Origin of the sequence: Pseudomonas sp. PS02290 (assembly GCF_029960075.1) — a bacterium.
Taxonomy (GTDB): domain Bacteria; phylum Pseudomonadota; class Gammaproteobacteria; order Pseudomonadales; family Pseudomonadaceae; genus Aquipseudomonas.
This window is the reverse complement of the sequence record NZ_JASCOY010000042.1, coordinates 1-46966: the sequence shown is the minus strand read 5'-3', so window position 1 is coordinate 46966 and position 46966 is coordinate 1. Positions and strand designations below refer to the sequence as shown.

Sequence of the window (46966 nt, the reverse complement as noted above, 5' to 3'; positions counted from 1 at the left end):
GCCAGCATGCAGCGTAAAACGCTGGCCGCCGATACGTGCTGGATCAGCCGGCTGGCGCAGTCCCGGAGGGAGCATGGCGCACCTCCGACCTCAGGTCATAACGTTACGTTTGCAGGTGGAAACTTGAAGCATTTGACCCGGGAAGCCCTCGAGGCTGAAGTCATGCAGTTGCGGTCGGCGTTGAAGAAAAGTGAAGCCATGAGGCTGGACAGCCTGTGCACCGGCACACGACCGAACGATGTCGCCGAAGAGGTTGCCGAGCAAGCGATCGAAGACGCTCAGGTCCGCTACCGCCTCGCGGTCAAAGCCACCAACGATGCGATCTGGGACTGGGACCTCAAGGAAAACCATGTCCTGTGGAACGACGCCCTGGAACGGGTCTACGGACATCCGCTCGCCACGGTCGAAATGACCGGCGACTGGTGGATTGCGCAGATTCATCCCGATGACAGGCAGCGCATCGTCACCTCGATCCATGACGTGATCGACGGCAGACAGACCGGCTGGAGTGAGGAGTATCGGTTTCGCCGGGTGGACGACACCTACGCTCAGGTTCTCGACCGTGGGCACGTCATCCGCGACATTCAAGGCAACGTGGTGCGCATGATCGGCGCGATGCTCGACCTCACGCCGATTCGTGACACCGAGGCTGCACTGCGGCAGAGCGAGGAGCGTTTCAGGACGATTCTGGAAACGGTCGAAGCCGCCTTTGCCATCGTTCAGGTCAAGTTCGATGCCAATGACTACCCGATCGACTATTGCTTCCTCGAAGCCAACCCGGCCTTCGAACGTGAGGCCGGGGTCAACCTGCGCGGGAAATGGGTCCGGGAGTTTGCCCCGGACCTGGAACAATTCTGGTTCGATACCTACGGACGGGTTGCCAAAACCCGCGTGCCGGCCACCTTCGAAAGCTACGCCAAAGCCTTCCAGCGCTGGTTTGACGTGCGCGCCGTCCCCGTTGGCGATCCCGCCGAATGTCAGATTGCGATCATCTTCAACGACGTGACGGGGCGGCGTGATGCCGAGGAGCGTCTGCGCCAGAGCGAAGCCATCGCCCGCGCGAACGTCGAGCGGGTGCAGCTGGCCCTGGCCGCCGGGGCCATTTTCGGCACCTGGCACTGGGACTTGCCCAGCAACAGTTTCACCGTCGATGAAGCGTTCGCCCGGGCCTTCGGCCTCGACCCGATGCTGGGTTACGAAGGCCTCAGCCTTGAGCAAGTGGTGGCGACCGTGCATCCGGAAGACCGGGCGGGCCTGATGACGGCAATCGACGAGGCCATCCGTCGCGGCGGCGCCTACGCCCATCAATACCGGGTCCGTCGGGCGGACGGCAAATACTACTGGATCGAGGCAAACGGGCGCGTCAACTTCAGCGAGGACGGTGTTCCCCTCAGCTTTCCGGGCGTGCTGATCGACGTCGAGGAGCGGCGTTCGGTCGAAGCCCAGCGCGACCTGGCAACCGCGGCCCTGCGTACCCTCAATGAGACCCTGGAACAGCGCGTGGCGGAACGCACCGCCGCGTTGATGCAGACCGAGGAAAAGCTGCGCCAGTCACAGAAAATGGAAGCCGTGGGGCAACTCACGGGCGGGCTTGCCCATGACTTTAATAACTTGCTCGCGGGCATCTCGGGCTCGCTGGAGTTGTTGAGTGCGCGGTTTGCTCAAGGTCGTCTGACGGATGTCGACCGCTACCTGACGACGGCCCAGGGCGCGACCAAACGGGCGGCTGCCCTGACCCACCGATTACTGGCGTTCTCCCGCCAGCAAACCCTGGATCCCCGGCCCACCGAGATCAACAGCCTTGTCGAGGGCATGACCGAGCTGATCCAGCGCACCGTGGGCCCCAGCATCAGCGTGCAGACCGTTGGCTCGCCGGACAGCTGCGTGGCACTGGTCGATGCGAGCCAGCTGGAAAATGCGTTGCTGAATCTGTGCATCAACTCGCGGGACGCCATGCAGGACGGCGGCAGCATTACCATCGAAACCCGCTGTCAGTTCGTGGGAACAGCGGAAGCACCGCTGCTGGAGGTCCCCGAGGGCGAATACCTGACCCTCAGCGTGACCGACACCGGAACGGGCATGCCAGCCAACGTCGTGGCGAAGGCTTTCGACCCCTTCTTCACCACCAAACCCATCGGTCAGGGCACTGGCCTGGGCCTCTCGATGATTTATGGTTTCGCCAAGCAATCCGGGGGGCAGGTTCGTATCGCCTCGGTGGTCGGACAAGGGACCACGCTGTCCATCTACCTCCCCCGCTACCACGGAACGCCCAGCGTAAATGAGCTGTACGAACCAGATGCCGCGGCCTCGACAGCGGGCATCGGCGAAACGATTCTGGTCGTCGATGATGAACCCACGGTGCGCATGCTGGTAACCGAGGTGCTGGCTGAACTCGGCTACACCCTCATGGAAGCGACGGACAGCGCCAGTGGCCTGAATCTGCTTCGGTCGGATGTGCGGATCGACATGCTCGTCACCGATGTCGGTCTGCCCGGTGGCATGAACGGACGCCAGATGGCAGACGCTGCGCGCCTGGTGCGTCCGGGCCTGCGGACATTGTTCATCACCGGCTACGCGGAGGGGGCGGCGATCGGTGCCGGCCAGCTCGAGCCGGGCATGCATGTGCTCATCAAGCCTTTCGGCATCGAGACACTGGCCGCCCGCGTGCGTGAACTCATGAACACGCCGATCTGATAGACCGATCTGATAGTCAGCACGGCGGCATGGCCCGATCAGGCTGACGCGGACCTTTGGGCCACACCTCACGGTTTTTCCGAAAAGCCAGCGCCTCCCCCGGGTGACATCTGAAGCCTGATGAGCATGGGGCGGCGATGTTTCGCGTGCAAACATTGACAGCCTGCTGAAACGCTCGCTATACCTACAGCGTTGTACGACGACAGACGATCACAATCGATAACCCCAATAATAAAAAAGTGATGCCATGATCCCGAACGAGTCTACCCACCCCCAAAGCATTACCCAGGCGGCCACCCGGTCCGTCGGCAAATACCGCTGGACGATCTGCGCGCTGCTGTTTTTCGCCACCACAGTCAACTACCTGGACCGTCAGGTGCTCAGCCTGCTGGCACCGGAGCTGTCCACGACGTTTGGCTGGAGCAACACCGACTATGCCAACATCGCTTCGGTGTTTCAGTTCGTCTATGCGATCTCGATGATTTTCGCCGGGCGTCTGGTCGACAGGATAGGCACCAAAACCGCTTTCGTGGTGGCCATCAGTGTCTGGTCCACCGGCGCGGTCATGCACGCGTTTGCAGTGCCGCTGGGACAAGGCATTGGCGCGATCACCACCGCCCTGGGATTCGCCGCCATTCCGGTGTCCATTGCCGGTTTCATGCTGTCACGGGCCGTGCTGGCGGTTGGCGAGGCCGGTAACTTTCCGATTGCGATCAAGGCGGTCGCCGAATACTTCCCGAAAAAAGAGCGCTCGTTCGCCACCGGCATCTTCAACTCAGGCGCCAACGTTGGCGCGATCACGGCGCCCATTTGCGTGCCGCTGATCGCGGCATTCTGGGGCTGGGAATCCGCGTTCATCGTGGTCGGCCTGCTGGGTTTTGTCTGGCTGGGCGTGTGGATGGCGCTGTACGAAAAGCCGGATCAGCAAAAACGCCTGACGGCCGAAGAACTGGCCTATATCCGTAGTGACGAGGTCGAGCACGTCAAGGCGGCCCCGCTGCCGGGCGCGCCTGCGGTCAAGGTCTCCTGGTTCAAATTGCTCACCTATCGCCAGACGTGGGCGTTTGCCTTCGGCAAGTTCATGACCGACGGCGTGTGGTGGTTTTTCCTGTTCTGGCTGCCGACCTACCTGTCGGCGCAGTACGGGATGAAAGGCCAGGCCATCGTGCTTCCGCTGTTCGTGCTGTACAGCATGACCATGGTCGGCAGCATTGGCGGCGGCTGGTTCCCGAGCTACTTCATGGCCCGCGGTGACAAGCCTTATGACGGCCGGATGAAGGCCATGCTGGTGATCGCGCTGTTCCCGCTGGTGGTGCTGTTGGCGCAACCGTTCGGCTATATCAGCTTTTGGGTGCCCGTCCTGTTGATCGGCATCGGCGCGTCCGCCCACCAGGCGTGGTCCTGCAACATCTTCACCACCGTCTCCGACATGTTTCCGCAGAAAACCGTGGCGTCGGTGGTCGGCATCGGTGGCATGGCGGGCGGCCTGGGCGGCGTGGTCATGACCAAGATCGGCGGCTGGGTGTTCGACTACTACAAGTCGATCAACGACATTCACACCGGCTACATGATCATGTTCGCGATCTGCGCCCTCGCCTACCTGGTGGCGTGGAGTGTGATGAAGACGCTGGTACCGCGCCACAAGGAGATCACTGACCTTTAACCAGTCGGACGAAGCCAGGACCCCAATAAACCGGGGCTGAAGCAACAATGTGGGACCGGCTTCAGCCGGGAAGGCGTCAGACGTCACACCTCAACAGTGATGGCGCTTGCACTGGCCTCTTCCCGGCTGAAGCCGGTCCCACTAAAAACCGCGTGCGGTCAGTGAGATGCTGACGATCAGGCGCCTCTGTCACCTCGACTGGCCGCCAGCATTGAGCAAGTAAAACCAGAGTCTGCTAAGACGGGCCGCGGAGATCAATCTAACCAATCGGGGTTTCATTCACCTCGTCGTTAGCCTCAGGTTCCGGTAACGCTGTGAAGTCGACCAGGAGCGGCGCGGTGACGGCCTCATCGGCCCGTTCGGCAGCGCCGTCCCGTCGCGATTCAGCCAGCAGGTCGTTCAGCGCCACGTGCAGCTTCTGCAACGCCCCTTCTTTATCCACCCACCAGTCGGTGGACCACAGCCGCAGCAGGTTCCAGCCCAGGCCGGTGAGAATCGCCCCGCGCACTTTGTCCCGGTCCCGCGCCGTGGCAGCGCTGTGATACGTGGCGCCGTCGCACTCAACCCCCGCCAGGTAATCGCCCGGGCGGTCCGGGTGAACGATGCCCAGATCGATGCGGAAACGTGACACGCCGATCTGCGGAACGACCTGCCAGCCCAAACGCCTCAGCCCTTGCGCGACGGCTTCTTCGAACGGCGAGTCGTAACCGCCCACCGAGCCCTGAACCGCCTCGGCCAGCGCTTTCGGGCCGCGCTGGGCGAACTCGATGAAGTGCTTCAGATCGCGTACAGCGCGGGCATTGGTGCGGTTGAGGTCGATCATCGACGGATCGAACGAGGTGAACACCAGCATTTCCCGGCGGGACCGGGTGATGGCGACGTTGAGCCGGCGCCATCCGCCGTCCTTATTGAGGGGACCGAAGTTCATCGACATCACCGGCGCACCGGGTTCGGTGGGGCCATAACCAATGCCCAGCATAATCAGGTCACGCTCGTCGCCCTGGACGGTTTCCAGGTTCTTGACCACCACCGGCTCGGTCTGAGTATCCTGGAAGAACGGCTCGATTTGTGGGTATTGCTTGCGGGCCGCGTCCAGCAGGTCGTTGATCAGTTTCTGCTGGTCGGAGTTGAGGGTGATGATGCCGATGGAATACCCCGCTGCCACAAACGCAGGGTCGGTGAGGCGCTTGACGGTTTCATCGACGATGGCTTGGGCTTCGGCCTGGTTGTAACGCCCCTTGCCCTTGGCGTAAACGCCCTCGACCTTGCGCCACTCGACGGCACTGGCGCGGGTTTCCGCGGCCGGGAAAGTGATCAGATTGCTGTCGTAGTAACGGTGATTGGAGAAGGCAATCAGGCTTTCATGGCGACTGCGGTAGTGCCAGCTCAGACTGTGACTCGGCACCCCTGCCCCCAGGCATTCGTCGAGGATGCTTTCCATGTCTTCGGCGGTGTCGTCGTCGCCGGCATTCGGGCCACGGTTGAAGAAGTTGGTCGGCGGCATCTGCCGAGGGTCGCCGGCGATGATCACCTGCTTGCCCCGGGCAATCGAACCGATGGCGTCCCACGGCGCGATTTGCGACGCCTCGTCGAAGATCACCAGATCGAACGGCGGCTGGTCGGCGGGCAGGAACTGCGCGATCGACAAGGGGCTCATGAGCATGCAAGGGGCCAGACGATTCAGCGCATCGCCCATCTCGATCGCCAGCTGCCGAACCGGTTTGTGCCGGCGGGACTTCTGCAACTCATGCTTGAGAATGGCAAAGCCGCTGCTCTTGGGAATGTCATTCTTGGACGGAATCAGACCGCAGAGTTTGGCGCGGATATAGCGCACGGTCAGTTTCGCCAGCTCGTCGTCCAGACGCACGAAGGCGCCGATGTCGCTCATGTGCTCGGCCGCCACGAAATTGCGCAGCAAGGGTTCGCCGTCGATGCCCTGGGTCGCGAACCAGTGGGCATAAGCCGTGACGAAGGTGTCCTCTGCAGCGGACGGCAACAGGCTGCCGGTTTCCAGTGCCTGAGCCAGAGTGGCCAGGCCGGCCTCAGTTGCCTGTTGGCGCACCCGGCACCAGTCGCACCACGCCTTGAGCTGCTCTTCGTGCTGCTGGATGGCGAGTGACGTGGTCCGAAGAACGGCCACGCTCGGGTGAGTCTCGGTGGCCGTGCCGGCTAGGCCGGCGAACGACCGCGCCGCTTCCTCAAAGCGCGACAGCGCCTGCTGCAACGTCAAGCAGGCGGAAGCGATTTGGCCGCTCGGCGCCAACATGTCGTTCGCCTCGATCACCAGACGCGCCACGGCGCCGCGCAAGGCAACCAAGTGCTCGGGTGATTCCGCCAGCCCGATCAGCATGCCGCGCAGACGCTCGGCCAAGGTCACGGCCTGCAGCGTTCGCACCGGGTCGCTGGTCATGCCTTTCCAGCCGGGCATCGATTGCATGTCGCTGGCCAACCCGTCCAGCTCCAGTAGCTGAGCCTGCAGGCGTTCAAAAATGGCGAGGTCGCCCAAGGTGTCCGGCAGGCCCGCCGCGCCACCCAGAGAGGCCAGCTTCTTCGCCACCTTTTTCTTGGCAAACGTCGCCAGAAACCAGAACTTGCCCTCGGCTTCATGCCACTCGGTGCGCAGTTGCGTGACCGGCACACGACGGCACGCTTCATCGGCGTAATCCAGGGACAGGGTTTCTTCAAGCTCCCGATAACTCTCGATCAATTGGCAACTGCGCCGGGCCGCTTCGATGCGCGCGGCAGCATCGGGTGCAAAGGCAAATGACAGGTTCAGGCCGTGGGATTCAAGAATCAGGGCAGCCAGGTCATTCAACTGCTGGACCTGCGCCACTTCAGCAACCGGCAACGGCACGTGGGTCAGACCCAGGAGCCGCTCGCTGGCGGCGTTCAACTGATCAAGGGCTTGGGGAATCTCACGGGCAACGCTGGCGATCTGTGCCTGCCAGGCGTTCGACCATTGCGTCTGCGCCAGGGCGCCGAACTTGCCTGACAGGTCGCGGGCGGCGCTGCCGTTGAGTCCCAGGCGACGGGCGAGATCCAGCAACCCGGCGTACTCGGTTCCATCGTGTTGTGTGCCCGTTTCCCAGCCTAGCCTTGGCGTCTGAGGGCTGTGGTCGCGAACCACCCGACCGATGGACTGATGCAGGGTCAGGCCGTTATCCCAGCGTCGGTGCAGCACATCGACCAGTTGGTTGAGCCGTGAGCGCAGGGTCTGCAACCGCGCGGCTTCACGTTCCCATTCCTCGGCGCTCAGGGCCTCACTCACGTCCCAGGCGCGGTCCAGTTGCTTGAGCACTTCAACCTTGGACGCCTTGCTGGAATGCAGCTCCAGACAGAATTCGCCAAGGCCCTTTTCAGCCAAACGACGAAACACCACGTCAAGGGCCGCGCGTTTCTCGGCCACGAACAGCACACGCCGGCCGAGGGCCAAGTTGTGGGCGATCATGTTGGCGATGGTCTGGGACTTGCCGGTGCCGGGTGGCCCGTCCATGACGAAGCTGTGGGTGTTGGCCGACGCCACCACCGCGGCCACTTGCGACGAGTCGGCCGGCAAGGGGGCGAACAGCTGCGCCGGCGTGACGGTCGCATCCAGACGCTCGGGGCGGGGAAATTCGGCCGAACCGGAAAAGCCTTCACCCGCTGCGTCGGGGTCCAGCAGATGCTTGACCAGAGGGCTTTGCAGCAGCTGCGCCGCGTTGGCGTTCAGGTCTTTCCACATCAGGTATTTGGCAAACGAGAAGGTGCCCAGCACCAGCTCGGTGCTGACCTCGAAGCCGGGTACATCGCGCACCGCCCGGCGCACGCTGTTCCAGATGCCGGCCACATCAATGCCGCTGCCATCGCTGGGCAGCTCACCGTCCAGCCCGGGAATCACCAGCTCGAAATCGTGGCGCAGCAGCTCAAGCAAGGTCAGGTTGAAGCGCGGCTCCTCGTCGAGCAGGCTCAGGGTGACCCCGGACGAGGCGCTTTTGCGCTCGAGCTTCACCGGCAGCAAAATCAACGGCGCGGAATAGGTTTTCGGGTCGTCGACGCTTTTCTTCCACTTCAGGAAGCCGATGGCCAGGAACAGCGTGTTGGCACCGCCTTCCTCGATATCGCTGCGGGCCTTGCGGAACAGGTCGATCAGCGTGGCTTCCAGCTTGACCTTCTCCAGACTGGCCAGGACTTCGCCGCGCGCCAGCGCCTGACGGGCCACCTCGTCGACCAGGCTTTCATTGTTCTGCTGCTCATACAAGGCCTCATCGCGGCCGCTGCTTTTCAAATCGGGGACGGCCACCACGCGAATGCGCTGGCCGCTGGAGAGCAGGTCTTCCAGGGCCGCCGGATCGGGACATAGCAGGCGCACGCCTTTGGCGCTGTCCGGCAAATGCAGCAGACGATTCCGGGTGGTCAGATCGAGCAGTTTGCGTTGCCACAGGGTAAGTTTTCCGGCCGGCCCCGAGGCGTCTTCATTGATCTCGACATCGAACCCCGGCAGCGACGGCGCTTCTTCCAGCCCTTCCGCCACGGGCGGTGCTTCCTCGGCGCCATCGACTGGAACAACCGCTGACACCAGCGCCATCGGACGAATCTTCTGCATTCGTGCGCGGTGCACGTCGATGGCCATGATGAACTGCTCATCGTCGAGTTCCCGCTCGGCGGCGGCCACCGCCCGGGAAAAACTCGGCGCGGGTGCCTGGGTCGCGAGGGTCGTCTCGAAGACCAGCATTTCTTTCAGGTCGAGACGCTTGCGCACGGCCGATGCTTCATCGGTCAGCAACTGGGAAAATTCCTGAGGCTGCAACCAGACGCCGGCGAATGCGTGACCCTTGGTCATGACCAGCAACGCATTCAACCCGGCCTGCTCCAGCGCTGCCGCGAACAGCAACGCGGTGTCGAGGCAGGTCGCGACGCCGTTTTCCAGCACCACGCTCGGTGGCCTGATCTTCTGGCCCTGCTGCTCGAAACTGGCGGGTGGCAACGCATAGCTCAGTTGAAAGCTGCACACCCCCGACCAGATGGCGGAAGCCAGTTCCCAGGTGCGCGTGCGGGATTTGCTTTCGTAGCCGTCGATGCCGTCTTTCTTGCCGGCACGGCGCAGGACTTGCGAGGCGGCTTTAAGCACCCGGTCTACTGCGGGGTCATTGGGCATGCAGAACGCGGCGAGCAGTTCCGGCATCGCGCTCAACCCGCCCCATTCAGTGCGGGCCAGGAGTTCGGTGGGGAAGCGCTGCTCGACGAGCACCGCCTCGCCCCGGGACACGCGCAACACCACGTCGGCGTTCAGGCTTTCGGTCAGACCGGACAGGTAACCGGCGTTGAGCTTGATGTCGCGATCAGGGATGCTGAGGCGATCACCGGGATGGATGCGATCAATATTCCAGCTTCGGCTTTCAACGAACTCCGGGTCGGTGCTCAGGGTCAGCACCAGGTCTTCGAGGGTGGTTTCTTCCTGGTTCCAGAGGCTCAATTCACGCACGAGGGGAACAGCATTCTGGTGGGAGGCGAAGCCGATCTTGCGGGCGATCAGCGCGTCAATCTTGATGTTCATTCACAGGATCCTGAAGCTACGAGCGCTGGCCCCATGAGGGGCGCGCCAAATGGCGCCTATAGTCCATGAGTAATCGACGCTTGTGAATGTGTTTATCGGTCAATCAGCCCGCCGGGCATTTTGCAGGGACGCCGCCGCAGCGGTCCGCCACGCCCCGGCTTGCGGCTCGCGCGAGGGCTTCACTGCCTGCGCGAGCCCTTGCTGCCGGCCCGGGAGATGTCCCCCCAGCGGCGCACCAGGTAGTTGTGTTCATCCATGACCGCATTCCACACCGCGATGTGGCCCATGCGCTGCTCGTAGGAGCCGCCATCGCGCACTTCGCCGATGTCGATCAGCGGCAGGCCGTCGCTGCCCATGAGTTGTTCCCGGGCGGGCAGTCCGGCGTACCAGTAATCCCACTCGGCCGCGCTCAGGTGTTCGCGGCTGCGGGCCGGGTTGCCGATGTAATAACCCTGGCGGGCCATCACCGCCCCGGGCCAGCCGGACAGCCACCAGTTGAGGTAGGCGTAGGCCGCATCGAGTACCGGGCCCTTGGCATGGCGCGACAGGGACAACCCGCCGAACCAGCCGCGATAGCCCTCGCGCGGCACGGCGACGCGGTATTTCACGCCGGCCCGATGCAAGCGCACCAGGGTCGGCGACCATAAGCTCTGGATGTCGATTGTCGGATGCAACATCAGCTCCGCCGCTTCTTCATCGTCTGACCAGAACGCGCCGAACATGCCCTGCCCCTGCTTGCGCACGAGGATGTCGGCCAGCACGTCGATCTCTTCGATGCTCAGGTTGCCGATGTCGCGGAACTGCGCCAGCCCTGCGCCTTGCACGGCGAGCGCGGCGTCGAGTGCGCCGATGGCCGCGTCACTTTGCAGGGCCACCCGCCCGCACCAGGCCGGATCGACCAGCCAGCCCCAGCTCTCGTCCGCCGAGCTGAAGCCGGCGGGAAGGCGCTCGGGACGATAGGCGAAACTGTCGGCGTTGTGGGTCAGTGGCAACATGCTGATGCGCTCACTCACCGCGCTGCCGAGGCTGCCGTCGTGCTGCACAAAAAGGCGCTCGCTGGGCACGCTGCCGCTGCCGAGGCGGTCACTGGCCGACAGCCTGCCGCGTTTGGGCAGGTCGTTGATTTCGTGCCACAGGGCAACACGGCGGGTGTCGATGGGCTGAATGGCGCGGGCGGGCCAGACGAAATCCACGTTGTGGAACCACTGGTCATAGAGGTCGTAACTGTCGGGCTGCATGACCGCGATGCGCTGGGCGGTCTGCACGTCATGCACCTGATAAACCAGCTTGATACCGAGGTCTTCTTCGGCGCGAACCCGCAGGGATTCAAGCAGCGTCACCGAAGTGCCCAGTACCCTCAGCGTCACGGTCATGCCAGCGCTTCCCGGGGCGCCGGCGCCAGGCGTTCGCTGAACACCTCGAACGAGCGGCGCAGCAGCGCGGTGTCCAGCCCGCGCACGATGAATACCAGCCGCGAACGATGGTCGTCGCCCGGCCATGAAGGCAGGTGCACCGGCGCGTGCAGGCAATGCTGCACGCCATGAATGACGACGGGGGCGTGGCTGTTGTTCACGTTGAGCAGTCCTTTGACGCGCAGGATTCGTTCGCCGTGGCATCTTAGCAGCATGGACAGCCAGACCCCGAAGGCGACCCAGTCCAGCGGGCGTTCAAAGGTCAGGCAGCAGACCTGCGCCTCGCCGTGGCGGGCGGCTGTCGAGCGCACGCCCATTAATTGCCAGCGCGCGACCTCCTGGGCGGGATCACTGCTGTGCAGCCCGTCACCGAGCAGCAGTTGATCGCCGCTCTCAATGGCATCCGTGGTCAGCACCGGTGCGGGATTGATCGACTGCAAACGCCGCTGCAACGCTTTCAGCGCGTCTTCGTCGGCGACGTCGGTCTTGCTGATCAGCAGCCGGTCGGCGGCCGCGACTTGGGCCATCCATTCCGGGTGAAGGCGTTCCTGCAGCGCGGCATGGCTGGCGTCGACCACGGTCACCACAAGCCCGATACGCACACGGCCGCGCAGGTGCGGGTCATTGTTGATCGTCGCCAGAATGGGCGCAGGGTCGGCCAGGCCCGTGGTTTCCAGGAGGATGCGTCGAAACGCCGGCACTTCGCCCCGTGCGCGGCGCTGGAGCAAGTCGGTCAGCGCGTCGCGCAATTCGCCGCGAACGGAGCAACAGACGCAGCCGCTGGGCAGCAGGACGGTGTCCGGCGCCACCTCTTCCACCAGCAGGTGATCAATGCCGACGTCACCGAACTCATTGATCAGCAGCGCCGTGTCGCCGAGGGTTTCGCCCTGCAGCAGGCGCTTGAGCAAGGTGGTCTTGCCGCTGCCGAGAAAACCGGTGATGACGTTCAGCGCGATGCTCATGGGTGCTGCTCCAGGTGGTCCAGCAGTCGTTCATCCAGCGGATCCAGCGGGCGTCCGATCAACTGCTCGGCCCGTTGCCACAATTGATCGAGGCCGCTTGCCAGTTCCTGCTTGCCGGTGGCGCCGAGCAGGAGGTAGGAGACGCCCTGAAAGTCCTCGACCTTCAGGCGGAACGGCGCGACCACCTTGTTGATCGCGGCAATCCGGCGCAGGCGTTCGCGGCGACGGGGCAGTTCGTCGCCCAGCGGGTCGCTCCAGTGCACGTCTTCGCCCAGCAGGCCGCAGAGTCCACACATGATTATTCGCTCCTGTTTTATTCGCGGCTCTGTTCTTTGTACTTGGGCATCACGGCATCACATCACCGGAATTCGGCCCCAGGGTCTGGCCGACGAACAGATTGCCGCCGGGCTCGCTGGCGAGCAGCACCGCGACGGGCGCAACTTCTTCCGCCAGACCAAAGCGCCCCAAGGGCAGCTCGGCCGCCTTGGCGGTTTTCCAGGCGCTGCTGATGCCTGCCACCAGCGGTGTTTCAATTGGCCCGGGCGCAATGGCGTTGACCAGCACGTTGTCCTTGGCCACTTCCAGGGCAAGGGATTTGCTGAAGCCAATTACCCCGGCCTTGGCCGCGGCGTAGTGGGTCAGCTCGGCGCCACCCTTGATGCCCAACTGTGACGCGACGTTGATGATGCGTCCCCAGCGCTGCGCCAGCATGTGCGGCAAGGCGCGCTGACTGGCGATGAACACGCTGGTCAGGTCCACGCGCAGCATGTCGTTCCACATCTCCAGGGTCAGGTCGACACAGCGCGCCTGGGTCAGCATCCCGGCGTTGTTGACCAGAATATCGATGCCGCCAAAGTGCTCGACGCAGGTATCGACACCGGCCTGCGCGCCCTCGACGGTGCCGACATCGGCGACGCTTTCGACCACCTCGACGCCCAACTCGCGGCAGTGCCGGGCGGTGTTCGCCAGGGTGACGGCGTCGCGGTCGGCCAGGACCAGCCGCGCGCCCTGCTCGGCGAACGCGCGGGCGATGGCAGCACCGATCCCGCTGCCGGCGCCCGTGATCACAGCGCGCTTGTTTTTCAGTTGCATGGTGTTTCCTCTTTCAGTCCAGCGCCTGTAGCGCGATCAACAGCGGATCAGCGCTGCGCCCTACTCCGGCCACCGCACGGTCAGGCCGCCATCGATGACGATGCTTTGCCCGGTGAGATAACTGGACTCCTCGCTGCACAGGAATCGCACCAGCGAAGCGACTTCATCGGCCCGGCCGACACGGCCTAGCGGGATGGCACGGGCCGCTTTGGCAAGGCCCTCCGGCCCCAGTGAATTTTTGCTGTCCAGCGATTGCGGCGTTTCGATCAAACCCGGAATCACCGCGTTGCAGCGAATCCCCCGGGGCGCCAGTTCCACCGCCAGCGAACGGCACAGCCCCGGCACCCCGGCTTTGGCCGCAGCGTAGTGGGCGTGGTCCTGCCAGCCATAGACGCCCCCGGCAATCGACGAAATCGCCACCATCGAGCCGCCCTCGCCCATGTGCCGAGCCGCTGCGCGAAAGGTGCGCATCACGCCGGTGAGATCGACATCGAGCATCTCGTTCCAGCGCGCGTCGGTCATCTCCAGCAACGGCGCGCGGCGCAGCAGTCCGGCATTGGCGACGGCGTAATCGATGCGGCCGAAGCGGCTGATGGCCTGCTCGGCCAGCGCATCAACCGAGGCCGTTTGAGTGACGTCCAGCTCCGCCATCAGGCATTCGCCACCCGCTTCCGCGACCAGCCGCGCAGTAATCTCCGGGTCATGGGGGTCGGCCGGGTAATAGCCGCCCACCACCGCGACGCCCTTGTGCGCGAAAGCCACCGCCAGGGCTTGGCCGATCCCGCTGGCGGCCCCGGTAATCAACGCTACTCTGCGAATCATGTTCAGTTCCTTATTGGACGGTTTCTATCGGACGGTTGCTATCGGACGGCTGCTATTGGACGGTTTCTGGGCGCACGTGGCGGGCGGCGAACATCAACACGCCGGACAGAAAGCACGGCACGGCACCGAAATACAGCGCCGAGGTCTGCCAGTCGCCGCCGGCACTCAGGACCGAGGTCGCGCCAAAACCGGCGACCACGGCGCCAATCGGGCCCATGGCGTGGATGATCGCGCCGCCGGTGGCGCGGATGCTGGTCGGGAAGCTTTCGCTGATGAAAAACAGGGCGGCGGAATACGGACCGATCAGGAAGAACAGCCCGAGGCTGTACAGACCGACCACCGTGGGCATGTTGCTGGGGCCGAAGAGCATGCCGGTGAACGACAGACCGCCGAGCATCCAGCCCAGGCCGATGACGTTGCGCCGGCCGATCTTGTCGCCCATCCAGCCGTGGCTGAGGTAGCCGCAGTAGCCCACCAGGTTCGACAGCACCAGGATGATCAGCGAGTTCTCGAAGGAGATGTGGTGAACGCTGACGATGACCGAGGTGCCCAGCACGCTGAACACCTGAATCGCCGCCCAGTTGAGCAGGATCGCCGCGCCGATCACCAGGGTCGCCCGGCGCGAGGTGCCACGGAACGCTGCGCCGATGCCGGCGGTGCGATGCTCTTCGTAATCCACGCCGTAGGTCATTGCCACTTGTTTGGCCTGCTCGGCGTCGCCGGCCTTGCGCAGCTGGGTGATGCGCTGGTGAATCTGGAACTGCGGGCTTTCCTTGAGCTTGCGCGCCATGAACGCAATTACCAGCGCAGGGATGGCGGCGAAGACGAAGCAGCCCTGCCAGCCGATGATCGGCAGCAGCACAGCGGTCAAACCGGCGGCGATCAGCGCACCGACCGGCCAGCCGCCTTGCACCAGGCTGTAAATGAAGCCACGCCGCTTGGCCAGACGCGGGTCCTCGGAGGCCGCATAAATTTCGCTGAGGTATGTGGCGTTAACGGTTTCTTCGGCATAGCCCAGCCCGCTCAAAGAACGGATCAGGATCAACGGCGATTTGCCCCATGACCCGCCCAGCGCCGTCAGCGCCGAGCAGATCGCGGAACCGGTGACCGTGAAAATGATCCCCATGCGTCGGCCGAGGCGATCCACCAACGGACCGATGGCCAGCGCGATGACCGCCGTGCCGACCGCGGCCCAGGTGGCGATTTCCGCCTGCTCCGCTTCGCCCCACTGAAAGTGCCGGCCGATTTCCGGCAGCAAGGTGCCGAACAGGATGAAGTCGTACACCGCAAAGACCCAGGCGAAGAAGGCGATCCAAGTGGCGTAGCGGACTTCTTCGGAAGTCAGTTGCCGGGGTTTCCAGCCGGTCAGATCAAGCTTGTTGTAAATGGACATGGGTCACGCCTCGGAATGAAGGGGCTATCAGCTGTGGCGCGGGTTACGACGGACGAAGTCGTCGGCGATTTCGTCGAAGGTGACGAACTTGACGCCGGCGTGGCTCTGGATGTGCTCGATCAGACGCTCCAGCATCAGCAGCACTTGCGGGCGCCCGGAGACGTCCGGGTGGATGGTCATGGTGAAGACGGCGTGTTCGTGCTCGCGGTAGACCCAGTCGAACTGATCGCGCCACATCTCTTCCAGATGGCGCGGGTTGACGAAACCGTGGCTGTTGGGCGCCTTTTTGATGAACATCATCGGCGGCAGGTCGTCGAGGTACCAGTTCGCCGGAATCTCCACCAGGTCGGTTTCCTCACCGCGCACCAGCGGTTTCATCCAGGTGTCGGGGTGCTGGGTGTAATCGATCTTGGTCCAGCTGTCGCCCACGCGCACGTAGTACGGATGGAAGTCGTTGTGCATCAGGCTGTGGTCGTACTTGATGCCTTTCTTGAGCAGCAACTCGTTGGTCACCTTGCTGAACTCCCACCACGGCGCGACGTAGCCGGTCGGGCGTTTGCCGGTCATCTGGGTGATCAGCTCGATGGATTTGTCGAGGACGATTTCTTCCTGCTCGGGCGTCATGGCGATCGGGTTTTCGTGGCTGTAGCCGTGGACCCCGATTTCGTGACCGGCGTCGAACACGGCCTTCATCTGCTCGGGAAAGGTCTCCATCGAGTGACCGGGCACGAACCAGGTGGTGCGCAGGCCGTAGCGCTCGAACAGCTTGAGCAGGCGCGGCGCACCAACCTCCCCCGCGAACAGGCCACGGGAAATGTCATCCGGCGAATCCTCGCCACCGTACGAACCCAACCAGCCTGCCACGGCGTCTACGTCGACACCGAAGGCGCACAGAATTTCTTTAGCCATCATCGTTCTCCAGCGGAGTTATCGGATCCTTGGTTTCGGGACGTGCGCAACGCGGCTTCAACGGCCAACGCTGCGCGCAATAAACGTGAGTCTTCACCACTGGGCGCGCTGATCAACAGGCCGGTGGGCAGGCCAAGGGCGTCGCAGCCACTGGGCAGCGACACGCCCGGCATGTCCAGCAGACTGCCCGGCATGGTCAGGCGCAACGTGCCCAGGTTGGTGCGGGTAAACAGGTCGTCGTCGCTCAGCAACGGCGCAAGCGGCGGCGCCACATGGGCCACGCTCGGGGTGATCAGAAAGGCGCCATCGAGTTCGTCGCTCATCTGTTGTTGCAGCCGCTCGCGAGCGCTGTAGAGGTTGATCAAGTGGCTGGCCGGAAATGCCCGCGCCGCTTCAAGCCGGCGTCGTACGCGAGGGTCGAGTTGCGCGGCCGCCTCGCTGTCGAGCAAGGGCTGATGCAGGGCGAAAGCTTCTGCCGCGCCGAGCCAGCCTTGCTGCTGAATGAGATCAAGGGCGGCTTGAAACGCCGGCGAAGGACGCACCTCGATCAGCGCGCCCTGGGCCTGCATCGCGCTCACACAGCGCAGCAGGTTGTCCCGCACCGATGGCTCGACGCGGTCGTCCTCAAGAACAGCCTGATCGACCCGGAACCGCTGACCGGCCAACGGGCGCGGCAGCAAAGAGGTCGGTTTTGTGCGACCCCGCAGGATGTCGTCAATGGCGACCGCATCGCGCACGCTGCGGGTCAGCGGGCCGAGGCTGTCGAGGGTGTGCGCGAGGGGGAAGACCCCGTCGCGGCTGTAGCGGCGGCAACTGCTGCGAAAGCCCACCAGGCCGTTGAAGGCGGCCGGAATGCGGATCGAGCCGGCCGTGTCGGTGCCCATGGCGACAGGGACGATCCCTGCTGCTACCGCCACCGCCGAGCCGGACGAAGAGCCACCCGGAATGCGCGGCTGGTCATGCCCGAGGGGATTATGCGGCGTGCCGAAATGGGGATTCAGGCCCAGACCCGAGTAAGCGAATTCACTGAGGTTGGTTTTGCCGACACTGACCATCCCGGCCCGTGACAGCAGGCCGACGCTCTGCGCATCCAGCAGCGCCGGCGCGTATTCACGGCGCAGCGCGGCGCCGGCGGTGGTCGGGCTGCCAGCGAGGTCAAACAAGTCTTTCCAGGCGATGGGCACGCCGTCCAGCGCGCTCGCCGGTTGCCCGGCCTTCCAGCGAGCCGCCGAGGCTTCTGCTTCGCGGCGTGCCCGGGGAGTGGAGAAAGAGATGAACACGTCATCGACGGCGGCAGCCTTCGCCAGCGCTGCGTCCAGGGCCTGCACCGGGTCGTTCGTCCCGTTGGCGAACGCTTCGGCCATTGCCAGCGCATCGGCGAGTGTCGGATCCGGGAAGCGAGCGTCGGACATTTCATCTACCCTTTAATGTACATATTCGGAGAATGTACATTTCTTAAAGGCAGAAAGCGTGCCAGAGTCTGAGTACCTTGATTCGCGGAGCGATGATTGCGTGGGCATGCGGGCCAAGAGCCCCGGGCTAGATACCTCGTCCAATTTTAAAGCACGAGGTGGTGCGCAGGACTGTAAGCGTCATCACAGGTATGCCATCAAGGATGGATAGTTATGCAAAGGTACGTTTTAGTGCAGAAAAGTAACAACAGCTCCAATACCGTGCGTTCTGCCGTGGCCCGCAGTGACGCGCTGTCTTGTGCGAGAATCGCCGCCCGCCTTCCGAGAAGTGTATGAAATCGATGTCCGCCGAGGATTCCCGCACTGCGTCCCGCTACGCCACGATCCGACAGGTCCTGCGCGATGCCATCGTCAACGGTGACGTGGTTGAAGGATTGGTGCTGCTCGAAGCGCCGCTGGCAGAGCTGTTCGGCACCAGCCGGGTGCCGGTGCGTCGGGCGCTGGATATGCTCCATGGAGAAGGCCTGATCAGTCGGTTTGATGGGCGCGGTTATCTGGTCAATCCAAACGGCGTCGATGTGCAGCCGGTGCGCCTGGCCCTGACCCACCATCAATTGGGCCTCGATAGCAGTGAAGAGCTGGTGGACACGCGTCCCCTCGGCGAACGGATTTTCGAGGAAATCGGTGCGGCGTTATCGACCTGTATTGCGTTCGGTCATTATCGGCTCGATGAGCAAATTGCCGCCGAGCACTATGGCGTTAGCCGGGCCGTGGTGCGCGAAGCGCTGATGCGTTTGCGTGACCGGGGGCTGGTGGAGAAGGAGCCTTACTCCCAGTGGCTGGCCGGGCCGCTTACCGCTCGGGAAGTGACCGAGGATTACGAGCTGCGGGCGTGCCTGGAGCCCGAGGCGCTGCGTCAGACCGCGCCAAGCTTGAGCCGCGACGACCTGGCCGCCATGCTCGCGCGCGTTGAAGCCGCGCAGAACAATCCGCAGTGCAGCCTGGCAGACATCGAGCGACTGGAAGAAGACCTGCATCACCACTGCCTGGCGGGCATCAGCAACCGCAAGATTGCGACGCTGATCCGCCAGGGCCAGAGCCCGATGATCATCAGCCGGATTTTCTACAGTCAGTTGGGCATCGGCCCCGACGAAGCGATGCTCGCCGAGCATCGGTTGATCCTCGAATTACTGCTGCACGGCGCGTTTGATGCGGCCGCGCTGAACCTCAAGGAACACCTCAACCGTGCCCGTCAGCGGATGCTGCAGCGGCTGAAAGTCCTGTCGGTACTGCCTGAACAACCCGTCCCGGCGTATCTGACCCGACTCAGCTGAAGAAGCGGGAATGTGCAGAGTAGGACCGGCTTCAGCCGGGAAGGCGCCAGCGGCAACACCGCAGAATTGATGGCGCACACACCGGCCTCTTCCCGGCTGAAGCCGGTCCTACCAATCAAAAGCAGCCGACACCGAATCAGCAGCACCCGCCTGAAAATCACTCTGTCACCCACGAGCCACCCAGCGCTGCCTGCAGCTGAACACTGGTGATCAACTGCGTGGCCACCAGATTGAGCAGGGTCTGGCGTTCGTTCAGGCTGGTGGCCTGGGTGGTGGCGACGTCGAGGTAGTCGATGACGCCGGCTTCGTACTGGTCGCGACTCACCGCTGCGGAATCTTCCGCCGACTGCGCGGAATTGCGTCGGGCTTCCAGCTCCGGCTCCAGGGTGCGCAGTTCGACCAGGTAATCCTCGACTTCGCCCAGACCGGTCAACACGGTCTGGCGATAGGTCGCGACTGTGGCGTCGTAGGCATGACGGGCCTGTTCAACGCTGGCACGGGTGGCGCCAAAATCGAGAATCGTGCCGGTCAGGCTCGGGCCGATCGACCAGAAGCGGTTGGGCAGCGAGAACAGGTTGCTCAGGGTGGAACTCTGGTAGCCGCCACTGGCGCTCAGCGTCAGGTCCGGGTAATACGCCGCCGTTGCCACCCCGACCGCGGCATTGGCAGCGGCCATTTGCCGTTCGGCGGCGGCGATGTCCGGGCGACGTTCCAGCAAGCGACTGGGCACACCCAACGGCACGCCGGGCACGTGGTACTGCCAGGCCGGGTCTGCGGCGAGGGAGAAGTCCGCCGGCGGTTTGCCCATCAGCAACGCGATGGCGTGCTCGTACTGTGCGCGTTGCCACTGCAAGTCGAGCATCGAGGCCTGGGCGCTCTGCAATTGGGTTTTGCCCGTCGCCAGATCGGCCCGCGACGAGATCTGCTCGTCGTACTTGTTCTGGATGATTTGCAGGTAACGCTCGTAACCGGCAATGGTCTCGCGGTACAGCGCGATACGCCGGTCCAGCAGGCGCAGCTGGAAGTAATCCTGCGCCAGGGACGATTGCGCGCTGAGAGTGGCGTTGGCCAGATCGGCCGCGCTGGCCTGTGCACTGGCGCGGTCCTGTTCGTTGGTGCGGCGCAGTCTGCCCCAGATGTCAGCCTCCCAACTCAGGTCCAGGGTGGCCGAATGCACCTTGCTCACACCCCCTGCCCCGCTGGACGACGAGCCGCTGGCGGACTCGCTGCGGCTGCTCGCCCCGGTGCCGGTCAACGTCGGAAATTCTTCGGCGCGGGACTGACGCACCAGCGCCAGGGCCTGTTGGTATTGCGCGGCGTAGACCGCGACGTTCTGGTTATTGAGCTGCACCTGGGACACCAGCGCATCCAGTTGCGGGTCCTGATAAAGCGCCCACCACGGCCCCTTGGGCAACTCGTCCTGGGGGCTCGCGGCCTTCCAGCCCTGGGCTTCCTTGAAGGTGGCGGAGATCGGCGCACTGGGTTTCTGGTAGTCAGGGCCAACCATGCAGCCCGTCAACAGGGTGCCGGTCAGCAGCAGAGCGATGGACAGACGGGAAGGCAGCAAAGCGTTCATTCATTCAACCTTGTCAGTCAGCCGGGCACGTGAGTGCGGCGGATACGCGTGTGCCAGAAACGCCGCGAAGAACGGCTCAGGCGATCGAGATAGAGGTACACCACCGGGGTGGTAAACAGGGTCAGCAACTGGCTCAGCACCAGGCCGCCGGCAATCGCCACGCCCAGCGGCTTGCGCAGGTCGGCATCGCCGCCGCTGCCGAGGGCCAGTGGCAAGGCGCCGAAAAAGGCGGCCAGCGTGGTCATCATGATGGGCCGGAAGCGCATGCGACAGGCTTCAATGATGGCTTGCTCAGGCGACATCTTGCGGTCGCGCTCGGCCATCAGGGCGAAGTCGATCATCATGATGGCGTTCTTTTTGACGATGCCGATCAGCAACAGAATGCCGATCAGGGCGATGACCGTCAGTTGCATGTTCACCGCCTTGAGCAGCAGCAAGGCGCCGACCCCCGCCGACGGCAAGGTAGACAGAATCGTCAGCGGGTGGATGTAACTTTCGTACAACACGCCCAGCACGATGTACACCGCGAGCAAGGCCGCCCCGATCAACCACGGCATGCTGGCGGCGAGCGCGGCGTAAGCCTGAGCTGTTCCGGCAAAACCGTACTGGATGTCCCGGGGCAAGCCGACCTTGTCGACGGCCGCATTAATGGCCGCCGTGGCCTGTTCCAGAGGGACGCCGTCCTGCAGGTTGAAGGCGATGGTGCTGGTCGCCGATTGACCCTGATGCGCCACGGCCAGCGGCGCATTGTCCGGACTGAACGTAGCAAACGCGGTCAGCGGCACTTGCTGGTTATCGGCGTTGATCACGTACATGCGGTCGAGCATCGTCGCGTCCTGGGTGTACACCGGGTCCAGGCCCATGATGACGTGGTACTGGTTCAACGTTTTGTACAAGGTCGCCACCTGCCGCTGGCTGTAGGCGTTGTTCAGCAGGTTGTCGATGTCGCTGACGCTCACTCCCAGCCGGCTCGCGGCGGCACGGTCGATGTGCAGTTTCATCTCCTGGCCGCCGGTCTGGGAGTCCGAGTCGATACCGGTCAGTTGCGGCAATGCCCGCAGCGCCGCCTCGACCTTCGGTTCCCACACCCGCAGCAGGTCCAGATCATCGGCCTGCAGGCTGAACTGGTAGGTGGCGTTGGCGCTGCGCCCGCCCACACGAATGTCCTCGGCGGGCATCAGAAACACCTGAATCCCCGCCACCTTGTTGTTCGCCCGCGTCAGCCGGTTTGCCACCGCTGCGGCGCTGCTGGTGCGCTGCTTGTAGTCCTTGAGCCGAATGAAGAAGTCGCCGGTGTTGCGCGACCCGGCCCGCCCGCTGCCGGTCGACGACATCACCGCCTCGACGTCGGGATCGGCCGCCAGGTCATGGGCGATCTGCAGCAAATGCGGCTTGAGGGCCTGAAAGGAAATGTTCTGGTCGGCCCGCACGGCGCCCATCAGCACACCCGTGTCCTGGGCCGGGAAAAACCCTTTTGGCACCGTGGCGTAAAGGTAAACGTTGAGCCCCACGGTCAGCAGCAGGCTGAACATGGTCAACAGCCGATGACGCATGACCCAGGCCAAGGCCGTGAGATAGGCGCCCTGCATCCGCGCAATGCCGGCTTCAATCCAGCGATAAAGCCGCGGCTCGCGGGCGTCGTGGGCGGGCTGGCGCAGCAGCAGGACACACAGCACCGGCGTCAGGCTCAGGGACACCAGCATCGACAAGCCCAGCGCAATGCTCAAGGTCACCGCGAACTCCCGGAACAGCCGCCCGACAATGCTGCCCATCAGCAGGATCGGAATGAACACCGCGATCAGCGACAGGGTCATGGACAGCACCGTGAAGCCGACTTCGCGGGTGCCCATCAGCGCCGCACGCAGCGGACGCATGCCTTGCTCCTGATAGCGGGCGATGTTTTCCAGCACCACGATCGCGTCGTCCACCACAAAACCGGTGCAAATGATCAGCGCCATCAGCGACAGGTTGTCGAGGCTATAACCCAGCAGGTACATGATCGAGCAGGTGCCAATCAGCGACACCGGCAGCACCACCGCAGGAATCAGCGTCGCGCGCAGGTTACGCAAAAACACGAAGACCACGGCAATCACCAGCAAGGTGGCGATCAGCAGGGTTTCTTCGGTGTCATGCAGGGACGAACGCACGGTCGGGCCACGGTCGATGACGCTGATCAGCTGCACGTCACCGGGAATTTCCCGCTGCAATTCGGGCATCAGCGCCTTGATGCTGTCGATGGTCTTGAGCATGTTGGCGCCGGCCTGGCGGGTCACGCCCAGGGTCACCGAGGGCTGGCCGTTGTAATAGCCGCCGACGAAGGTGTCTTCCACCGAATCGTAGACGTTGGCGACATCGCGCAACCGCACCGCAGCGCCATTCTGATAGGTGGTGACCAGGTCCTGGTAATCGGCGGCCTTGTCGATCTGGTCATTGCCGTCGATGACCCAGCTCTGCCCCTCGCCCTGGAGAATACCCTTGGGCTTGGCCTTGGTGGCGTCGTTGATGGTCTGCCGCACGGCCTCCAGGGAAATGCCGGCGTGGTTGAGCAGGTTGGGCTGAACGTCGATGCGCACGGCCGGCAAGGCGCCGCCCCGCACCGACACCTCGCCCACGCCGTTCACCTGGGCGATCTTCTGCTGCAACTTGCTGTAGGCCAGGTCGTAGAGCTCGCCGGGGCTGCGTGTCGATGAGGTCAGCGCCAGCATCAATACCGGCGCCTCGGACGGATTGGCTTTGCGGTACGTGGGCAGCGACGGCATCGAACTGGGCAGCAAGCTGCGCGCGGCGTTGATGCCGGCCTGCACATCCCGGGCGGCGCCATTGATGTCGCGATCCAGTTCGAACTGCAGAATCAACGTGGTCGATCCCTGGCTGCTGGTGGACGTCATCTCGGTGATGCCGGCGATCTGCCCGAGACTGCGCTCCAGCGGCGTGGCCACCGTGGCGGCCATGGTTTCCGGGCTGGCACCGGGCAGCGAGGCGCTGACCATGATCGTCGGGAAATCCACCTGGGGCAGCGGCGCCACCGGCAACAGCGTGTAACCGAGAATGCCGGCCAGGGTGATGCTCAGGCTCAGCAACAGCGTCGCCACCGGACGGCGGATAAACAGCCGAGACAGATTCATGGCCGCGTACTGCTCTGATCGCCATTCCGGGTGCTGCCCCGATTGCTGCCCCGCGTGAAGCGTGCCCTGGCCCGCTCGGACAGGCGATCAAACATCAGGTAGATCACCGGTGTGGTGAACAGCGTCAGCACTTGGCTGAGCAACAGCCCGCCGACGATCACCAGCCCCAGCGGCCGACGCAGTTCCGCCCCGGCCCCCGTGGCGAGCATCAGCGGCAACGCGCCGAACAGCGCCGCCAGCGTGGTCATTAGAATCGGCCGCAAGCGCAGCAGCGCGGCCCGGTGAATGGCGTCCCGGGCGTTGAGGCGCTGGTGCTGGCGACCCTCCAGGGCGAAGTCGATCATCATGATGGCGTTCTTCTTCACGATCCCGATCAACAGCACCACGCCGATCAGCGCGATCAGGCTGAATTCGGTGCCGGTCAGCAGCAGCGCCAGCAAGGCGCCGATCGCCGCCGAAGGCAGCGTCGAGAGAATCGTCACCGGATGGATGAAGCTCTCGTACAGCATGCCCAGCACGATGTACATGGTGACCAGCGCCGCCAGGATCAGCCACAGCGTGTTGCCCGTGGCGGTCTGAAACGCTTCGGCCGCGCCCTGGTAACGCAGGGTAATGCTGGTCGGCGCATTCAGCTCGGTCATCACCTCGCTGATGGCCTCCTGCGCCTGCTCCAGGGAATAGCCGTCTGCCAGGTTGAACGACACCGTCACGGCCGGGAACTGATCCAGGCGGCTGAGGGACAGCGAACCGGTGCGTTGGCCGACCTTGGCGATGTCCGTCAGGCGCACCATTTGCGCCGCAGTGCCGGTGGTGCTGGTCGAACTGGATGACGTGCTCTGAGTGAAGGTGCTCGAAGACGTGCCCGATGTCGTGCTGGCCGTCGTCGTGGCAGAACCGGTCGCCGCCGCCAGATAGATGTTGTCGAACGCCGCCAGGGATTGCTGGAACTGCCCCGGCACCTGCAGCACCACGCGGTACTGGTTGGACTGGGTGAAAATGGTCGAAATAAGCCGCTGGCCGAAAGCGTTGTACAGCGCGGTATCGACGTCGGAGGCGCTGATGCCGTAGCGCATGGCGGCCGCCCGGTTCAGCTCGACGTACGCCACCAGGCCCTGGTCTTGCAGGTTGTCGACGACGTCGCGCATTTCCGGACGGTGCTGCAATTTCTCGATCAGCCGGGGCGTCAGCGTCGACAGATTCGCGCTCTCCGAGTCGTCGAGGGTGAACTGGTACTGGCTCGGGGTCAGTTGGTCATCGACGGTCAGGTCCTGGGACGACACCAGATGCAGCTGAATGCCGGACACGGCGCTGGCGGATTTCTCAAGCCGGGTGATGACTTGGGTCGCGGTGTCGTCGCGGTCGTCGAAGGGCTTGAGGCCGATCTGCAGGCGGCCGTTGTTCAGCGAATCATTACTGCCGTCGACGCCGATGGTGGACGACACCGACTCCACGGCCGGGTCCTGACGCACCACTTCCACCAACGCCTGCTGACGACGGGCCATCTCGCTGAACGAAACGTCCTGGGAGGCACGGGTGAAGCCCTGAATCAGGCCGGTGTCCTGGGTCGGGAAGAAGCCTTTCGGCACTATCAGGTAGAGAAAGCCGGTGAGCGCCACGGTGCCGACAGCCACCAGCAGCGTGAGACGTTGGTGATCGAGCACCCACACCAGACCCCGGTCATAGCCGTTCAGCACCTTTTGATACTGGCGATCGCCCCAGGCGGCGAAGCGGCCCTTTTCGCCTTCGGGCACATGCCGCAACAGGTGCGCGCAGAGCATCGGCGTCAGGGTCAGTGACACGACCATCGACACCAGAATCGCCACCGCCAGGGTGATGGCGAACTCGCGGAACAGCCGACCCACCACGTCGCCCATGAACAGCAGCGGGATCAGTACGGCAATCAGCGAGAAGGTCAGGGAAATGATGGTGAAGCCGATTTCCTGGGAGCCTTTCAGCGCCGCCGCCATGGGCTCTTCGCCCTCCTCCAGGTGCCGGGAAATGTTCTCCACCACCACAATCGCGTCGTCGATGACGAAACCGGTGGCGATGGTCAGCGCCATCAGCGTCAGGTTGTTCACGCTGAAGCCGGCCAGGTACATGATGCCGAAGGTGCCGATCAGCGACAGCGGCACCGCGAGGCTCGGGATCAGCGTGGCGGTGAAGTTGCCGAGGAACGCAAAGGTCACCAGCACCACCAGCCCGATGGACAGCAACAGCTCGATCTGCACGTCCTTGATCGAGGCGCGGATGGTCTGGGTGCGGTCGCTGATGACTGTCAGCTTGACCGAGTCGGGCAAGGCCGTTTGCAGGGTCGCCAGCTTCTGCTTGATGCTGTCGACCACGTCGATGACGTTGGCGCCCGGCTGGCGCTGGACCGCGATGACAATCGCCGGTTGCCCGTTCGCCGTGGCCCCCAGGTACTGATCCTGCGGCGCCTCGGACGTGGTCGCGACATCCTTCAGACGCAGCGCCGCCCCGTTCTCGTAGGCCAGCACCAGCTCGCCGTACTCAACCGCATCGCGCAACTGGTCGTTGGCGTCGATGGTGATGGAGTGGGACGGGCCATCGAAGCCGCCCTTGGAGCCGTTGACGTTGGCGGCATTGACCTTGTCGTAGACGTCTTCCAGGGTCAGGCCGTGGGCCGCCAGGCTGGTGGGGTTCACTTCGATCTTCACGGCGGGCTGCTGACCGCCGGCCAGGCTGACCATGCCGACACCGGAAATCTGCGAGAGCTTGAGCGCCACACGGGTGTTGACCAGATCCTGCACACGGGTCAGCGGCAGGCTGTCCGATGTCGCCGCGAGGGTCAGCACGGCGGTGTCGGCCGGGTTGACCTTCTTATAGGTCGGCGGGTTTGGCAGGTCGGTGGGCAACAGGCTGTCGGCGGCATTGATCGCCGCCTGCACTTCCTGTTCGGCGACATCCAGCGATAAATCCAGGGAGAACTTCAGGGTAATCACCGACGCCCCGGCCGAACTGGTCGAGTACATTTGCGCCAGCCCCGACATTTGCCCCAACTGGCGCTCCAGCGGCGCAGTCACCGCCGAGGCCAGCACGCTGGAGCTGGCGCCGGGGTACAGCGTGGTGACCTGGATAGTCGGGTAGTCCACTTCCGGCAGCGCTGAGGTCGACAGCAGGCGATACGCGAAAATACCGGCCAGCATCACCGCGAGCATCAGCAGCACCGTTGCCACCGGGCGCTGGATAAACAGTCTTGAGGGATTCATGGGGCAGCGTTGCCGGCAGCCGGCTGCGTGGCGCTGGCAGGGGTTCTGGATGCGGCGAGATCCGCGCCGGCCGGTTTGTCCGCCTCAATGGTCACCGTGCTGCCGTCACGCAAATGATCGATACCTCGGGTGACGACCTGATCGCCCTTGTCCACGCCTTGGCTGATCACCGTTTGCTCGCCGAAGACCGGGCCGACCTTGACGCTGCGGCGGGCGACCTTGCCGTCTTTCACCACATACAGAAACTCGCCGTCGCTGCTCAATTGCACGGCGGCCGACGGCACCACCACGGCGTTGTGCAGGGTGTCGGTGGTCAGCTTCACGTTGACGAACTGGTTGGGGTAGAGCTTCTCGGCGGGGTTATCGAACAGCGCCTTCAGTTTGATGCTGCCGGTGGTGGTGTCGATTTCGTTGCTGATGAATTTCAGCGCGCCGTTGGCCAGCGGCGTGTTGCCCAACTGATCGAGGGCCTGCACGCTCAACGGCTCGCCCTTGCGGACCTTGGGCAGCAGGGTCGCCAATTGCGCCTGGGGCAGGCTGAAGGTCACGGCGATCGGGTTGGTCTGGGTCACGGTGACGATGCCGGTGGTGCTGCTGGACGACACGATGTTGCCCGGATCCACCAGCCGCAGGCCGACGTAGCCATCAATCGGCGAGACGATTTTCGCGTACAGCAGATTGAGTTTCGCCGCGTCGATCTGCCCCTGATCCGCCTTCACCGCGCCGGCGTACTGGCCGACGGTGGCGATCTGCGTGTCCAGGTCCTGCTTGGCGAGGGAGTCCTTGGCGAACAGCCGCTTATAGCGTTCGGCGGTCAGTTGCGCGCTTTTCAGCAGCGCCTGATTCTGGGCCATGTCGCCCAGGTATTGGTCCAGGGTGGCCTGGTAGGCACGGGGGTCGATCTGCGCCAGCAACTGGCCCTTCTTGACGTACTGGCCCTCGGTGAAATACACGGCCATCAGCTCACCGTCGACCCGACTGGTCACGGTGACCGAGTAGTTGGGGACGACCGTGCCAAGCGCCTGCTGAATCACTGGAACATCCGCCGTACCGGCCGTGCCCACTGCGACGCTGACCGCTGCGTTGGGGTCCGGCATGCCCGGCCCACCGTGGCGACCACCGGGTCCGGCGGAAACAGTCGCGCCAGCATCGGTCGACGGCGTCGGGTTGGAGGTGTGCCGGTAGTAGACATAAACAGCCCCAACGGCTACGGCTATGAGGAGCGCAAGGACAAGGCGCTTTCGTGAGCGGGCTGCCGAATTCTGGGTCATGGTTTACTTCTTTGTGGCCAAGGGACAAAAGTGAAGCCGTCAGCCAGCGCGTTGCCGGGCGGATCGGTACGGCGTGCAAAACGGTGCGCCAGGCAACGTCGATGCGCGCGGCGCGCTGCAGTCGTGCAGCAGGCGCCGCCTGGCCGGCAGGCTGACGTTCGGATTGAGGTGTTTCGAATTGTTGCGACATTTAGCCCTGCGTGATCGGCAGGAACAAGCGACGAGCCCGACCTTTGCAGAGAATTTACATTCGGCGGATGCATCGGACGGGCTTCGCGAGGCCCGCCGCGCTCACTTCGCCAGCATGACCCGATTGCGTCCCTCCTGCTTGCCCTCGTACAAGCGCTGATCCGCCCGGTTCAGCGCATCCCGGAACGTCTCCCCATCATTCAGGATGGCCACCGCAAGGGTCGCCGTAAGGTTCAGGCTCTGCCTGATCTCCCCGCCCTGTTCGCGAATGTGCGTGAGTATCCGCTCGGCGATCAGCCGGGCGTCCTCGAAGCGGGTGTTGGGCATCAACACCAGAAACTCTTCGCCGCCCCAGCGCGCGGCGATGTCCGTGGTGCGTACACACTGGGCGATGACAGCGGCCACCTGCTGCAGCACCACATCGCCCATGTCATGACCGTGCTTGTCGTTGATCTGTTTGAAGTGATCAATGTCGATCAGCACCAGCGCCGTGGGGATCTCCCGCCGCCCCCCGCCTAGCTGACGCAGACGCTGCAGCACCCGCCGCCGGGTATAGAGATTGGTCAGGCTGTCGCGGTGGGCGGAGTGATAAAGGTTCATGTGCATCGACAGGTTGAAGCGCACCGACAACGCCGTGGCGTGCAGCAACAACGCCGTTGCGGTCAATGCGTTGGCTGCGCCAAACAGGTCCTGAACGTTTTCGCTGATGCTGAAGACCGGCACTTTGTTGCGCAGCAGGTACCCGCCCACGGTGACGATGAGCACGGCGGCGCTGAGGCAGCCTCTGCGCACCGGCGAGGAATGAAAGCCGAAGGCAATGATCGGCACAATGCAGAACACGTAGAGGTGGAAGTTGCTGTCCCAGCCGAGCACCCAGGTGGCGATGGCGGCGTGGGCGATGATTTCGATACAGATGAGCATGCCGGCGCAGCGATACAGCCGGCGTTTGATTGCCAGCAGACAGGCGATGTAAGCCGCGACGCTCGCCGCGTTGGTGACCCACATCACGGGCAGGTCCACGATCAGGAACAAACCCAGCAACAGCACGTGAATCGCGAACGCGATTTGCACGATCGGGATGATGTGTTTCCAGTATTCAACGGTGGCTTCCCGAGTGACCTGAGTGCGGTCATCGGCGGTGAGGGTATTCATCAGGCTGTCTCGGGAAAGATTATTACGGTGGTATAGAAGGTAGCCAAGGACAGCGTCCGGGGTGACGCCATATCGCGACTGGGAATAACACTGATTCCAATTTAATCTGCTTGCAGACCTTTGAATTTTCGGCAATTTTGATGCTTAGGCATTTTGCCAGCATTTTATTTTCCGCCTGCATAAAACTAATCAAAAAGTGCGGAGGTCATTGAATTACGCGCAACACGTCTTGCGCTCTGCCAATGACCAAAGGAACTGCCACTATGATTCGCGATGACCGAGTTACACCTGCCGCCTACGACGATCCTGTCTACCGGGGGACTGCTGTTGCCCCCTTGCTCAAACGAATTTCCTGGGGCGCCATTCTGGCCGGTGTGGTACTCGCGCTGGTGGTCTCGCTGATGCTCAGCCTGCTGGGCACCGCCATCGGCAGCGCCAGCATCGATCCGCTGCAAGAAGCCGATCCGCTGGCAGGCATGGGCAAAGGCACCGGCATCTGGCTGGGTGTGAGTATGGTCATTTCCCTGTTCGTCGGGGGCTGGGCCGCCGGCCGGTTGGCCCATCGCGAAGGCGCCTTCCACGGCATTCTGGTCTGGGCCAGCGTTTCGCTGATCAGCGTTTACCTGGTGTCCAGCGCCGTGACCGGCGTCGTGCGTGGCGGTTTGAATCTGGCGGGCAGCGGCCTGTCGGCAGTGGGCAGCGGCATTGCGCAAGTGGCCCCGGCCGTTGGCGGCAAGATCCAGGAGCAGCTGCGCGCCCAAGGCATCGACTTCAATCTGGACGATATCCAGGGCGAAATCGAACAAGCCATGCGCCAGACCGGCAAGCCTGAGCTGGACCCGAACAAGGTCAAGCAGGACGTCGCCACCACCCAGGAAGACGCGAAAAACACCGCACAACGCAGCGCCGAAGCCCCACAACAGGCCGACGAGCAACTGAGCGGCCTGCTCGACCGTCTGAAAGCCAAGGGCGACCAGGCGTGGGACGCTGCTGACCGTCAGGCCTTCGTCAACCTGATCAAGGCCCGTGGCAACAAGACCGACGCCGAAGCCAACCAGATCGTCGATCAGGCCCAGGCCAGCTACCGCCAGGCGTACGCCAAGTACCAGGAGCTGAAAGCCCAGGCAGAGCAGAAAGCCCGTGAAGCGGCTGACGTTGCGGCGAAAAACATTTCCCGCGCCGCCTGGATCCTGCTGATCACCCTGGTGGTTTCTGCCCTCGTGGCAGCCGGTGCCGGTGCAATGGGTCGTCGTACCCAACCGGCTGCGAAGATCGTCGGCGCTGTCTAAGCGTCAGGTTCAAGCCCGCAAATGAAATGGCCCGATCGCAAGATCGGGCCATCTTTGTTTGCGCTGAGGGCGGGTCTACTAACCGCACCGTACGTCTGAAAACGCCGGTTCACGCCTGAGCCAGAATGCACCCCAGCAACCCCGGAAAGCGAATATCCAGCTCCTCGGTGCGCAGCGAATTCATGTGCGTGGTGCCGATGTTGCGCGTGTGCACCAGGCCTGCGTCGCGCAGTACGCGGAAGTGGTGAGACATGCTGGACTTGGGCCGTCCGCCGTCGAGCTCGCCGCAGGTCGCCTCCGCCACCGTGGAAAGACAGCGAACGATTTCGAGGCGTACGGGGTCACTTAATGCGTAAAGCAAACGCTCAAGTGTGAGTTCGGTCGGTAACGGATGTTTGAAGGCGCGCATGCCGCGCATCATAGCGAGGGGTTTCATTCTTCGCCATATTTCGAATACTATCGAACAAGCGAATTCAATCATCAGGAGTATTTCATGTCTGCATTGTTCGAACCCTTCACGCTGAAGGACGTGACCCTGCGTAACCGCATTGCCATCCCTCCAATGTGCCAGTACACGGCAGACGACGGCGTCATCAACGAGTGGCACCACGTTCACCTCGCGAGCATGGCCCGCGGCGGTGCGGGCCTGGTGGTCGTCGAAGCCACTGCCGTCTCCCCTGAAGGCCGCATTACTCCGGGTTGCGCCGGCATCTGGAGCGACGAGCACGCCAAGGCGTTCATTCCTGCGGTGCAAGCGATCAAGGCAGCCGGCTCGGTCCCGGGCATCCAGATCGCCCACGCCGGTCGCAAGGCCAGCGCCAACCGTCCATGGGAAGGTGACGACCACATGGCCGCCGATGATGCCCGTGGCTGGCAGACCATCGCACCCTCGGCCATCGCCTTCGGCGCCAACCTGCCGAAAGTCCCCCAGGAAATGACCCTGGACGACATCGCCCGGGTCAAGCAGGACTTCGTCGACGCTGCACGCCGTGCCCGTGAAGTCGGCTTTGAGTGGATCGAGCTGCACTTCGCCCACGGTTACCTGGGCCAGAGCTTCTTCTCCGAACACTCCAACCAGCGCACCGATGCCTACGGTGGCAGCTTCGACAACCGCAGCCGCTTCCTGCTGGAAACCCTGGCCGCCGTGCGTGAAGTCTGGCCGGAAAACCTGCCCCTGACCGCGCGCTTCGGTGTGATCGAGTACGACGGCCGTGACGAGCAGACCCTCAGCGAATCCATCGAACTGGCGCGCCGCTTCAAGGCCGGCGGTCTTGATCTGCTCAGCGTCAGCGTCGGTTTCACCATCCCGGAAACCAACATCCCGTGGGGCCCGGCCTTCATGGGCCCGATCGCCGAACGCGTACGCCGTGAAGCCGATATCCCGGTGACCTCGGCGTGGGGTTTTGGCGATCCGAAACTGGCTCAGGCCGCCGTGCAGAACGGTCAGCTGGACTTGGTGTCGATCGGCCGGGCGCACCTGGCGGATCCGCATTGGGCTTATTTCGCCGCCAAAGAACTGGGCGTCGACAAAGCCTCGTGGACCCTGCCTGCGCCCTACGCGCACTGGCTGGAACGCTATCGTTAAGCGTCCCGCGTAAAAAAATGCCGCCCTTGAGGCGGCATTTTTATTTGTCGACGGCACTGGTTACTATCCGCTGCCGGCCGCCTGTGGGTGCGCCCTGCCCGATTTGAATTTCCTTCAAGGACCTGCCGATGATCAGAGAGTTGAAAACCTTCGTCTGCGTCGCGCGTCGAGGCACCTTTGCGGCGGCCGGGCGCGAGGTCGGGCTGACCCAGTCGGCGGTGAGCGCGCAGATCAAGAACCTCGAAGACGCTCTGGGCGTCACCCTCTTTGATCGCACCGGCCGCGCCGCCACCCTCAACGCCGCCGGACAACGCGCCGTGGCACTGGCCGAAGAAATGCTGCAGCTGTTCGGGCGCATGGGCAGCCCCGACAGCGCCAATGACTTTCGCGGCGCGCTGCGCATCGGCGCCATCAGCACGGCGCAGACCGGCATCCTGCCGCAAGCCTTGGTGGCGCTGCGCAGCAAGGCGCCGTTCATCGAGGCCAGTCTGGTGCCTGGGGTTTCATTGAACCTGCTCAGTCAGGTGGACGCCGGCGAGCTCGATCTGGCGATCATGATCAAACCGCCGTTCGCCCTGCCCAAAGAGCTGCACGCCGAGGTCCTCGCCAGAGAACCCTTCGTGCTGATCACACCATCCGGCATGCAGGGCGACGACCCTCGGCAGATCCTCTGCGACCACCCTTTCATTCGCTACGATCAGCGCTCGTTCGGCGGCCGCCGGGTCACGCAGTTCCTGCGCGAGCGCAAACTTGAGGTGCGGCAAACCCTGGAGCTCGATGAGCTGGACGCCATCGTCAAGATGGTCCGCGCCGGGTTGGGCGTGGCGCTGGTGCCCATGGCCGGGTTGTGGCTGGAGCATGCGGAGGACGTGCGGATCATCGACCTCGGTGAGCTGACCTTCTTCCGCGAGATCGTGCTGGTGAGCAAATACCTGCAGCGGCACACACCGCTGCTGGAATTGTTCAGAAGCTGCGTTGTGGACGCGCTCCCCCGCGCAGACTGACGCCATTGCCCGTCGTGCAAGTGCGCCTCGGCGGTCACACCTTGAATTTTCCGACCAGCGTCTGCAAGTGCACGCCCAACCGGGCGAGTTCAACACTGAACGCTGCGGTTTGTTCGCTGGCGGCCGATGTCTGCTCGGAGACTTCGCGAACGCTGATCACGCTGCGGTTTATCTCTTCCGCGACGGCGCTTTGCTCTTCAGCGGCAGCGGCAATCTGGTGGTTCATCGACTCGATGGACAGCACCGAGCGGGTGATGCCGCCCAGGGACACCCCGGCGCGCCGGCTCAGTTCGACACTGCTGTCAGTCAGCACGCGGCTGTTTTCAAGGCTCCCCGCCACCTGCTGCGTGCCGCTCTGCAGACCGGTGATCAGTTGCTCGATTTCTTCAGTGGAAGACTGGGTACGCTGGGCCAGGCTGCGCACCTCGTCAGCGACCACCGCAAAGCCCCTTCCCGCCTCGCCCGCCCGCGCAGCCTCGATGGCGGCGTTCAGCGCCAGCAAGTTGGTCTGCTGAGCGACCGACTTGATGACATCGAGGACGCTGCCAATTTTGCCGCTTTCGGTTTTCAGGTCCGCCATGGCCACCGTCGAGTGGCCGACTTCGGCAGCCAGGCGCTCAATTTGATTGATGGCCTGACGCACCACCTCGTCACCGTCGCGGGCCTCGCGGGTGGCGGTGGCCGCGGCCTCGGAAGCGCTTTCCGCGTTGCGTGCAACTTCCTGCACTGTGGCCGCCATCTCGTTCATGGCCGTCGCCACCTGATCGGTCTCGATCTTCTGGCTATTGACGCCCGCACTGGTTTGCTCGGTGATCGCTGACAATTCCTCGGCGGCACTGGCGATCTGCGTCACGCCATTGCGCAGGCCGGCAATCAGTTCGCGCAGGTTGACCGTCATCCGCGCCATGCTGCGTTGCAACATGCCCAGTTCGTCTTTGCGCGACACCACACGGGCATTTGTCAGGTCACCACCGGCCACCTGCTCGGCAGTGCGAAGCGCGTCCATCAAGGGCAGGACAATCAAGCGAGTGATCAGCCAGGCCGCAAGAATGCCGAGGATCAATGCGCCCAGTGTCGCGCCGCCCAACACGTTACGGGCGGCGTCCACATCTTCGCTGCGCAATACGGCCTGATTTTTTGCCAGTGCGTTACTGGCGGCAAACAGGCTGGCAATGTCTTCGTTCAACCCCAACTGAGCGTTGGCGGCTCCCGCTTGAGCCTCGCTGAACTGGCTGACCGTCAGCAAATAAGCGTCGAGGGCCGAGCCGAGGTGTTGCACGGCATCGTTTTGTGCCGCCGGCAGCGCCTGGCCAAGGACAGTGGTGTAGGCGCGAGCGTCACTGATGGCTTTTTTGGCCGGTGCTTCAAGCTCGGGTTTGAGACTGTAGGTGTAGCCGCGCAATTGGAAGCGCGCCTGCTCGACCAAGGCCTGCGCCTTCACCACCGCAGCGGTCTGCGCAGCGTCGCCGTTCGCGGAAATTGCGGCCTCAATCTTCTGCAATTGCTCCACCGCGGCGTCCGCATTGCTGCCGAAAATCCCACGAGAGGCCTCGCGATTCTGCACAGATTGAACGTAGTCGCTGAAGTGCGCGCGGTAGCGCTTGACCGCCTCCGTCGCCGACTGAATATGCGGGATATTCAACGCCGAATCGAAATTGGCGCGGCAGTACGCCAGGTGACTGTCGAGGTTGTCCAGCGCCTTGACCACCACAGCGGCGTGATCTACATCGTAATTGAGCGTGTAGGACAAGCGCGCGATGCGCATGTCACGCGTCAGGTCATTGAGCTTTGAGATGTCGAGAATCCGGTCTCCCCTTTCACTCAGTCCGCCGATCCCGGACCACCCTGCCAACGCTATCAGTAGGGTCAACACCAGCACTGCGCCAAAGCCCAGAGACAGCTTGGATCTGACGCTGATGTTTTCCAGCATCCTGTTCATCGCAGTGAGCATAAGTTTTCCAGTCCGATCCGATCATTAAGAGATGCTGAATCGGTTTATCGGCCGCTGGACAGGTAAGTTGAAGTGGCTGCAGTGCGGCTGAAACGAAAACGGGCGCCTTTGACAAGCACCCGAGGGGCACGCCCGGATTATTTGGCGAACAACTGACTCATGTCCTTGAACGCCTTGAATTCCAGCGCGTTGCCGCACGGATCGAACAGGAACATGGTGGCCTGCTCGCCCACCTGGCCCTGGAAGCGGATGTAGGGTTCGATCACAAACTTAGTTTCCCGGGCGCGCAGACGCTCCGCCAGCGCCTCCCATTCTTCCCAGTGCAAGATGATGCCGAAGTGCGGGACCGGTACGTCGTGGCCATCCACCGCGTTGGAATGCACGGATTCCTGGGAAGTGGTCTTCGGGTGCTCATGGATGACCAGTTGATGACCGTAAAAATCGAAATCGACCCATTGCTCGCTGGAGCGGCCTTCGGAAAGACCAAATACGTCGCCGTAGAAGTGGCGCGCGGCGGCGAGATCGTAAACGGGAATGGCGAGATGGAAGGGCGAGAGGCTCATGGGCGATCCTTGGAGCGGGAATGACAGAGCGGATTGTTGACCCTAATCGCACGCCGTAAAAGCGAATTATCCTTCTGCCGAGCCTCAACAATTTTGATCAATCGGGCGCTTGATACCGCTTGAATCATTCCAAAAACGAAGTTTTGGGAAATTTCATACAGGGCCAATGGAACTTTCGTAGTGGCGTTCTGCCCTACATCCGTTCGGGTGATTACTCTCCCCGGTTTTATTGACCTTTCTGGCTATCTCCACCATGAAAAAGCTACTGCTCGCTGCCCTTTGCCTGTCTTCTTTCGCCATGACCGCCAACGCCACGCAGATCTCCGGTGCATTGGGTGCCACCAGCCAAGGTGGCGTCACCGGCCGCGTTGCCCTGGGTTTCGACTGGGACAAGTCCTGGCTGGAAAGCTCCACCGGCAAGCTGACCGGCTATTGGGACCTGGGCTACACCTACTGGGAAGCAGGCAAACAGGCAGGCGCTCGCCACTCGGCGTCCTTTGCCCCAGTGTTCGTTTATGAGTTCGGCAGCGGTCCGGTGAAGCCCTATATCGAAGCCGGTGTGGGCGTTTCGTTGTTTACCGGTTCATCTGCGGGTGACCAGAAGTTCGGTTCCGCTTTCAACTTCGAAGACCGTCTCGGTGCCGGCCTGAAATTCGGCGACACCCAGCGCGTCGGCCTGCGCGTTACCCACTATTCAAACGCAGGAATCAAGGAGCCTAACGACGGGATCGAATCCTATGCGCTGGTCTACAGTCATGCGCTCTAAGGGATGAGGACTTAGCTGCGAGCTCGAGGCTTCAAGCTTCAAGCGCTGTACTTCGTGCTTGGGCCGCATAAGTCGAATGCCAGAGGGCTGCTTTTTGCAGCCCTTTTTTTTGGCGTCTGCCCTGCTCCACTTCCTCACGTCCTCGCCCTCCGCCCTCCTCGCTTAGCACGGTTACATGACTTGCGGGCCGTACACCCAGGACCGATTGTCAGATTCCAGTCAAATAGAGGCCTGTTTTGCGCAGCAAGCCATTCATCTATCCCGCTGGCCGCCGATAGCCCGACTGACACACTGCAATCCTTTCCCTGCAATCGCTTGAAGGCCCTCAAGGCATGACCAAATCCCTGAAATTCAGCCATAAAATCCTGCTGGCGGCGTCGCTGGTGGTGATCGCCGCGTTTACCTTATTCACCCTCTACAACGATTATCTGCAACGCAACGCCATCCGGGATCAGTTAAGGGAAAGTCTGAACCAGATGGGCGAAAGTACGGCCGGCAATATCCAGAACTGGATGTCGGGACGCATCCTGCTGGTGGAAAACGTCGCCGAGGGCGCCGCCGTGTCGTCGCCCGAGGTGTTCAACCGGCTGCTCGGTCAGCCGACGCTGATCTCGACGTTCATGAGCATCTACCTGGGCAGAGCCGATGGTTCATTCGTGACGCAACCGCCTGATGACATGCCCGGCGATTACGACCCGCGCACCCGCCCGTGGTACACCGATGCACTTAAGGCCGGCAAGACCACCTTGACCGAGCCCTATCTGGACGCCGTGACCAAAGGCCTGATCGTGACCATCGCCACGCCGGTGAAAGGCCCTTCCGGCGTCGCCGGCGTTGCGGGCGGCGACCTGAGTCTGGAAGTGCTGGTGAAGATGATCAGCGCGCTGCGCCTGCAGAACGACGGCCATGCCTTTCTGGTCGACGCCAACGGCCGCATTCTCGTGCATCCGGACACCTCGCTGGTGATGAAAACCCTGGCCGAGGTCTACCCGAACGCTACGCCGCGCCTGTCCGAAGACGTCAGCGAAAGCGAGCACGCCGGCAAGACCGAAGTCGTCACCTTTGCTCACGTTGACGGTCTGCCGTCGGTCAACTGGTACGTCGGCATCGCGGTGGACAAGGCCCAGGCCTACGCCGCACTGGGCGATTTCCGTAACTCGGCGATCGTCGCCACGATCATCGCGGTGGTGCTGATCATTGCGCTGCTGGGCGTGTTGCTCAGCGTGCTGATGCGTCCGCTGAACACCATGGGCCGCGCCATGCACGACATCGCGGCAGGCGAAGGCGATCTCACCAAGCGCCTGGAGATCCTCAGCCAGGACGAATTCGGCTACCTGGGCAACGGCTTCAACCTGTTCGTGGAGCGGATCCATGACTCCATGCGCGAAGTGGCCTCCTCCACCGTGCAGCTCAACGAAGTCGCGCTGCGCGTGGTCAGCGCGTCGAACTCCTCGATGCTGAACTCCGATCAGCAGGCCAACCGCACCAGCAGTGTGGCGGCAGCCATCAACGAGCTGGGCGCTGCGGCGCAGGAGATCGCACAGAACGCCGCCATGGCGTCCGGGCATTCCAGCGATGCGCGCAATATGGCGTCCAGTGGTCAGGCCGTGGTCGGTCAGAACATTCAGGCGATGAACCGTTTGTCGACGCGCATCAGCGGCGCCAGCGAGCAGATCGAGCAGCTGAACACCAAGACCGCCAACATCGGGCAGATTCTGGAAGTCATCACCGGGATCTCCCAGCAGACCAATCTGCTGGCCCTCAACGCTGCCATCGAAGCAGCACGCGCCGGGGAAGCCGGGCGCGGGTTTGCCGTGGTCGCTGACGAGGTCCGCAGCCTGGCCCATCGCACCCAGGAGTCGGCCAGTCAGGTGCAGAAAATGATCGAGGAGCTGCAGCACGGCGCCCGTGAAGCGGTGGCGATCATGAATGACAGCCAGCGCGAGAGCCATGAAAGCGTCAGCATCGCCAATCAGGCCGGCACCAGCCTGGAAAGCGTGACCGTGCGTATTGGCGAGATCGACGCGATGAACCAGTCGGTCGCCACCGCCACCGAGGAGCAGACTTCGGTGGTCGAGGCGATCAACGTCGACATCACCGAGATCAACACACTGAACCAGGAAGGCGTGGAAAACCTGCAGGCCACGTTGCGCGCCTGTTCCGACCTGGAACGTCAGTCGGTGCGTTTGACGCAGCTGGTGGGCAGTTTCCGGATCTGAGGCAAGACGGAGCGCTGTTCATCGCAAACCTGACGCTTGATCGGTCAGTCCTTGCGAAAACGGCGCTCCGACGAAATGATGGCACTAAGACATCACCGATGATGTCATAGTCCGGTAACCCATCTCTTTGGTGCAACATGCTTTCCTTTGTCCTCGATCGACCTGGCCCCCATGACGCGCAACTTCTCGCCGAGGTCGATCGCACCATCGCATCGCGTTTTCGCAGCCTGCGTTTCAGCACTGAGCTGGAACAGCGCTACGAGGCCGAAACGCTTGAGCAACGCCGCCAGTTTCTGTCCGCCGTGGGCATCGGCGGCATCCTCATCTACAACCTGTTCATGGTCAGCGACTGGCTCAGCCTGAACGACATGTTTACCTACGTGGCGCTGGGCCGTGTCTGCCTGATGACGCCGATCTTTATGATTCTGCTGATCATCGCGCGGCGCGCCAGCACCCGACGCATTGTGGAAGCGACGGCAGCCATCGGCACCGTGACGTGTTCGGTGATGCCGCTGATAGCGATGATCTACAGCGAAAGTCCGTTCCGCTTGCACTATCAGCTGGGGATGCTGCTGATCATGGTGTATTGCACGGTGATCCAGCAGGTGCCGGTGCGCTGCGCGGCGGTGGCCATGGCCTGCATGCTGGTCATTCAGCTGGTGACCACTTACCTCGCTGAGTTCGCCGACTTTCAGATCTGGCAAGCCAATGCGCTGTTGTTCTTCTCCACCGCGGCGTTGCTGATGATGGCGTCGTGGTTTCTGGAACACGGAAGCCGCCTGAGTTATCTGTTTGCGTTGCGCGGGCAGTTGCTGCGAGCGCAACTGGTGGAACTGGCGCGCATCGATTCGCTGACGCAATTGTTCAACCGGCGTTTTCAGGGCGAGGTGCTGGCCTCCCTGTGGAGCCGCGCAACGCAGACCCCCACGAACGTCGCGGTCATCCTGCTGGACATCGATCACTTCAAATCCTACAACGACAACTACGGGCATCTGCAGGGCGACACCTGCCTGCGGTTGCTGAGTGGCGTGATCCAGCGCACGGCGCAGAAAGCCGACGCCCTGACCTTTCGCTTCGGCGGCGAGGAAATCATGGTGCTGATGACCCACGCCCACCCGGCCCAGGCCAGGGCCCTGGCAGAAAACCTGCGCGCGGCGGTCGCCGCGCTGAACGTGCCTCACCCGGTGCTGGGCGACGGCGCCAGGGTCACCATCAGCCTGGGCGTCGCCATCGCCAGCGCACCTCAGACCAGCGCCGAAGCGCTCATCGCCATGGCCGACAAGGCCCTCTATGCCGCCAAGGGCGAAGGCCGCGACTGCCTGCGCTGCGCCCCCGCTGAAGTGGCCTAGTAGGCCCGCTAACCCATAATAGGACTCGGCTAACGCGAACTTTGCGGGACCGGCTTTAGCCGGGAAGGCGTCAGCATTCACACCGCAGAATCGAGGGTGCCCACACGGGCCTCTTCCCGGCTGAAGCTGGTCCTGCCAAGCGATCTTCATCGCTCGCAGACTCCTCATCTCTCCAAAAGTGCCAGAAAAGCATATCCCTTCAAACGTCAATTACGTGACACCAACAACCACCGAAATGTGCCGATCGTCACAAAACGACGGTTTTCCGACATACGGCGACAACTTTTCCGTTCAGGTGGGTCATACCTGCTGCAGTGCCGATTGGAAATTGGCACGCAGCGTGACCTCAGCCTGTGACCGGAGATAAGTACATGATTTTTAACGTCCAAAATTTTGGCGCCAAGGGAGATGGCGTCTCTGACGACACCGCGGCCATCCAACAAGCGATTGATGCAGCTGCGGCGGCGGGTGGAGGACAAGTCTATGTACCCCCCGGGACCTACATCGTGTCAGGCGGCGAGGAACCATCCGACGGCTGCCTCATGCTCAAGAGCAACGTCTACATGTACGGCGACGGCATGGGCGTCTCCAACATCAAGGTCGCGGACGGTTCGGACACGAAAATCACCGGCGTCATCCGCTCCGCCTACGGCGAAGAGACCCACGACTTCGGGCTGAGCAACCTGACCATCGACGGCAACCGGGACAACACCACCGGCAAGATCGATGGGTGGTTCAACGGCTACATCCCGGGCAAGGAAGGTTACGACTCCAACGTCACCCTCGATGGCGTGGAAATCAAGGACTGCTCCGGTTACGGCTTTGACCCCCACGAACAGACCGTGAACATGGTCATCAAGAACAGCGTGTCCCACGGCAACGGCCTGGACGGCTTTGTCGCTGACTTCCTCAGCGACAGCACCTTCGAAAACAACATCGCCTACGACAACGATCGCCACGGTTTCAACGTGGTCACCAGCAGCCACGATTTCACCCTCAGCAACAACGTCGCCTACGGCAACGGCGGTGGCGGCATCGTCGTGCAGCGCGGCAGCGAGAACATCCCTTCGCCGAACAACATCACCATCACCGGCGGTGAGGTCTATGGCAACGGCGCCGAAGGCGTGCTGATCAAGCTGTCCAGCGAGGTCACCATGACCGGCGTCGACATCCACGACAACGCCAGCGCCGGCGTTCGCATCTACGGCAGCAACAACGTCGACGTCATCAACAACACCCTGAGCAACAACTCACTGGGCGGCGGCGTACCGGAAATCATCATTCAGTCCTACGACGACACCAAGGGCGTTTCCGGCAAGTATTACAACGGCAGTGACAACACCGTTCAGGGCAACACCATCAACGGCAGCGCCCTGTCGACCTATGGCGTGGCCGAGCGCAACGAAGACGGCACCGACCGCAACGCCATCATCGGCAACACCATCACCCATACCACCAAGGGCGACACCCTGGTGTATGGCGATGGCAGCTACGTCAGCGCGACCGTGCCAGTGGTGGCGGTTCAGGGCACCGACGGCAACGACACCCTGCTGGGCAGCGACGCCAACGAGATTTTCTACGCCGGCGCGGGCAATGACACCGTCAACGGCGGTGGCGGCAGCGACATCCTCATCGGCGGCGCCGGGGTCGACAAGCTCACCGGCGGCGCGGGCGCGGACATCTTCCGCTTCACCAGCGAGTCCGACAGCTACCGCACCGCGACCACCAGCTTCGACGACACCATCACCGACTTCGACCCGACCCAGGACAAGATCGACCTCGCCGGCCTGGGCTTCACCGGGCTGGGCAACGGCCGTGGCGGCACCCTGCAGATCAGCTACAGCGCCAGCAACGACCGCACTTACATCAAGGATTACGATGCCGACACCAACGGCAATCGCTTCGAGCTGATCCTCGCCGGGAATCTGGTCAGCGCACTGACCGCCGACAACTTCATCTTCAACCGCACCCTCACCGGCACCACCGGCAACGACTCGCTGCAGGGCACTGACGGGGCAGACACCTTGCTGGGTCTGGCCGGCAACGACAGCCTGGCGGGCGGCGCCGGTGACGATCGTCTCGACGGCGGTGCCGGGCAGGACACCCTGAGTGGCGGCGCTGGCGCTGACACCTTCGTGTTCTCCAGCCGAACCGACAGCTACCGCAACTACAACGCCGGCGGCGCGAATCTCGGCGACGTGATCACCGATTTCGACGTCACCGCCGACAAGATCGACCTCTCCAAGCTGGGCTTCACGGGCCTGGCCGACGGCATGAACAACACCGTGTACGCGGTGCTCAACGACGCCGGCGACAAGACTTACATCAAGTCGCTGACCGCCGATGCCGAAGGCAACCGCTTCGAAGTCGCGCTCGTGGGCAACTACCTCGACAAACTGACCAGCGCCAACTTCGTCTTCGCCACCGCCCCGACGGTGAATCAGGCGCCCGTCGTCGCCAACCCGCTGCTGGACCAGAACGCCACCGAAAACACGCCGTTCAGCTACGTCGTGCCCGGCACCAGCTTTACCGATCCGGACAACGACACCCTCAGCTACAGCGCGACCCTGGCCGACGGCACCGCCCTGCCGACCTGGCTGATTTTCGATGCCGCGACCCGCACCTTTAGTGGCACACCGGGCAACACGGCGTCGGGCACCTACGCGATCAAAATCACCGCGAGCGACGCCAGCAACGCCACCGTCAGCGACAGCTTCACCCTCGCCGTGCAGGACGTGCCAGTGACGCCGGGCGTGATCAACGGCACGCCGGGCAACGACACGCTGACCGGCACCACCGGCAACGACCAGATCTTCGGCGGGGCGGGCAATGACACCCTGAACGGCGGCGACGGCAACGACGTCCTCATCGGTGGCGCCGGTGCCGACAAACTCACCGGCGGTGCGGGGGCGGACGTGTTCCGCTTCACCTCCACCCAGGACAGCTACCGTACGGCGACCACCAGCGCCAGTGACCAGATCCTTGATTTCGATGTCACCGCCGACAAAATCGACGTCTCGGGCCTGGGCTACGGCGGCCTGGGCAACGGCCTCAACGGCACGCTGCAGGTGACCTACAACGCCAGCACCAACCGCACCTACGTCAAGGACAACGTCGCGGACGCCAACGGCAACCGTTTCGAACTGTCCCTGGCGGGTAATCTGGCCGGCAGCCTCAACGCCAGCCACTTCGTCTTCGCCAGCCAGAATGCGCCCGTCAACGTGGCGCCGGTGGTGGTGATTCCGCTGCTGGACCAGAACGCGACGGAAAACTCGCCGTTCACCTACGCGGTCACCAGCAACAGCTTCTCCGACGCCAACAACGACGCGCTGACCTACACCGCGACCCTGGCCGATGGCAGTGCTCTGCCCGACTGGCTCAGCTTTGACAGCACCCGCCTGACCTTCAGCGGCACGCCGACCAGCACCGCCTCCGGCAACTACACGCTGCTGATCAAGGCCACCGACCCGTCGGGCGCGTCAGTCAGTGACAGCTTCGCCCTGGCAGTGGCCGATGCGCCGGCCAGCACCATCACCGGCACCGACAACGGCGAAGCGATCGCTGGCACTGCCGGCGCCGACCTGATCCTCGGCCTGGGCGGCAACGACACCATTCGCGCCGGCGCAGGGCCGGACATCATTGACGGCGGCGCGGGTCGCGACTCGCTGTATGGCGGCGACGGTGCTGACACCTTCCGCTACACCAGCGTCCAGGACAGCTACCGCGACTACAACACCGGCGGTGTCACCGCGACTGACACGATCTACGATTTCACCCACGGCGTGGACAAGATCGACGTCTCCGCCCTGGGCTTCCTCGGCCTGGGCGATGGCAGCAACGGCACGCTGTACCTGAGCCTCAACGCCGCTGGCGACAAAACCTACATCAAATCCAGCGTCCCCGACGCTGACGGTCACCGCTTCGAGATCGCCTTAAGCGGCAACTACATGAACACCCTCACCGCCGACGACTTCGTGTTCGGCTCCCGGGCCGACCAGGACATTCTGTTCCTGCCGACCCTCGGCCAGTCCAACGCACGTCTGCTGCGCATGACCGAAGACGACAGCCAGTCCGGCACCACCATGCTGGTGGACGGTTTGAGCAAATACACTACCTACGACGTGCGCAGCCAGTTCAACGACGCCGACGGCAATGGCATCGACATCGCGGTGGGCGGCAGCACGGTCAACGGCCTGTCGACCTTCGGCCCTGAAGAGCTGAAGCTGTGCTGGTGGCTGACCGACACCGACCAACCGGGCCCGGCCCTGTTGCGCGCCGTGGCCTTGCTGAACGACCAGCTCACCGAGCTGAAGTCGATCGACAACGTGACCATTGGCATCATCTGGGGCCAGGGCGAAGAAGCGGCGCAGGAAATCGCCCGCGCTTCGGACAAGGACGCTGCGGCGGCGGCGTACAAGGCGGCGACCTTGTCGGTGTTTGATTACCTGCACGCGCAGTTCGGTAACTTCAACGTGTACATGATGGAAACAGGTCACTACGACCAGGACGCGGCCCGCGCCCGCGGCTTCTCGGAAGAGAAGATCGCCGGCATCGTCGAAGGTGTCGGCTACGTCCGCGCCACCCAGGAAGCGATCGCCGCCCAGCGTGACGATGTGAAGATTGCGGTGGATTACACCGACCTGCCCCTGCGCCACGAAGTCGACCCGCTGGTCTACCCCGACGACGTCTGGCACTTGCACGAAGAGTCTGCCGAAATCGTCGGTCAGCGTCTGGCCGACTACATCGCCGACGACCTGGGCTTCCACGGTGACCCGAGCGACAACAACAGCGTGCAGGCCATCTTCGACGGCGCACAGAACGAAGGCGGCATGATCTTCGGCACCGACCAGGACGACACCCTGGTGGGCTCGTCCGGCAACGACACGCTGGACGGCGACCTTGGCGCCGACAGCATGACGGGCGGCGACGGCAATGACATTTACATCGTCGACAACGCCTTCGACAGCGTCACCGAAAGCAGCGACTCGCCTTCGCAGATCGACACCGTGCAGGCGTCGGTCAGCTGGACCCTCGGCGCGAACCTGGAAAACCTGGTGCTCACTGGTGTCTCGGCCATCGACGGCAACGGTAACGACCTGCGCAACTTCATCACCGGCAACGCGGCGGCCAACGTGATTGATGGCGCCGGCGGTGCCGACAGCATGAGCGGCGGCAATGGCAACGACACGTACTACGTCGACAACAGCGGCGACAGCGTGATCGAAACCAACGCCGATCGCGTCTCCGGCGGCATCGACAGCGTGCACAGCACCCTGGCGACGTTCACCCTGGGCAGCAACGTCGAAAACCTGTACATCGACAGCCTCGATGCGGCCAACGGCATCGGTAACGCGCTGGACAACGTGCTGTTCGCCGGCATCGGCAACAACGTGCTGGACGGGCGGGACGGTAACGACACCGTGTCTTACGTTGGCGCGCAGGCAGGCATCACCGCCACGCTGTCGACCTCGGCCCAGCAGAACACCGGCGGCTCCGGCCTGGACACGCTGAAGAGCGTCGAGAACCTGATCGGCAGCGCCTTCGCCGACAGCCTGACCGGCAACAGCGGCGCCAACGTGCTCAACGGCGGCGCCGGCGATGACACGCTGATCGGCGGCTCGGGCAACGATCGTTTGATCGGCGGCGCGGGTACCGATTCGCTCACCGGCGGCACCGGGGCCGACACTTACGTGTTCGACTCTGTCGCCGACATGGGTGTCGGTGCGCTGCGCGACGTGATCAGCGGCTTCAAGAGCGCCGAGGGCGACCTGCTCGACTTCAGCGCCCTGGACGCCAATCCGCAAACGCCGGGCATCGACGCGTTTACCTTCATTGGCAGCAACGCCTTTGACAGCAACGACGCCACCGGGCAGATACGTTTTGCCGACGGGATCCTCTACGGCAGCATCAACGCCGACGCCACCCCGGACTTCGAAATCCAGCTGGTCGGCGTCAAGGAGCTGCACGTCACTGACCTCGTTGCCTGATTGATCGCGTAAACACAAAAACGGCCTCCGCAATGGAGGCCGTTTTTTTTGATGGATAGCGCAGCTGCCGGCCCCTTCCCGGCTAAAGCCGGTCCCACTGAAAGCATCCCGTGCATCCAATGTGACTGACTGAAACCCGAACGATGGGATTGCATATCCCCTGTGGGACCGGCTTCAGCCGGGAAGGCGTCAGATGCCACACCCAAAATCCGCTGCGTACTCAATGGCCTCTTCCCGGCTAAAGCCAGTCCCACTAAAAGCATCCCGTGCATCCAGTGTCACTGACTGAAACCCGAACGGTGGGATTGCATATCCCCTGTGGGACCGGCTCTAGCCGGGAAGGCGTCGGATGCCACACCGCAAAATTCACTGCGCACGCACTGGCCTCTTCCCGGCTAAAGCCGGTCCCACTAAAAGCAGGAGTGAGCTTGCTCACGAAGAGGCCGGGACATTCAGTGAATCTTCAGCGGTTGGAACGGCGCCTTCG

General features: G+C 63.2%; 27 protein-coding genes and 1 pseudogene. 11 read left to right on the top strand and 17 right to left on the bottom strand.

Features of this window, described 5'->3' with window-relative positions; translation table 11 throughout:
• Window positions 1-162 precede the first annotated feature (162 nt).
• Both QMX88_RS17985 and QMX88_RS17980 read left to right on the top strand, forming a co-directional pair.
• A complete protein-coding gene (locus tag QMX88_RS17985; RefSeq protein ID WP_282371680.1) occupies window positions 163-2694 on the top strand; it encodes a hybrid sensor histidine kinase/response regulator in 2532 nt (843 codons plus the stop codon).
• Between the two features lie 247 nt (window positions 2695-2941).
• Window positions 2942-4357 carry an MFS transporter gene (locus QMX88_RS17980; protein WP_282371678.1) on the top strand — a complete coding sequence of 472 codons (1416 nt, stop codon included), beginning with the start codon at window positions 2942-2944 and terminating at the stop codon, window positions 4355-4357.
• 259 nt (window positions 4358-4616) lie between these two features.
• Here the strand turns inward: QMX88_RS17980 and QMX88_RS17975 are convergent, their stop codons facing one another.
• From QMX88_RS17975 to QMX88_RS17935, 9 genes are all read right to left on the bottom strand, one after another.
• The gene (locus QMX88_RS17975) at window positions 4617-9890 is read right to left on the bottom strand and encodes a DUF4011 domain-containing protein (RefSeq protein WP_282371677.1); all 5274 of its coding nucleotides are present in this window, start codon (window positions 9888-9890) and stop codon (window positions 4617-4619) included.
• A 179-nt stretch (window positions 9891-10069) separates the two neighbouring features.
• Window positions 10070-11263 carry an ABC transporter substrate-binding protein gene (locus QMX88_RS17970; protein ID WP_282371676.1) on the bottom strand — a complete coding sequence of 398 codons (1194 nt, stop codon included), beginning with the start codon at window positions 11261-11263 and terminating at the stop codon, window positions 10070-10072.
• Window positions 11260-12264 carry a CobW family GTP-binding protein gene (locus QMX88_RS17965; protein WP_282371675.1) on the bottom strand — a complete coding sequence of 335 codons (1005 nt, stop codon included), beginning with the start codon at window positions 12262-12264 and terminating at the stop codon, window positions 11260-11262. Before QMX88_RS17965 ends, QMX88_RS17970 begins: the two co-directional genes overlap by 4 nt.
• Window positions 12261-12560, bottom strand: a complete 300-nt coding sequence (locus QMX88_RS17960) for a hypothetical protein (RefSeq protein ID WP_065989066.1) — start codon at window positions 12558-12560, stop codon at window positions 12261-12263. The genes QMX88_RS17965 and QMX88_RS17960 overlap by 4 nt, the downstream gene beginning before the upstream one ends.
• 49 nt (window positions 12561-12609) lie before the next feature.
• On the bottom strand, window positions 12610-13356 hold the full coding sequence (locus tag QMX88_RS17955) for an SDR family NAD(P)-dependent oxidoreductase (protein ID WP_282371674.1): 747 nt from the start codon (window positions 13354-13356) through the stop codon (window positions 12610-12612).
• 60 nt (window positions 13357-13416) lie between these two features.
• Window positions 13417-14178, bottom strand: a complete 762-nt coding sequence (locus tag QMX88_RS17950; protein ID WP_282371673.1) for an SDR family NAD(P)-dependent oxidoreductase — start codon at window positions 14176-14178, stop codon at window positions 13417-13419.
• 52 nt (window positions 14179-14230) lie between these two features.
• On the bottom strand, window positions 14231-15571 hold the full coding sequence (locus tag QMX88_RS17945; protein WP_282371672.1) for an MFS transporter: 1341 nt from the start codon (window positions 15569-15571) through the stop codon (window positions 14231-14233).
• 27 nt (window positions 15572-15598) lie between these two features.
• The gene (locus QMX88_RS17940) at window positions 15599-16480 is read right to left on the bottom strand and encodes a polysaccharide deacetylase family protein (RefSeq protein ID WP_192172524.1); all 882 of its coding nucleotides are present in this window, start codon (window positions 16478-16480) and stop codon (window positions 15599-15601) included.
• Window positions 16480-17892 carry an amidase gene (locus QMX88_RS17935; protein WP_282371671.1) on the bottom strand — a complete coding sequence of 471 codons (1413 nt, stop codon included), beginning with the start codon at window positions 17890-17892 and terminating at the stop codon, window positions 16480-16482. The genes QMX88_RS17940 and QMX88_RS17935 overlap by 1 nt, the downstream gene beginning before the upstream one ends.
• A gap of 332 nt (window positions 17893-18224) precedes the next feature.
• Between QMX88_RS17935 and QMX88_RS17930 the strand changes: the two genes are divergently transcribed.
• Window positions 18225-19226 carry a GntR family transcriptional regulator gene (locus QMX88_RS17930; protein ID WP_282371670.1) on the top strand — a complete coding sequence of 334 codons (1002 nt, stop codon included), beginning with the start codon at window positions 18225-18227 and terminating at the stop codon, window positions 19224-19226.
• A 157-nt stretch (window positions 19227-19383) separates the two neighbouring features.
• On the opposite strand, the gene QMX88_RS17925 is transcribed toward QMX88_RS17930, so the two are convergent.
• The 5 genes from QMX88_RS17925 to QMX88_RS17905 form a co-directional block, all read right to left on the bottom strand.
• Complete coding sequence (locus QMX88_RS17925) at window positions 19384-20802, bottom strand: efflux transporter outer membrane subunit (RefSeq protein WP_282371669.1); 1419 nt, start codon at window positions 20800-20802, stop codon at window positions 19384-19386.
• A 17-nt stretch (window positions 20803-20819) separates the two neighbouring features.
• A complete protein-coding gene (locus QMX88_RS17920) occupies window positions 20820-23927 on the bottom strand; it encodes an efflux RND transporter permease subunit (RefSeq protein WP_282371667.1) in 3108 nt (1035 codons plus the stop codon).
• Complete coding sequence (locus QMX88_RS17915; RefSeq protein ID WP_282371665.1) at window positions 23924-27154, bottom strand: efflux RND transporter permease subunit; 3231 nt, start codon at window positions 27152-27154, stop codon at window positions 23924-23926. The genes QMX88_RS17920 and QMX88_RS17915 overlap by 4 nt, the downstream gene beginning before the upstream one ends.
• Window positions 27151-28425, bottom strand: coding sequence for an efflux RND transporter periplasmic adaptor subunit (locus tag QMX88_RS17910; protein ID WP_282371662.1), 1275 nt, complete (start codon window positions 28423-28425; stop codon window positions 27151-27153). Before QMX88_RS17910 ends, QMX88_RS17915 begins: the two co-directional genes overlap by 4 nt.
• A gap of 291 nt (window positions 28426-28716) precedes the next feature.
• Window positions 28717-29766, bottom strand: a complete 1050-nt coding sequence (locus tag QMX88_RS17905; protein ID WP_282371660.1) for a GGDEF domain-containing protein — start codon at window positions 29764-29766, stop codon at window positions 28717-28719.
• 263 nt (window positions 29767-30029) lie between these two features.
• On the opposite strand from QMX88_RS17905, the gene QMX88_RS17900 reads away from it, so the two are divergent.
• Entirely contained in the window at window positions 30030-31055 is a 1026-nt protein-coding gene (locus tag QMX88_RS17900) for a YrzE family protein (protein ID WP_192172516.1), read from the top strand.
• Between the two features lie 109 nt (window positions 31056-31164).
• On the opposite strand, the gene QMX88_RS17895 is transcribed toward QMX88_RS17900, so the two are convergent.
• Window positions 31165-31464 carry an ArsR/SmtB family transcription factor gene (locus QMX88_RS17895; protein ID WP_192172634.1) on the bottom strand — a complete coding sequence of 100 codons (300 nt, stop codon included), beginning with the start codon at window positions 31462-31464 and terminating at the stop codon, window positions 31165-31167.
• 84 nt (window positions 31465-31548) lie between these two features.
• On the opposite strand from QMX88_RS17895, the gene QMX88_RS17890 reads away from it, so the two are divergent.
• Both QMX88_RS17890 and QMX88_RS17885 read left to right on the top strand, forming a co-directional pair.
• On the top strand, window positions 31549-32640 hold the full coding sequence (locus QMX88_RS17890; protein ID WP_282371657.1) for an NADH:flavin oxidoreductase/NADH oxidase: 1092 nt from the start codon (window positions 31549-31551) through the stop codon (window positions 32638-32640).
• 128 nt (window positions 32641-32768) lie between these two features.
• Window positions 32769-33644: a LysR family transcriptional regulator gene (locus tag QMX88_RS17885; RefSeq protein ID WP_282371654.1), complete on the top strand. Its 876-nt coding sequence runs from the start codon at window positions 32769-32771 to the stop codon at window positions 33642-33644.
• Between the two features lie 34 nt (window positions 33645-33678).
• Here QMX88_RS17885 and QMX88_RS17880 read toward each other — a convergent pair whose 3' ends face one another.
• Together QMX88_RS17880 and QMX88_RS17875 are read right to left on the bottom strand one after the other, a co-directional pair.
• Window positions 33679-35574: a methyl-accepting chemotaxis protein gene (locus QMX88_RS17880; RefSeq protein WP_442969472.1), complete on the bottom strand. Its 1896-nt coding sequence runs from the start codon at window positions 35572-35574 to the stop codon at window positions 33679-33681.
• Window positions 35575-35732: 158 nt separating this feature from the next.
• Entirely contained in the window at window positions 35733-36158 is a 426-nt protein-coding gene (locus QMX88_RS17875) for a VOC family protein (protein ID WP_074883781.1), read from the bottom strand.
• Between the two features lie 253 nt (window positions 36159-36411).
• Here QMX88_RS17875 and QMX88_RS17870 point away from each other — a divergent pair, with 253 nt between their 5' ends.
• From QMX88_RS17870 to QMX88_RS29755, 5 genes and pseudogenes are all read left to right on the top strand, one after another.
• Complete coding sequence (locus QMX88_RS17870) at window positions 36412-36924, top strand: acyloxyacyl hydrolase (protein WP_282371647.1); 513 nt, start codon at window positions 36412-36414, stop codon at window positions 36922-36924.
• Window positions 36925-37256: 332 nt separating this feature from the next.
• Window positions 37257-38288, top strand: a pseudogene (locus tag QMX88_RS29765) (cache domain-containing protein); the annotation flags it as partial.
• 15 nt (window positions 38289-38303) lie between these two features.
• On the top strand, window positions 38304-39143 hold the full coding sequence (locus QMX88_RS29760) for a methyl-accepting chemotaxis protein (protein ID WP_423572567.1): 840 nt from the start codon (window positions 38304-38306) through the stop codon (window positions 39141-39143).
• A gap of 137 nt (window positions 39144-39280) precedes the next feature.
• Window positions 39281-40492, top strand: coding sequence for a GGDEF domain-containing protein (locus tag QMX88_RS17860; protein WP_282371643.1), 1212 nt, complete (start codon window positions 39281-39283; stop codon window positions 40490-40492).
• 371 nt (window positions 40493-40863) lie between these two features.
• Complete coding sequence (locus QMX88_RS29755; protein ID WP_442969471.1) at window positions 40864-46479, top strand: putative Ig domain-containing protein; 5616 nt, start codon at window positions 40864-40866, stop codon at window positions 46477-46479.
• Window positions 46480-46966 lie beyond the last annotated feature (487 nt).

Coding starts and splice junctions, on each gene's coding strand:
- QMX88_RS17890 (WP_282371657.1), top strand. CDS start 31,549: ATGTCTGCATTGTTCGAACCCTTCACGCTGAAGGACGTGACCCTGCGT.
- QMX88_RS17900 (WP_192172516.1), top strand. CDS start 30,030: ATGATTCGCGATGACCGAGTTACACCTGCCGCCTACGACGATCCTGTC.
- QMX88_RS29760 (WP_423572567.1), top strand. CDS start 38,304: ATGCGCGAAGTGGCCTCCTCCACCGTGCAGCTCAACGAAGTCGCGCTG.
- QMX88_RS17940 (WP_192172524.1), bottom strand. CDS start 16,480: ATGGCTAAAGAAATTCTGTGCGCCTTCGGTGTCGACGTAGACGCCGTG.
- QMX88_RS17875 (WP_074883781.1), bottom strand. CDS start 36,158: ATGAGCCTCTCGCCCTTCCATCTCGCCATTCCCGTTTACGATCTCGCC.
- QMX88_RS17860 (WP_282371643.1), top strand. CDS start 39,281: ATGCTTTCCTTTGTCCTCGATCGACCTGGCCCCCATGACGCGCAACTT.
- QMX88_RS17920 (WP_282371667.1), bottom strand. CDS start 23,927: ATGAATCTGTCTCGGCTGTTTATCCGCCGTCCGGTGGCGACGCTGTTG.
- QMX88_RS17880 (WP_442969472.1), bottom strand. CDS start 35,574: ATGCTGGAAAACATCAGCGTCAGATCCAAGCTGTCTCTGGGCTTTGGC.
- QMX88_RS17970 (WP_282371676.1), bottom strand. CDS start 11,263: ATGACCGTGACGCTGAGGGTACTGGGCACTTCGGTGACGCTGCTTGAA.
- QMX88_RS17960 (WP_065989066.1), bottom strand. CDS start 12,560: ATGTGTGGACTCTGCGGCCTGCTGGGCGAAGACGTGCACTGGAGCGAC.
- QMX88_RS17905 (WP_282371660.1), bottom strand. CDS start 29,766: ATGAATACCCTCACCGCCGATGACCGCACTCAGGTCACTCGGGAAGCC.
- QMX88_RS17935 (WP_282371671.1), bottom strand. CDS start 17,892: ATGTCCGACGCTCGCTTCCCGGATCCGACACTCGCCGATGCGCTGGCA.
- QMX88_RS29755 (WP_442969471.1), top strand. CDS start 40,864: ATGATTTTTAACGTCCAAAATTTTGGCGCCAAGGGAGATGGCGTCTCT.
- QMX88_RS17965 (WP_282371675.1), bottom strand. CDS start 12,264: ATGAGCATCGCGCTGAACGTCATCACCGGTTTTCTCGGCAGCGGCAAG.
- QMX88_RS17885 (WP_282371654.1), top strand. CDS start 32,769: ATGATCAGAGAGTTGAAAACCTTCGTCTGCGTCGCGCGTCGAGGCACC.
- QMX88_RS17930 (WP_282371670.1), top strand. CDS start 18,225: ATGAAATCGATGTCCGCCGAGGATTCCCGCACTGCGTCCCGCTACGCC.
- QMX88_RS17945 (WP_282371672.1), bottom strand. CDS start 15,571: ATGTCCATTTACAACAAGCTTGATCTGACCGGCTGGAAACCCCGGCAA.
- QMX88_RS17915 (WP_282371665.1), bottom strand. CDS start 27,154: ATGAATCCCTCAAGACTGTTTATCCAGCGCCCGGTGGCAACGGTGCTG.
- QMX88_RS17985 (WP_282371680.1), top strand. CDS start 163: ATGCAGTTGCGGTCGGCGTTGAAGAAAAGTGAAGCCATGAGGCTGGAC.
- QMX88_RS17955 (WP_282371674.1), bottom strand. CDS start 13,356: ATGCAACTGAAAAACAAGCGCGCTGTGATCACGGGCGCCGGCAGCGGG.
- QMX88_RS17950 (WP_282371673.1), bottom strand. CDS start 14,178: ATGATTCGCAGAGTAGCGTTGATTACCGGGGCCGCCAGCGGGATCGGC.
- QMX88_RS17925 (WP_282371669.1), bottom strand. CDS start 20,802: ATGAACGCTTTGCTGCCTTCCCGTCTGTCCATCGCTCTGCTGCTGACC.
- QMX88_RS17870 (WP_282371647.1), top strand. CDS start 36,412: ATGAAAAAGCTACTGCTCGCTGCCCTTTGCCTGTCTTCTTTCGCCATG.
- QMX88_RS17895 (WP_192172634.1), bottom strand. CDS start 31,464: ATGCGCGCCTTCAAACATCCGTTACCGACCGAACTCACACTTGAGCGT.
- QMX88_RS17980 (WP_282371678.1), top strand. CDS start 2,942: ATGATCCCGAACGAGTCTACCCACCCCCAAAGCATTACCCAGGCGGCC.
- QMX88_RS17975 (WP_282371677.1), bottom strand. CDS start 9,890: ATGAACATCAAGATTGACGCGCTGATCGCCCGCAAGATCGGCTTCGCC.
- QMX88_RS17910 (WP_282371662.1), bottom strand. CDS start 28,425: ATGACCCAGAATTCGGCAGCCCGCTCACGAAAGCGCCTTGTCCTTGCG.